General features: G+C 59.6%; 54 protein-coding genes (1 of these 54 cut by a window edge). 32 read left to right on the top strand and 22 right to left on the bottom strand.

Going from position 1 to position 56,278, the window contains the following annotated elements; translation table 11 throughout:
- Window positions 1–805, top strand: the 3' portion of a protein-coding gene (locus tag JYU29_RS11060) for a carbohydrate ABC transporter permease (protein ID WP_213984844.1). 29 nt of this gene lie to the left of the window's left edge; only the last 805 of its 834 coding nucleotides appear in the window; the start codon falls outside the window, past its left edge; the stop codon is at window positions 803–805.
- A gap of 12 nt (window positions 806–817) precedes the next feature.
- Entirely contained in the window at window positions 818–1,855 is a 1,038-nt protein-coding gene (locus JYU29_RS11055) for an ABC transporter ATP-binding protein (protein WP_213984843.1), read from the top strand.
- Window positions 1,856–1,897: 42 nt separating this feature from the next.
- Here the strand turns inward: JYU29_RS11055 and JYU29_RS11050 are convergent, their stop codons facing one another.
- From JYU29_RS11050 to JYU29_RS11040, 3 genes are all read right to left on the bottom strand, one after another.
- Window positions 1,898–4,132 carry a putative bifunctional diguanylate cyclase/phosphodiesterase gene (locus JYU29_RS11050; RefSeq protein WP_213984842.1) on the bottom strand — a complete coding sequence of 745 codons (2,235 nt, stop codon included), beginning with the start codon at window positions 4,130–4,132 and terminating at the stop codon, window positions 1,898–1,900.
- 65 nt (window positions 4,133–4,197) lie between these two features.
- Complete coding sequence (locus JYU29_RS11045) at window positions 4,198–4,752, bottom strand: methyltransferase family protein (protein WP_213984841.1); 555 nt, start codon at window positions 4,750–4,752, stop codon at window positions 4,198–4,200.
- A 4-nt stretch (window positions 4,753–4,756) separates the two neighbouring features.
- Complete coding sequence (locus tag JYU29_RS11040; protein ID WP_213984840.1) at window positions 4,757–5,524, bottom strand: N-acyl amino acid synthase FeeM domain-containing protein; 768 nt, start codon at window positions 5,522–5,524, stop codon at window positions 4,757–4,759.
- Between the two features lie 226 nt (window positions 5,525–5,750).
- On the opposite strand from JYU29_RS11040, the gene JYU29_RS11035 reads away from it, so the two are divergent.
- A complete protein-coding gene (locus JYU29_RS11035; protein WP_213984839.1) occupies window positions 5,751–5,981 on the top strand; it encodes a hypothetical protein in 231 nt (76 codons plus the stop codon).
- 141 nt (window positions 5,982–6,122) lie between these two features.
- Here the strand turns inward: JYU29_RS11035 and JYU29_RS11030 are convergent, their stop codons facing one another.
- The 9 genes from JYU29_RS11030 to pdxR all read right to left on the bottom strand — a co-directional run bounded on the left by JYU29_RS11030 (window position 6,123) and on the right by pdxR (window position 15,269).
- Window positions 6,123–7,040 carry a LysR family transcriptional regulator gene (locus JYU29_RS11030; RefSeq protein ID WP_213984838.1) on the bottom strand — a complete coding sequence of 306 codons (918 nt, stop codon included), beginning with the start codon at window positions 7,038–7,040 and terminating at the stop codon, window positions 6,123–6,125.
- Window positions 7,041–7,221: 181 nt separating this feature from the next.
- Entirely contained in the window at window positions 7,222–7,887 is a 666-nt protein-coding gene (locus JYU29_RS11025; protein ID WP_213984837.1) for an RraA family protein, read from the bottom strand.
- An 18-nt stretch (window positions 7,888–7,905) separates the two neighbouring features.
- Entirely contained in the window at window positions 7,906–8,727 is an 822-nt protein-coding gene (locus JYU29_RS11020; RefSeq protein WP_213984836.1) for a carbon-nitrogen hydrolase family protein, read from the bottom strand.
- 33 nt (window positions 8,728–8,760) lie between these two features.
- Window positions 8,761–9,495, bottom strand: coding sequence for an HpcH/HpaI aldolase family protein (locus JYU29_RS11015; RefSeq protein WP_213984835.1), 735 nt, complete (start codon window positions 9,493–9,495; stop codon window positions 8,761–8,763).
- A 22-nt stretch (window positions 9,496–9,517) separates the two neighbouring features.
- A complete protein-coding gene (locus JYU29_RS11010) occupies window positions 9,518–10,312 on the bottom strand; it encodes an ABC transporter permease (protein ID WP_213984834.1) in 795 nt (264 codons plus the stop codon).
- 14 nt (window positions 10,313–10,326) lie between these two features.
- Window positions 10,327–11,190 carry an ABC transporter permease gene (locus tag JYU29_RS11005; RefSeq protein WP_213985046.1) on the bottom strand — a complete coding sequence of 288 codons (864 nt, stop codon included), beginning with the start codon at window positions 11,188–11,190 and terminating at the stop codon, window positions 10,327–10,329.
- 26 nt (window positions 11,191–11,216) lie between these two features.
- Window positions 11,217–12,359 carry an ABC transporter ATP-binding protein gene (locus tag JYU29_RS11000; RefSeq protein WP_213984833.1) on the bottom strand — a complete coding sequence of 381 codons (1,143 nt, stop codon included), beginning with the start codon at window positions 12,357–12,359 and terminating at the stop codon, window positions 11,217–11,219.
- A gap of 139 nt (window positions 12,360–12,498) precedes the next feature.
- Window positions 12,499–13,764 (bottom strand): extracellular solute-binding protein, encoded by a 1,266-nt coding sequence (locus tag JYU29_RS10995; protein ID WP_250157344.1) that lies wholly within the window; start codon window positions 13,762–13,764, stop codon window positions 12,499–12,501.
- A 29-nt stretch (window positions 13,765–13,793) separates the two neighbouring features.
- Complete coding sequence (gene pdxR, locus JYU29_RS10990; RefSeq protein ID WP_213984832.1) at window positions 13,794–15,269, bottom strand: MocR-like pyridoxine biosynthesis transcription factor PdxR; 1,476 nt, start codon at window positions 15,267–15,269, stop codon at window positions 13,794–13,796.
- Between the two features lie 159 nt (window positions 15,270–15,428).
- On the opposite strand from pdxR, the gene tauA reads away from it, so the two are divergent.
- From tauA to JYU29_RS10965, 5 genes are all read left to right on the top strand, one after another.
- Entirely contained in the window at window positions 15,429–16,442 is a 1,014-nt protein-coding gene (gene tauA, locus JYU29_RS10985) for a taurine ABC transporter substrate-binding protein (protein WP_213984831.1), read from the top strand.
- A gap of 88 nt (window positions 16,443–16,530) precedes the next feature.
- Window positions 16,531–17,343: a taurine ABC transporter ATP-binding protein gene (locus JYU29_RS10980; protein WP_213984830.1), complete on the top strand. Its 813-nt coding sequence runs from the start codon at window positions 16,531–16,533 to the stop codon at window positions 17,341–17,343.
- A complete protein-coding gene (locus JYU29_RS10975; RefSeq protein WP_213984829.1) occupies window positions 17,336–18,163 on the top strand; it encodes an ABC transporter permease subunit in 828 nt (275 codons plus the stop codon). Before JYU29_RS10980 ends, JYU29_RS10975 begins: the two co-directional genes overlap by 8 nt.
- Before the next feature lie 137 nt (window positions 18,164–18,300).
- Window positions 18,301–18,690: a nuclear transport factor 2 family protein gene (locus JYU29_RS10970; protein WP_213984828.1), complete on the top strand. Its 390-nt coding sequence runs from the start codon at window positions 18,301–18,303 to the stop codon at window positions 18,688–18,690.
- A 23-nt stretch (window positions 18,691–18,713) separates the two neighbouring features.
- Window positions 18,714–20,111 (top strand): NAD(P)/FAD-dependent oxidoreductase, encoded by a 1,398-nt coding sequence (locus JYU29_RS10965; RefSeq protein ID WP_213985044.1) that lies wholly within the window; start codon window positions 18,714–18,716, stop codon window positions 20,109–20,111.
- A gap of 18 nt (window positions 20,112–20,129) precedes the next feature.
- Here JYU29_RS10965 and JYU29_RS10960 read toward each other — a convergent pair whose 3' ends face one another.
- Window positions 20,130–20,888 (bottom strand): IclR family transcriptional regulator, encoded by a 759-nt coding sequence (locus JYU29_RS10960; protein WP_213984827.1) that lies wholly within the window; start codon window positions 20,886–20,888, stop codon window positions 20,130–20,132.
- A 152-nt stretch (window positions 20,889–21,040) separates the two neighbouring features.
- Between JYU29_RS10960 and JYU29_RS10955 the strand changes: the two genes are divergently transcribed.
- From JYU29_RS10955 to pta, 4 genes are all read left to right on the top strand, one after another.
- Window positions 21,041–22,642, top strand: a complete 1,602-nt coding sequence (locus tag JYU29_RS10955) for a GMC family oxidoreductase (protein WP_213984826.1) — start codon at window positions 21,041–21,043, stop codon at window positions 22,640–22,642.
- Window positions 22,643–22,666: 24 nt separating this feature from the next.
- Entirely contained in the window at window positions 22,667–24,007 is a 1,341-nt protein-coding gene (locus JYU29_RS10950; protein ID WP_213984825.1) for an MFS transporter, read from the top strand.
- A 14-nt stretch (window positions 24,008–24,021) separates the two neighbouring features.
- Complete coding sequence (xsc, locus tag JYU29_RS10945) at window positions 24,022–25,797, top strand: sulfoacetaldehyde acetyltransferase (RefSeq protein ID WP_213984824.1); 1,776 nt, start codon at window positions 24,022–24,024, stop codon at window positions 25,795–25,797.
- A gap of 230 nt (window positions 25,798–26,027) precedes the next feature.
- Complete coding sequence (gene pta / locus JYU29_RS10940; protein ID WP_213984823.1) at window positions 26,028–27,068, top strand: phosphate acetyltransferase; 1,041 nt, start codon at window positions 26,028–26,030, stop codon at window positions 27,066–27,068.
- Between the two features lie 160 nt (window positions 27,069–27,228).
- Here pta and JYU29_RS10935 read toward each other — a convergent pair whose 3' ends face one another.
- Together JYU29_RS10935 and JYU29_RS10930 are read right to left on the bottom strand one after the other, a co-directional pair.
- Window positions 27,229–27,654 carry a translation initiation factor 2 gene (locus JYU29_RS10935; RefSeq protein WP_213984822.1) on the bottom strand — a complete coding sequence of 142 codons (426 nt, stop codon included), beginning with the start codon at window positions 27,652–27,654 and terminating at the stop codon, window positions 27,229–27,231.
- A 268-nt stretch (window positions 27,655–27,922) separates the two neighbouring features.
- Window positions 27,923–28,570, bottom strand: a complete 648-nt coding sequence (locus JYU29_RS10930) for a GntR family transcriptional regulator (protein WP_284144923.1) — start codon at window positions 28,568–28,570, stop codon at window positions 27,923–27,925.
- Window positions 28,571–28,776: 206 nt separating this feature from the next.
- Between JYU29_RS10930 and JYU29_RS10925 the strand changes: the two genes are divergently transcribed.
- From JYU29_RS10925 to JYU29_RS10895, 7 genes are read left to right on the top strand one after another with little or no spacing between them, the layout of a single operon-like run.
- Window positions 28,777–29,775, top strand: coding sequence for a Bug family tripartite tricarboxylate transporter substrate binding protein (locus tag JYU29_RS10925; RefSeq protein WP_213985043.1), 999 nt, complete (start codon window positions 28,777–28,779; stop codon window positions 29,773–29,775).
- 21 nt (window positions 29,776–29,796) lie between these two features.
- Window positions 29,797–30,264: a tripartite tricarboxylate transporter TctB family protein gene (locus tag JYU29_RS10920; protein ID WP_213984820.1), complete on the top strand. Its 468-nt coding sequence runs from the start codon at window positions 29,797–29,799 to the stop codon at window positions 30,262–30,264.
- A 4-nt stretch (window positions 30,265–30,268) separates the two neighbouring features.
- Window positions 30,269–31,810, top strand: coding sequence for a tripartite tricarboxylate transporter permease (locus tag JYU29_RS10915; protein ID WP_213984819.1), 1,542 nt, complete (start codon window positions 30,269–30,271; stop codon window positions 31,808–31,810).
- A gap of 37 nt (window positions 31,811–31,847) precedes the next feature.
- Window positions 31,848–32,711 (top strand): isocitrate lyase/PEP mutase family protein, encoded by an 864-nt coding sequence (locus tag JYU29_RS10910; protein WP_213984818.1) that lies wholly within the window; start codon window positions 31,848–31,850, stop codon window positions 32,709–32,711.
- Window positions 32,712–32,727: 16 nt separating this feature from the next.
- Window positions 32,728–34,140, top strand: a complete 1,413-nt coding sequence (gene leuC / locus JYU29_RS10905) for a 3-isopropylmalate dehydratase large subunit (protein WP_213984817.1) — start codon at window positions 32,728–32,730, stop codon at window positions 34,138–34,140.
- A complete protein-coding gene (gene leuD / locus JYU29_RS10900; RefSeq protein ID WP_213984816.1) occupies window positions 34,140–34,763 on the top strand; it encodes a 3-isopropylmalate dehydratase small subunit in 624 nt (207 codons plus the stop codon). The genes leuC and leuD overlap by 1 nt, the downstream gene beginning before the upstream one ends.
- Window positions 34,764–34,766: 3 nt before the next feature.
- On the top strand, window positions 34,767–35,696 hold the full coding sequence (locus JYU29_RS10895; protein ID WP_213984815.1) for a 3-hydroxyacyl-CoA dehydrogenase: 930 nt from the start codon (window positions 34,767–34,769) through the stop codon (window positions 35,694–35,696).
- A gap of 21 nt (window positions 35,697–35,717) precedes the next feature.
- Here the strand turns inward: JYU29_RS10895 and JYU29_RS10890 are convergent, their stop codons facing one another.
- Both JYU29_RS10890 and hisD read right to left on the bottom strand, forming a co-directional pair.
- The gene (locus JYU29_RS10890) at window positions 35,718–36,470 is read right to left on the bottom strand and encodes an SDR family NAD(P)-dependent oxidoreductase (protein WP_213984814.1); all 753 of its coding nucleotides are present in this window, start codon (window positions 36,468–36,470) and stop codon (window positions 35,718–35,720) included.
- Window positions 36,467–37,777, bottom strand: coding sequence for a histidinol dehydrogenase (hisD, locus tag JYU29_RS10885; protein ID WP_213984813.1), 1,311 nt, complete (start codon window positions 37,775–37,777; stop codon window positions 36,467–36,469). Before hisD ends, JYU29_RS10890 begins: the two co-directional genes overlap by 4 nt.
- A gap of 96 nt (window positions 37,778–37,873) precedes the next feature.
- Here hisD and JYU29_RS10880 point away from each other — a divergent pair, with 96 nt between their 5' ends.
- From JYU29_RS10880 to JYU29_RS10865, 4 genes are all read left to right on the top strand, one after another.
- Window positions 37,874–38,854, top strand: a complete 981-nt coding sequence (locus JYU29_RS10880; RefSeq protein ID WP_213984812.1) for a LacI family DNA-binding transcriptional regulator — start codon at window positions 37,874–37,876, stop codon at window positions 38,852–38,854.
- A gap of 174 nt (window positions 38,855–39,028) precedes the next feature.
- A complete protein-coding gene (locus JYU29_RS10875; protein ID WP_213984811.1) occupies window positions 39,029–40,018 on the top strand; it encodes a TRAP transporter substrate-binding protein in 990 nt (329 codons plus the stop codon).
- A 159-nt stretch (window positions 40,019–40,177) separates the two neighbouring features.
- Window positions 40,178–40,708: a TRAP transporter small permease gene (locus tag JYU29_RS10870; RefSeq protein ID WP_213984810.1), complete on the top strand. Its 531-nt coding sequence runs from the start codon at window positions 40,178–40,180 to the stop codon at window positions 40,706–40,708.
- A 1-nt stretch (window position 40,709) separates the two neighbouring features.
- Window positions 40,710–41,990: a TRAP transporter large permease gene (locus JYU29_RS10865; protein ID WP_213984809.1), complete on the top strand. Its 1,281-nt coding sequence runs from the start codon at window positions 40,710–40,712 to the stop codon at window positions 41,988–41,990.
- A 41-nt stretch (window positions 41,991–42,031) separates the two neighbouring features.
- On the opposite strand, the gene JYU29_RS10860 is transcribed toward JYU29_RS10865, so the two are convergent.
- The gene (locus JYU29_RS10860; protein ID WP_213984808.1) at window positions 42,032–43,057 is read right to left on the bottom strand and encodes a LacI family DNA-binding transcriptional regulator; all 1,026 of its coding nucleotides are present in this window, start codon (window positions 43,055–43,057) and stop codon (window positions 42,032–42,034) included.
- A 188-nt stretch (window positions 43,058–43,245) separates the two neighbouring features.
- Here JYU29_RS10860 and JYU29_RS10855 point away from each other — a divergent pair, with 188 nt between their 5' ends.
- From JYU29_RS10855 to JYU29_RS10825, 7 genes are all read left to right on the top strand, one after another.
- A complete protein-coding gene (locus JYU29_RS10855; RefSeq protein WP_250157342.1) occupies window positions 43,246–44,613 on the top strand; it encodes an LLM class flavin-dependent oxidoreductase in 1,368 nt (455 codons plus the stop codon).
- Between the two features lie 21 nt (window positions 44,614–44,634).
- Complete coding sequence (locus tag JYU29_RS10850; RefSeq protein ID WP_213984807.1) at window positions 44,635–45,996, top strand: acyclic terpene utilization AtuA family protein; 1,362 nt, start codon at window positions 44,635–44,637, stop codon at window positions 45,994–45,996.
- Window positions 45,997–45,998: 2 nt separating this feature from the next.
- Window positions 45,999–46,316 (top strand): DUF4387 domain-containing protein, encoded by a 318-nt coding sequence (locus tag JYU29_RS10845; protein WP_250157341.1) that lies wholly within the window; start codon window positions 45,999–46,001, stop codon window positions 46,314–46,316.
- Window positions 46,317–46,397: 81 nt separating this feature from the next.
- The gene (locus JYU29_RS10840; RefSeq protein ID WP_213984806.1) at window positions 46,398–47,741 is read left to right on the top strand and encodes an MFS transporter; all 1,344 of its coding nucleotides are present in this window, start codon (window positions 46,398–46,400) and stop codon (window positions 47,739–47,741) included.
- Window positions 47,742–47,759: 18 nt separating this feature from the next.
- Complete coding sequence (locus JYU29_RS10835) at window positions 47,760–48,728, top strand: flavin reductase (protein ID WP_213984805.1); 969 nt, start codon at window positions 47,760–47,762, stop codon at window positions 48,726–48,728.
- 26 nt (window positions 48,729–48,754) lie between these two features.
- Window positions 48,755–49,636: an MBL fold metallo-hydrolase gene (locus JYU29_RS10830; protein ID WP_213984804.1), complete on the top strand. Its 882-nt coding sequence runs from the start codon at window positions 48,755–48,757 to the stop codon at window positions 49,634–49,636.
- A gap of 37 nt (window positions 49,637–49,673) precedes the next feature.
- A complete protein-coding gene (locus JYU29_RS10825; protein WP_213984803.1) occupies window positions 49,674–50,798 on the top strand; it encodes a zinc-dependent alcohol dehydrogenase family protein in 1,125 nt (374 codons plus the stop codon).
- Window positions 50,799–50,845: 47 nt separating this feature from the next.
- Here JYU29_RS10825 and JYU29_RS10820 read toward each other — a convergent pair whose 3' ends face one another.
- The 4 genes from JYU29_RS10820 to JYU29_RS10805 are packed head-to-tail and all read right to left on the bottom strand — an operon-like array spanning window position 50,846 to window position 53,463.
- Complete coding sequence (locus JYU29_RS10820; protein ID WP_213984802.1) at window positions 50,846–51,631, bottom strand: VOC family protein; 786 nt, start codon at window positions 51,629–51,631, stop codon at window positions 50,846–50,848.
- Complete coding sequence (locus JYU29_RS10815) at window positions 51,628–52,539, bottom strand: SMP-30/gluconolactonase/LRE family protein (protein ID WP_213984801.1); 912 nt, start codon at window positions 52,537–52,539, stop codon at window positions 51,628–51,630. The genes JYU29_RS10820 and JYU29_RS10815 overlap by 4 nt, the downstream gene beginning before the upstream one ends.
- A 10-nt stretch (window positions 52,540–52,549) precedes the next feature.
- Window positions 52,550–52,996, bottom strand: coding sequence for a cupin domain-containing protein (locus JYU29_RS10810; RefSeq protein WP_213984800.1), 447 nt, complete (start codon window positions 52,994–52,996; stop codon window positions 52,550–52,552).
- On the bottom strand, window positions 52,993–53,463 hold the full coding sequence (locus JYU29_RS10805; protein WP_213984799.1) for a DoxX family membrane protein: 471 nt from the start codon (window positions 53,461–53,463) through the stop codon (window positions 52,993–52,995). The genes JYU29_RS10810 and JYU29_RS10805 overlap by 4 nt, the downstream gene beginning before the upstream one ends.
- 156 nt (window positions 53,464–53,619) lie before the next feature.
- On the opposite strand from JYU29_RS10805, the gene JYU29_RS10800 reads away from it, so the two are divergent.
- A complete protein-coding gene (locus JYU29_RS10800; RefSeq protein ID WP_213984798.1) occupies window positions 53,620–55,227 on the top strand; it encodes a GMC oxidoreductase in 1,608 nt (535 codons plus the stop codon).
- Window positions 55,228–55,300: 73 nt separating this feature from the next.
- Window positions 55,301–56,179, top strand: a complete 879-nt coding sequence (locus tag JYU29_RS10795) for a mechanosensitive ion channel family protein (protein WP_213984797.1) — start codon at window positions 55,301–55,303, stop codon at window positions 56,177–56,179.
- The last annotated feature ends 99 nt before the right edge of the window (window positions 56,180–56,278 follow it).

The following is a 56,278-nucleotide window of genomic DNA, read 5'->3' as shown; positions in this document are numbered from 1 at the left end:
TTGGATCATGGCTCTGACGCTTCTCGCCTTGCCGTTTGTCTTTCCGTTCCTCTGGATGGTGTCGGCGGGCTTCAAGAGCGTCACCGAAATCTTCGGTGCGCCGAACCTGATCCCACGCGTATGGCGGTACGAGAATTTCGCGGAGGTGTTCACCTATCAGCCTTTCGCGCGGCAATATTTCAACTCGCTGTATATTGCGGGCGTGGTGACGATCCTGACGCTGTTGATCTCGTCGCTGGCCGGCTATGCCCTGGCACGCATTCGCTTTGTCGGGGCAGGGCTGATCATGCTTCTGCTTGTGACAGCGCTGATGATGCCCGATGAAGTGACGATCATTCCGAACTTCTTCTTTATCCGGTGGTTGGGGCTGGTGGACACACATTGGCCTCTGATCCTGCTGCCGGTGTTCGGCGCGCAGGGCGTGGTCGCCACGTTCCTGATGCGACAGTATTTCCTGTCGCTTCCCAAGGAGTTGGAAGAGGCTGCCAAGATGGATGGACTGTCGCGCTTCGGCATCTGGTGGAAGATCGCGATCCCGATGTCGCGTCCGGCGCTGGCGGCGGTTGCCATCATCACCTTCCTGAACTCCTGGAACCTCTTCCTCGAACCGCTGATCTTCCTCAGTTCGCTGGAGAAGTTCACCCTGCCGCTCGCTTTGTCGAACTTCAACGACAGCTATGGTCTGCCTTTGTGGAACCTGCAGCTGGCGGCCACGACCCTCGCGGTCATTCCCGTTCTCATCATTTATCTCATCGCCCAACGCCAGATTGTCGAAAGCTTCGCGCTTTCCGGCGTCAAAGGTTGAGGATCGCAAGCAATGGCCAATGTTCAGCTTCAGGGTTTGAAGAAATCTTTCGGTGCGGTGGAGATCATCCGCGGCATCGACCTCCAGATCGAAGACGGTGAATTCGTTGTTTTCGTAGGCCCTTCGGGTTGCGGCAAGTCCACCTTGCTTCGGCTGATTGCCGGTCTGGAGACCATCTCGCAAGGCGAGCTCACGATCGGCGACCGGACCGTGAACGATGTTCCGGCGTCCGCCCGTGGCGTGGCGATGGTGTTCCAGTCCTACGCGCTTTATCCGCATCTTACGGTGCGCGAAAACATGGGCTTCGGTTTGAAGGTCCGCAAGGTTGCCCGCGTTGAGCGCGAACGCGCCGTGGCGGATGCGGCGGCGCTTTTGAAACTGGATGCGCTGCTTGATCGCTATCCGCGCCAGCTTTCTGGCGGCCAGCGTCAGCGCGTGGCGATCGGCCGGGCGATCGTGGCGAACCCGTCCGTGTTTCTTTTCGACGAGCCGCTCTCCAACCTCGATGCGGAACTGCGGGTGCATATGCGCTCCGAGATCGCCAGCCTGCATCAGCGGGTTGCCACGACGATGATCTATGTCACCCATGATCAGGTGGAAGCGATGACGCTGGCCGACCGCATCGTTGTTCTGCGCGATGGCAGGGTCGAGCAGGTCGGCGCGCCGCAGGAGCTTTATGAGCGGCCAGCCAACATCTTCGTCGCGCAGTTCATCGGCAGTCCGAAGATGAACATCCTGAACGTGGATGCTGCAAAGGCCCTGTTGTCGGGAGAGACGCTGCCGCAATCAGCCACGCAATGCGGCGTGCGTCCCGAGCATCTGCAGGTGGGATCGGCAGAGGGAGCGGGCTTGCGGGGAACCGTGACGCTTGCCGAATATGCGGGGGCCGAAACGCTGCTGCATATCGAGCTGGAAGGCGGCGACACCTGTTTGGCGCTGCACCGGGACGGCACGCCGCCACGCGTTCGAAGCGGGGTGACGCTGACGGTCGAGCCCAGCCGCATCTATTTGTTCGATCAGAATGGCGTTGCCGTTCCGACAGCCGCTTAAGAGCTGCCGTTCACCGAGTGCGGCGGTGAGGTATCTGCCGCGTCAGGCTGGTGTGTTGGCTGCAAGATCGATGAAGTCGAGCGGCGGATCGGCCCGGGGGCGGCCGAGTAGAAAGCCTTGGCCGAACTGGATGCCGTTTTCACGCAACCATGCCAGATGCTCCGGCTGCTCGATCCCTTCCGCCACGAGATAGATGTTCAGGTCTGCCGTCAAACGCGCCACCGTGCGGATGATGGCTTCGACCTTGCGGTCGGGCAGTTGACGCAGGAAGCTGGCATCGATCTTGAGGCCGTCAACCTCGATCATCATGAGATAGCTCAGCGAGGAATAGCCGGTGCCGAAATCGTCCAGGATGATCTTCACGCCGTAGCTGCTGATCGTCCGCAGCTGCTTGATGGAATCATCGGCGAAATCGATGAACACGTTTTCGGTGATCTCGATGCCGAGCCGTGACGGCGGCAGTCCGGTTTCTTCAAGGACCCTGGCGAGCAGTGCGGGAAAGCGACCGCTGATCAGCTGTTTGGGAGACAGATTGACGTTGATCTGAACGGTATCCGGCCACTGTGCCGCGTCCTTGCAGGCACGCCGCAGGATGGCTTCGCCCAAGCGGTCGATCAAACCGCCGCGTTCCGCCGTTTCCACGAAGATCGCCGGCGAGATGGCGCCGCGCTTGGGATGATACCAGCGCGCCAGGGCTTCGACGCACATGACCTGTCCGGTCATCAGGTCGGCGATCGGCTGATAGGCGACCGATATTTCGTTCCGGTCGAGTGCCTCGAGGAATTCCTGTTCCTGAAGAAGCCGTGCGAGATAGGCGTCTTCCAGATGCGGTTCGAAGCAGACGGCTTCGCCCTTGGACGAGAGTTTCGCCTTGTAGAGCGCGAGATCCGCCATCAGGAACACGCGCTTGGCATCGTGCTCGAACCCGCCGGATGCGGCAACGCCGAGCGTGGCTCCCGGGATTACGGTTTGTCCTTCGATCGTCGCAGGCTCAGCCAGATGCTTGGCAAGCGCATCGGCGCTGGCGCACGCCATTTCGAGATCGGCATTGCAGATCAGTACGGCGAACTCGTCGCCGCCGAGCCGTCCGGCCGCATCGGACGAGCGAAGCATCGAGCGGATGCGGTTTGCGGCCTCAACCAGGATCGCATCGCCGACATGGTGGCCGTAATTGTCGTTCTTTCCCTTGAAGTCGTCGAGGTCGATGCTGAGAAGCGCGAAGCGGTCGCCGCTCGAACAGGATTCCTCGACCCGCGCCACAAATGCCTTGCGGTTGAGAAGCCCGGTCAGGCCGTCATGGCGCGCCATATAGGCCAGCCGCATATCCGCTTCATAGCGCTCGGTGATATCGCGCCCGATGCCGCGAAAGCCGATCAGCTCGCCGCGTTCATCATGCACGGGATGACCGGTCAGGGTGAACCAGCGCTGCCTCGAATGAGCTTGCGCGGTGACGATGTTTTCGCGGAACGCCTGGCCCTGGCTCAGGAGTGTTTCGAGCTTGGGGCGGTAGTTGGCGGTGTCTTCCGAGGCAAACAGGTCCTGAAGCCGCAACTGGCCGGCTGCCACCGGTTCCCGGTTCAAGGATCGCTGCAGTTCCAGGGGAAGCGCGATCAGGTGGCCTTGCGCATCCGTTTCCCAAAGCCAGTCGGGCGATCCTTCCTGGTATTCACGCAGGAAGACGCTGACCGTCGAGACCTCACGCTGAAGCGCGATCTGGGCATCGGAGCGGCCGAGAAAGGCGGTGTTCAAGCCCACGATGCCGATCACCGCATAAAGGGTGAAGATCGTGAAGGCGATCACGGTGACCGGATCGGCCACATCCATGAAGGCGACGCCGATGATCGACAGCACGGCAACCGGCACAAAGAAGCTGAAGGCGACAATGGCGGGCACGCAAATGATCGGTGTGGACACAACGCCGAGTGCCAAGCCGATTGCGAGCGCGCGCTGATCAACCTCGCTGTAAAACAGCAGGCCGTTGATCAGGATGCCCCAGCTGGTTCCAAGACCAACATAAAGAAAGCAGGCGAGGCGCAGAAAGCGGAACGCGTTTCCGTGTCGACGCCACTTCTGGGCAGCCGACAGGATGAGTGTGTAGCTGAGCAGAACGCAGGCACAGGCCGCCGGCAGCAACGGACGCTCCAGCGGCCTGAACTGCGACACGATGAAGATCATGACGCCAATGCCGGTCGCGGCAAAGATCATGCCGACATAGTAAAGGAGGCTGGCCTGGTCATTGAGCGCAGCCTCCTGAAACTTGGATCCGGGCCGTTGCAAACGGAGAAGATGGCGTAACTCAGTGACGCCTTTTCCCAGCAATGCTCTGCCCGAATCCAAATCGATCACCTGCGCCGAATCTTATATACCCTTGGGAGTATCATACCTGTGCGCCGGCGGTACTCGGAATAGGACGGCGCCATGGATGAACGAAGGAACTGAGACTCCTCTCTTCGAGAAGTAACATAATACCAGATGACGAGAAGAGCGGCGACAACCCATTGCAACCCGCCGACCGCAACAGCCGAACCGACCCAGAACAGGCAGTAAGCGAGATAGAACGGGTGGCGGACATAGGCATAAGGACCGTCCTCGTAGAGGGCGTCCGGATCCTTGCCGCTATGGGCGACGTGCGGCGGGCGGCGGCGCGTGGTGTCGACCGCCCACCAGAACAGCGCCAAGGCCAGCACGGACAACACGACGAAGCCGAGCGTTTCGGGCAGATCGACGCCGTTGCGCAGGGTGAGCACAACCAGCAGCACGCCGGCAAGACCGCTGATCGCCGTCAAGGCCTGCATCTGTTTCGGCATGCCGTCGGGCGCCCGGAAATGGCCCCTCAGGCCCCAGCTGAAGGAGCCGATGGTTGCGAGAGCGAAGACGATAACGAGAAATTCCAGCATGGTTTCAAGCTCCTGCCAGTGACACGGTGAAGGGTTCGCCCTTGAAGAAGCCGGCGAGGTTTCCGGTGGAGCCTCCCAGCGGGTCGATGACGGGGAAGGTGCGCCGCACCCTGTCGAGCCTTTCGCGATCGCTTTCGAGAAGGCGCATCTGGCAGGTCAGACCGGGATAAGGGCGCAAGCCGGACGCCGGCTCATAGCCCATGCGCTTGTAGAAGGGCGCGTGGTTGGGCCGTGCGCAGGCGAAGTGAACCTGGCTGTGCGTGCAGATCGCGACATAGGCTGCCATGCGAAACAACAGGAACACGAGGCCCTGATTGTTTTCGGCTTCCGGATTGCGCACCAGCCGGTTCGTTTCGATGCCGCGCCCGGCAAAGCCGTCGTTCTTCTTGGCAAGCAGTGCATCGACTTCTTCCCCGAAGGTCTCGCGCGCAGGCGAGGTGAGGTCGGTTCCGCGCGTCAGGGTACAGGTGCGCACCGAAGCCACGGGCAGATCCCGATCGTAGAGAACGATCGTTCGGGCGTTCGGCATGTCGTCGAAACTGTCGCTGAACAGGCCGGTGGCATTCGGCTGGATGTAGCCGCCCGCCACGTAGCTGCGATAACGGATGCGGTAGGCGTCCCTGCGCACGTCGTCGGTTGTCGCCAGCCGACCGATGTAAGAGCCCGGACGCGCGCTGGTGCGCACCTTCCGCTCCGGCTGGTTTGCGACATGCGGATCGCTGTTGCTTTTTTGAGGCCGCGTTTGAGCGGTTGGCGGAAGTATGATGGACATAGATTGCTCCTTCTTGGATGGAGCGGTCCGGTCCGGCATATGCCGAGAATGATGGGAGGGAGAAAACCGGCCGCCTGCCGGCTATCTTGGTGTGGTCTTGTTGCGTCCGAAAGCTTGGAGCGCCTAGCCTCGGGAACTAGCCGCGTTTATCGTAAATGCCGTACACGTGCCGCTTGCGCGGATGTCCGCAAGCGCAGCACTTCGTTTTCGAGCCGAAGGGGGCATCGTGCAGATCTTCAAGCCCGTCGAGACACTGGAGGACTTCTACACGCTCGACGATGGCGAGGTCCTGTGCGGCTACCTCGATGGCCTGAGCGGCATCGAATGCCCGCTCTCCGGCGTCACCCGCTCCTACTGGCACGGATGGCGCAACGGGCTGGTAGACAGCGGCTTGCTTGAAGCGGATGGCGCGCAGGTGAAGCTGGATGCGGCGTTTGAGGGGTTGCGGGAGGGGTGAGGGCTGGCAAGCGAGGTGAAGTCGATGTCGCTCTCGGCCATAAAGAATGAACGGTTTATACCCGTTCGTTGCCAGACTGCCGGTTTGGCAAGCCGTCTGCTTGAACAACAAGAGCGTGCTCGAGGCCTCGTCGATAGCCCGTTATCGCTGGAATGCCAGAGCATTGTCGTAGAGAGCGCAGAAGGCGCTGGCTGCATCTGCGGCGATGGAAGCGATCAGTGGCGACAGCCGTGACGAGGTGTCTTCCAGATAGATCGCGAAATAATCGCTTGGCGGGAAGCTCTGCCTTACGTTCAGCACCTTCAGAGTGCCCATGCGGAGTTCGTTTTGAATGACTATCGGCGGAAGAACAGAAATGCCGATGCCGGCTGACACCATGTTGATGGTTGTGGCCAGAGAATTTGAGTAATGAACGACTTTTTCCTCAAAGCAGTTCGTAGGCATGTATTCAACGAGGCGTTGATGCGCCTGGGTGCCGATCTCATAGGAGATGATCGGATGGTGCATGAGGTCCGCACGACTGACGGGCTCTTCATCGCTTGGAAAAGACTGATCGGCAATCCAGAACATGCCGAGCGTGCATAGGTTTGTGATGCGATATCTGCTGGTCCGCGGTCCGTGAAAGCCCAACACAATATCGAGTTCACGCGTGTCTAACTTGCTGAGGATCATTTTCGAGGAATCAGTTGTTACCGACACGCGGACACGGGGATAGCGCTTCTTGAGCGTTTCCATGATGCCCGGCAGGATCGTCAACGCCATGGACGGGACAAGGCCGATGCGCACGATGCCTTCAAGGCCTTCCGGTGGCGCTATGTCGTTCACAAGGCGGTTATAGCGCGCCACGATATCACGGGCGCCCGCCACAAAGGACCGACCTTCCTCGGTCAGCCGTACATCCCTTGTATCGCGCTCGAACAAGCGAATGCCGAGTTCCTGTTCCATTGCCGATACCCGATTGGATATGGCGGCAGGCGTTATGTTCATTCGGTCTGCGGTGGCCCGAAAGCTGCGCAATTCAGACAGCCAGAGAACTGTTTCAAGAAAACGTATGTTCATGGCATGACTGCGTCCCGACTACACGTTCTCGAGCTTCAAGGATGCTGCTTGCCCTAACCTGTTCAAGCCGGTTTGGTCATTCTGCAATGAGGTTCAAACATCGGTCGTTTCACCGCTCAAGACATGCGGAATGTGTGGTGATGGTGTGAGCCAGTCACCCAGGCTCACATTATCACTGCCGTCATGCGAGCTTGGCTAACACCTTGGCACTCGCGCCTGTCATGTCGCCCAGCTTCTGTTCCTTATCCCGCACACTGGCTTCGCGCTTCTTACCCGTCTCCTGACGCTTCAACGCTTCTTCGGAAACAGCGCGAACTTCATCACGCGGGATAACCAGCACACCGCTTTCATCTGCGAGAATGGCGTCGCCCGGCATCACCACGGCACCGCCGCAGCTGATGGGGATGTTGAAGCCACCTCCAAGATCGTAGAGGCGGGTGGTTATGGGCGAAAGGCCTCGCGACCACATCGGAAAATCCGAATCCTCGATTTCCGTAAGGTCGGTACAAGGGCCGTCCACGATGCCGGCCACTGCGCCTGATGCCTTTGCCGCAACCGTGACTCCTCCGCCCCAGCAGGCATATTTGTCGTCGCCCAAGCGATCGACAACCAGGATATCACCCGGCCTCAGAAGCCCCGTGGCGTGATGCAGGAGTGTTGAGTCAGGTCCAGCGATCGCCAGAGTGACAGCTGTGCCCACGACACGCCTTCCAGGCAGCAGAGGCTGGATGGCGCGGTCCATGAACCCGAACAACCGCCAATGGCCGACGGTGGCGGTTTCTACTCCGCTCAGCAAATCCAGATCGGCCTGCGGGATCTGTTCCGGCATGTCTTTGATAACATACATGATGCTTGTCTCCCGACTTCAGGCGCAGGCCAGACGACGATGCTGCGTCATCGGGATCAGATTGCGCACACGCTTGATCTCCTTGGTATCGATGCGGGCAGTGACAAAGCCCACGGGATCGGAAGCTCGAGCAATCGTGTGACCCCAGGGATCGCAAACGAGCGAATGGCCGTAGCAGGCTCGTTTTTCACCGTTGACGGTAACACTGCCGGTTTGCCCGCAGGCCACGAAGTAGGTCTGTGTCTCGATAGCTCGGGCGCGAGCAAGAACTTCCCAATGATCCTTACCTGTCTGAAGCGTGAACGCTGCCGGCAGCACAATCACGTCGCAGCCTGCTTTTTCCAGCTGCAGGAACAGTTCGAAGAAGCGGATATCGTAGCAGATCGCGCAGCCAACCTTGATGCCATCGATCTCGTAAGTGACGATGTCTTCACCCGGCTTGACGGTTGCAGATTCCTTGTAGGCCGTTCCGTCTGGTGCGACGATGTCGAACATATGGATCTTTCGATAGGCGGCGACTTGCTTGCCGTCCCGGTCGAACACGAAGCTGGTATTGTAGATTCGGTTTTCGCCTTCGACCTTTTCCATGATCGTGCCGGCGTGAACGAAGACCCTGTTTTCGCGGGCAAAGTCCTGCGCCATCTTGTAGGCCGCGCCGCCGACAGGCTCGGCTGAAGCGAGCTTCTCTTCTGTGGTTGTGCCGTAAACCTCGAAATATTCCGGCAGTACGATCAGGTCGGGGCTATCGCTCTTGAAAGCCTCCATCATCAGGTCGCGCGTGATCTTCAGGTTGGCGTCGCGATCCTGCTGGGGATTGGTCTGGATCAGGCTGATTTTCATCGTGGTTCCTCCGATTGAGTGAAATCGCCTGGATCAGGCGACGATCTTTTCGTGCTTGAGGGCGTTAACGGCCGACATGATTCCGGCGCGTAGCGTCATGGTCTGGGTTGCGACGACGAGCATCTCGGCGCCTTCCTCGAGCGCGAAGCTGCGCTCGGCCGGTGTCCAGGCCGGCATGATCCAGCGTTTGCCTGCTTCGCGGGCGGCACGCGCTATACGGCTGAGATCGGCGCGATCGGCATCGTTGAACGCGTAGGCGCCGCGGCCGCAAGCCAGAGCCAGATCTGATGGGCCTGGGAACAGGCCGTCAACCGTGTCGAGTGCGATGATCTTTTCGACATCCTCCAGGCTTTCAGCCGTTTCGATCATGGCGTAGCAGCGTGTGCGCTTGTTTTCGGCATCGAAAGCATCGCTTGTCGGACGCGAGTAGCCGAACACGCGCCCACCGGCGTAAGAGCGGGTGCCCAGCAGCGGGTATTTGGCTGCTTTCGTGACTTCCCTGGCATGTTCGACGCCAAGGATATGCGGCAGGATCACACCATCGGCGCCGAAATCCAGCGCCTGCTGGATGGCCTCGGTGGTAGGCGCAATGACCTTTGTGAGAGCCGGGATGCCGAGTGACTTGCTGAAAGCGAGGAACTGGTCGAGCGTGCCGAGATCGAAAGTACCATGCTCAAGCTCGATAACGAGCTGTTTCACTCCGCAGGTTTGTGCGATTTCGAGGAAGCCGAAATGAGGCTGCGACATCCACAGCGCGATGTTGTCCATAAAGATAGTCTCCTTGGAAAATTCAGCTTTTGCCCACGGTCTTGGACAGACCGAGCGTGCGTTCGATGAGGAAGATGATGAGCAGTGTGGCGACCACCAGCACTACGGAAACGGCAGCGGTCATCGGATCGGTTTGGCTCTCAACGTAGTCGAAGATTTCAACCGGGAGGGTGCGCATCCGCGGGCCCGTGATGAACAACGAGATGACGACCTCGTCGAAGGACAGCAGGAAAGACAAAGCCGCACTTGCCACGAAGCCTGGCATCATCAGGGGTAGCGTAACGCGCCGGAACACCGTGAAAGGCGGAGCGCCCAGCATGGTGGCAGCTTCTTCGACCGAAGGCGGCAGAGTGGAGAAGGCGGTCAGCATGATGCGGATCACATACGGCGTCGTGACGATGAGATGCGCGATGACGAGGCCGGTATAGGTGCCGAGAAGACGGGCCTGAACAAAGACCAGAAGGATTGCCAAGCCCAGCACGATCGAAGGCAGCAGCAAAGGCGCCGTGAAGAGGTTCAAGATGAAGTCACGCCCGGTGAATTCATATCGGCGGATCGCGAAGGCAGCTGGGACGCCGGCCGCCAGGCCAAGGATCGTCACGGTTGCAGCTACGCCAAGGCTCACCCACAACGCTTCCATAAGCCCCTGATGCCTAAACATTGCTGCATACCAGCGCAGGCCCCAGCTTTGAGGTGGAAAGGTAAGGTAGGCATCGTTGCTGAAGGACAGAGGCAGCACGATCAGGATAGGTGCCAGCAGGAAGATATAGAGTAGCGCCACCAACATACGGAATGGCAGGCTCATTCGGCCGATCATGGGAGCGTCCTTTCTCAGTCGAAGCGCTTGACGACGCGGGAATAAAGCGCAAGCGCGAGGCCGAAGATGATCAGTACAATGACGGAGGTTGCTGCTGCCGATGGCCACTCAAGCTGGATAACGGCTTGATCATAGATCTCGGTGGCGAGCAGGAAGACACGTCCGCCGCCAAGCAGCTTGGGCGTGATGAAGGAGCTGATCGCCAATACGAAGCAAAGCAGGCAACCGAGTGCGATACCTGGCATGGTGAGCGGCAGGATCACCCTGCGAAAGCGCGTCCAGCTGTTCGCGCCCAGTGAAGCGGCGGCTTCCTCGAAGACCATGTCGAGGCGGCCAAATCCGGCAATCAAGGACAAGGCCATATAGGGGATCAGGACCTCGACCATGCCGATGTAAACGCCGAGCGAGTTGTTCACCAGGCGGACTGGCGTTTGAATGATGCCGGCCGACATCAAGAGGCCATTGACGACGCCTTGATCCCCAAGAAGCACCATCCAACCGTAGGTGCGCACGACACTGCTGACGAGCAGCGGCGAAATGGTGATGACGAACAGGAAGTTGCGCCAGCGCGGTGAAACCCTGTGCAGGAAAAGCGCGATCGGGTAAGCGCAGATCAGCGTTGCGAGCGTGACGATGAACCCGAGAAGAAGGGAGTTCGAGATCAGTTCGACGCTGAAAGAGTCCGTGAAAAAGTCAATGTAGTTCTCCAGCGTAAAGGTGTCGGTCAGCACACCCCCGCTTCGGCTCTCGATGAACGAGATCATCGCCAGTCTGGCCACCGGCAGAATAAAGGCGACCAGATTGATCGCGGCCATGGGGATCAGCATCAGAACGACGACGAGCGGGATGCGCCGGATCCATGGCGTCGCTGCCGACATGGATGGAGTGGTTGCGATCGTTGTTGTCATCGCCCGCCCTTAAAGATCTGCATGTCCTCCGGCTTCCATTCGCAAAGAAGCTTTTCTCCTGTGCGGAAGCTGTGGCCTGCGCTGCTTGTATGGACTTCGGTCGTCAGAACGCTGCCGCCGATGTCGATGTCATATTGAACGACGTCGCCGATATAGGTGACACGCACCACCTTGCCGTGCGTGGAGTTCGTGGCGATGCTGACGAGGCTACGATCGCGGCTTGGGCTCAACTGAATGCGATGAGGGCGCAGAGCTGCTGTCGCCTTTCCGGATGATGCCCCTTTCGTGTCGCAAGGATAGGTGGAACTGCCAATGCGCACACGATCGACCGCCTCGATCTCACAGCCCAAAACGTTGGCTCGGCCAACGAATTCCGCAACAAACAGGTTGGCCGGTCGTTCGTAGATGTCTTCCGGCGTTCCAAGCTGGGCCAGCTTGCCGCCATGCATAACGCCGACCAGATCGCACATGGTTAGCGCTTCAACCTGGTCATGCGTGACGAAAACGGTCGTGATCTCAAGGCGTTGCTGGATCTCGCGGATCTCGACGCGCATGTCGTCGCGAAGCTTGGCATCGAGGTTCGACAACGGCTCGTCGAGCAGGAGGATTCGAGGCCGGATGACCAAGGCACGGGCGAGCGCTACGCGTTGCTGCTGACCGCCCGACATTTCCTTTGGCTTGCGAGCCCCATAACCGGGCAGTCGCACCATCTCGAGCGCTTCTTCAACGCGGCCTCGCGCTTCCGACTTGGAAACACCGCGCATATCAAGGCCGAACGCGACATTTTCTGCCACGGTCATGTGCGGGAAGAGGGCGTAGTTCTGGAAAACAAGCCCAATGTCGCGGCGATAGGGCGGCCTTTGGGAGATATCATCGCCTTCAATCGAGATGGTTCCCGAAGTGATGTCCTGGAGGCCGGCAATCATCCGCAATGTGGTGGTCTTACCGCATCCCGAAGGACCGAGCAGCCCAAGCAACTTGCCCTTCGGCAGGTTGATGTCGAGATCATCCACAGCAAGGAAGCCGCCACCATAGCTCTTCGTCACTCCCTTGAGCTTCAGGAATGTGGGATCTGCCGGCGTTTTCGCGTCCCATATTGGGGCTGCTGGCGCATGCTCGCGCAATTCAGCACTACTCATGTCATCACCGTTTCAGTTTGGGGAGCATCAAGTGCGGGCAAAATAGATTCGCCAAGGAACAGTCCGTCCGCATCCATGCGGACGGATCGTCGTGCTCGATCTTTGCAAATCAGGTGTTCAGTACCGTAGGCGCAAAAGCCTAGCGGCCAGCGGGAATGATCTGGCGACGCCACGGACGCAGGATGTCGTCCCGCATGTCGCCAATGCTCATCCAATCAACTGCAATGAGCTTTTCGCGCTGAGCTGGATCCATCAGCGGGATACGCTTACGCGTGGCTTCATCCACGTCTGCCTTCGCGTTGGTCGGAGCGTAAAACATGACCTGTGCGAAGGCGGCCTGAGCCTCGGGGCTCAGCGCATAGTTGATGAAGGTCTCGGTGGCTTCCTGTTCAGGCGCATTTTCAAGTGCGCTGATCACGTTGATCTGTGATGCGGTCCCTTCTTCTGGGCCCACCGACTGCATGCGGCCTTCCGTGTGATCAGTGTAAAATTGCGACCTTGCATTATAGCCGATCGACACCGACGCGGTTCCGTTGGCAACGAGCGTATAAGCGTCTGGCTTCGGCTCCCAGGTTTGAACATGCGGAGCAAGCTCGACAAGCTTCTCTACACCAGGCTCGATCGTTTCCTTGTAGTCATCCTCGCCTGCCAGTCTGTTGGCGATGATAGTGAGGAGGATGGCTTGGATGTCACCGCCGCCTTGCGCTGGAATGATGACCTTACCGTCCTGCTTAGGATCCCAAAGCGTTTCCCAGCTTGTCGGTGCCTGAGGAAAAGCGTCGCGATTGTAGATCAAGGACAGAGTGTCGTAGGTGATCGGAATTGCCGCGCCGGCGAGTTCCTTGCCGACATCGGCGAGATCCGCATAATTGGGCAGCTTGGCCGTGTCGAGCTCGGCAACGAGACCTTCTTCCTTGGCGATCTTTGCGACTGAGAGGTCGTAGATCACGGCATTGACCTGAGGTGCATTGCGCTGCGCTCGCATGTTCCCGAGGGAAGTGGCTGCGTTTTGCACGCCATAGTAGGTGACTTTGATGTCGGGGTGAGCCTGCATGAAAGGCTCGACAACTGCTTTAACGTAGTTCTCTTCGAACGGGCCACGATAGCCCATGACCGTAATATCAGCAGCATGTGCAATCTGGTTTCCGGCAAGGATCGTCGCCGAAAAAAGTGCGGCCGAAAGATACTTCTTAGCGAGGCAGTGCATTCGGTTGTTCCCCTTTTTTGCCTTCTTGGGGAAACGATATGCAGTGTTCCAGAAGCGGTCCAACAAGTTAAATCTAATTCGCGTTAGAAAACGCTGTTCGAAGTTTTGGGAAAAGCCGAGCCATGAGCCATCATCAGATGCTTCATGAACGTCCGTTTTGAGTAACGTCGGCGAATGGGTAGATGCCTGTTTCTTCAAGCGCCGTGCACTCACGAACACAGTGGCTGTTATAGAAGTCGATCCATTCCTTTTTTCGTCAACCTGACGCCTTCGGCGATTTGCTGGCGTGAAATCGAAGAATATCCCATCCGGAAGAATGGGCATGGTCCGTCACTGTCGCCAAAGAAGGGAGAGCCGGATTCGATCAGCACCCCTTGGTCGCGCAGGTTCATCATGAGCAGGTCGGCATCCAATCCTGCGGGTCCTTCGATCCAGAACGACGTCCCACGAAAAGCCCTCGAACCAGCAACCTTTAATCCTTCTCGATCAAGCGCATCAGCCATTTCGACGTGACGCCGGTGGTATTCGGTGCGCATTCGTTGAAGGGCGGCGTCATGGTGGCCGAGGGCGAGAAAATAAGCGGCTGTGCGCTGGAGGTGGCCGGGCGGATGCCTGAGCATCAAGGCCCGCAGAGCGCGTGCTTCGTGGATCACCGGAGCCGGAGCCACAAGATATCCAAGCCGCAAACCGGGAAAAAGCGACTTCGAGAAGCTGCCAATGTAGAAGACGCGTTCGCTACGATCAAATGCCTTGAGGGCCGGAGAAGGTGGTTCGATGTAGCTCATCTCGAATTCGTAATCGTCTTCGACAATGATGAAATCGTCCCGCGCAGCCGCAGCCAGAAGTCTTAGCCGACGATCGAGCGGCATGGTGACACCTGTCGGTGAATGGTGGCTGGGCGTGACAAAGATGGCATCGACGCTTCTAGGAACATGTGCAGGTTGTAGTCCGTCACTATCGACATCGAGCATGAACACGCTGGCCCCACTCAAACGGAGCGTGGCCCCGATGTCGGGGTGACATGGATTTTCGCAAGCGGCCCGCCCGCCCGGCCGCAAAAGCAGCTGCGTGACGATCCATAAGGCGTTTTGCGCTCCAACCGTCACGAGAATCTCATCGGGTGCCGCGTGAATGCCGCGACTCGGCAGGGTGCGTGAGCGGATGTAATCGATGAGTTGCATGTCATCGGCAGCGGCAAAGTCGCCGGCCATCAACTCGAAGTCGTCTCTTGCCAACGCACGGCGCGCGCAATCGCGCCAGGCAGCGAGATCGAACAATGACGTATCCATCTGGCCGTAAAGAAATGGAAATGGGTAGCGGCGCCAGTCCAGCGGCTTGCGCATAGGTTTCGCCACGATGAAACTGCGCGCCAACCTCGTGTTCCAGTCAATTTTTTTCTGATGGCTCACAAAAGGTGAGGGAGCGGTGAGGCTCGTAGGCGGTTTTCGTGCCACCCGGTAGCCGCTGCGATCGACAGCCTCAAGATAGCCCTGAGCGGCAAGTTCGCTGTAGGCAAGCGTGACGGTAATGCGTGAGATATTCAGATAGGTCGCGAGCTTGCGGGTCGATGGCAGGTGCATTGACGGGGGAAGGCGGCCGGCCAGAACCGAGGACACGATCGATTCACGCAACTGCGACTGCAGTCCTGTCCGATTGTTCCGGTCGATGAAAAAGATGGTCTCGGACGCTGTTTGTCGCGTCATGCGCGGAACTCTGTTCAGTCTCTAATTGGAGTTATTCAAGCTGCGAACTGGATATAAGGCAATAGATTAGGCTCACATACGCTTCCCTCATCAAGATCGGCAAAAGCCGGCGAAGATCTCCGCCTCGGCGGAGCGGACCAAACCAGAGGGAAAACGACGATGGTCTTGAAAAGACTTAAAGCTTTGTCATGTCTGGCGCTGCTTGGCGCCGGTATGTTCACCAGTATCGCTCACGCCCAGGAGAAGGTGGTTGTCGGCTACCAGCAGATTGTTGGACCGTTTATTTCCGCAATTGCCGATGGTCGCTTCGAGGCCGCGGCAAAAGAAGCCGGCTATACGATCGATTGGCGTCAGTTCAGCTCGGCCGGCGACATCTCAACAGGGCTCGCCTCGGGCGCTGTGCCGATTGGTGTGATCGGTTCTACCGGCACCGCGGCGGCTGTAAGCCGTGGTGTCGAAATTGAAATATTCTGGATCCTCGACAATATCGGTAAGTCAGAAGCGCTAGTGGCGCGTGAAGGATCGGGCATAGAGAAGCCAGAAGATATCAAGGGCAAGAAAGTTGGTGTGCCCTTCGTATCCACTTCGCATTTCCACCTTCTCGTCGGAATGGCGCAGCTGTGGAAGATCGATCCACGCGAGGTTGAGATTCTCAATATGAAGCCGCCGCAGATCGTAGCCGCATGGCAGCGCGGCGATATCGATGCCGCCTATGTCTGGCCGCCGGCTCTTTCCGAGCTGTTGAAGAACGGCAAGGTGGTCGCCGACTCCGAGGCGATTGGCGCGGCCTCGGTCCCAACTTTCGATGGGCTGGTGGTGAGCAAGGACTTTGCGACTGATAATCCGAAGTTCATGGCAGCTTTCACCAAGGTCCTGGCTGACACTTATGCCGATTACAACCAGAACAAGGCGGCGTGGACAGCGAACTCGTCGCAAGTTCAAGGCATCGTCAAGATGATCGGTGGCGATGCTGCAGGCGCTGTCGAGGCTTTGGAACTGCTGTCCTTTCCCGATGCGGCTGAACAAGCGTCTGACACCTGGCTCGGGGGCGGAGCAGCGCGCGCTTTGGATGCCAGTGCCAAGTTCCTCGTCGAGCAGAAGCAGATTGGCACGGCACTCGATGATTACGCACCTTACGTGAACGCGACATTCGCTGCGGAAGCCGCCAAGTAGTTATCAAAGACAACCGAGTGCGCTGGCCGGTCTTCAGCGGCCAGCGACGCCGCTCGCTTCCACGTCGCATCTTGCAGAAGGCCGCTTTATGGAAAGTCTCAAGATCAGCAATGTCAGCCTCACCTATCCGGGGCTTTATACCGACCAGGCTGTGATGGCGCTGACGGGCGTCGATCTGCAGGTCGAAAAGGGCGACTTCGTGGTGGCGCTGGGTGCGTCTGGTTGCGGCAAGACCACCTTGCTCAACCTGATGGCCGGTTTCATGGCACCCTCTAGCGGCGAGATCATGCTGGGCGACCGTCACGTAACGGGTCCGGGCGCCGATCGCGGCGTTGTTTTCCAGAAACATGCGCTCCTTCCGTGGCTCAATGTGATGGAGAACACGGAGTTTGGGCTGAAGCTGCGCGGCGTCGACAAGGCGGAACGCCGTAAGCGCGCGGCAGAGAACCTAGCCTTGGTGGGGCTACAGGACTTCCACCGTCATATGATCTACCACCTTTCGGGGGGCATGCAGCAGCGCGTCGGCATTGCCCGAGCGCTAACCTCCGACCCCGCCATGCTTCTGATGGACGAGCCAATGGCAGCGCTCGATGCGCTGACGCGCGAAACCATCCAAGAACTGCTTTTGAAGGTCTGGAGCGTCACCGATAAGATGTTCTTCTTCATCACGCACAGCGTGGAAGAAGCGTTGTTTCTCGGTTCGCGGCTCATCGTCATGTCGCCCCGACCAGGCCGCATCACTCACACTTACGAGCTCGATTTCAATCGCCGCTTCCTTGAGGGAGGAAACGCACGTGCCATTAAATCCAGCCCTGACTTCATCAATATGCGCGAGCAGATCCTTGGCATCATCTACGGCGATGAGCGGCAAACCGGCAATCCGGAGTACCTCCATGCTTGAGGGAGTAAACCGGGCCCGCGCCGTCAAACCCGGCAAGATCTATGGCGCGCCGGGAGAAGGCTCAAGCGGTCTAATCAGCTTGGCTACAGCACTCGTGCTCTTGGCGCTTTGGGTGCTCGTGACCGAGATGAACTGGGTACGACCGCTTTTCCTACCGTCGCCTTTCACGGTCTGGGAAACGTTCCTGACCGCGATCACCGAAGGGGCATCCAATTCAACGCTGTTGGAACACATTCTGGCAAGCCTTGCCCGCGTTTTTTGCGCCTTCTTTCTGGCGCTGATAACCGCGGTGCCAATCGGCATCTTGATGGGCGTGAATCGGGTTGTACGCGGCCTGTTCGACCCGATCATCGAATTCTACCGGCCGTTGCCGCCGCTCGCTTATCTGCCGTTGATCATCATCTGGTTGGGCATCGACGAGTTTCCAAAGGTCTTTCTGATCTATCTCGCGATCTTCGCACCACTGGCGATCGCTGCCCGAGCAGGCGTGCGCTCGGTGTCGACCGAACAGGTGCACGCAGCCTATGCCATGGGGGCGACACGTAGCCAGGTGATTACCCATGTGATCCTGAAGGCGGCCTTGCCGGAAATCTTTACCGGCATGCGGATCGGAATTGGTGTCGGCTGGACCACGCTGGTCGCCGCCGAGATGGTTGCCGCTCATCGCGGCTTGGGCTTCATGGTTCTTAACGCTGCAGAATACCTGGCAAGCGAGACAGTCATTATGGGCATCATCGTTATCGGCGTCTTCGCTTTCACCTTTGATCTGATGATCCGCTACCTCGAGAAGATGCTCATCCCCTGGAAGGGCAAAGTTTGATGAGCATGCCGCACCAAACCGCACCCTCAAGCTGACTCCAGTCGATCACTTAAAGCGTCAACGAACGCCGCTCTCCACGGCACCGGCGGAGCCATGCCTCAAGTCGGTCACCGCCACACATACAAAGGAACTCCGATATGACCATCCGCAGCGCCAAGGACCTTGCAGATCTGTTTGATGCCTTCAACCGGCATGACATCGACGGGATCATGCGCTTCTTCCATGACGACTGCGTTTTCAACGCAATCGGCGGGTCCGAAGTCCATGGCACCCGCTTCGAGGGTCGTGATGCCATCGCAAAAGCTTTTTCCAACGTGTGGACGGCGATGCCGGACGCGCAGTGGGCCGATCATACTCATTTTCTAGCGGAGAACCGTGGCGTGTCCGAATGGACCTTTAGAGGCACGGCAGCGGACGGCAGCCGCGTGGATGCACAGGGCTGCGATCTGTTTACGCTGTTGGATGGCCGTATCGTGCGCAAACAGGCCTTCCGCAAGAACCGTCCCGTCATTTCGGCTGCGGCATGATTGTTCGAGGGGGAGAAACGAACATGGATCATACGATAACCACGGCGAGGACGAGGCTGCCTTTCGATCCGGTCTATGATCCGCTGCGCTCTCCAGGTCCCGGCCAAGGAAAGGATTATGCGCCAACCTACTGGATCGCCACCGCTGGGCCGGAACCCGAGGATGATGGCCCAATCACATCCGATATGGATGTAGACGTCGCTATCATCGGCTCCGGATATACCGGCTTGTCTTGCGCCATTCATCTCGCTCGCGACCACGGTATCAAGGCCACCGTCATTGAGGCCAATGGCGTGGCCTGGGGCTGCTCGACACGCAATGGCGGGCAGGCGCAAATCTCGGCTGGCCGCTTGAAACGTTCGCAGTGGATCGAACGCTGGGGCGTTGATACCGCGAAGAAGTTGCATGTCGAGCTCGTCGAAGCTTTCGACCTATTCCGTGATCTGATCCGTTCGCCTGAGATTGACTGCGAACCACAGGACGGTGGCCACCTCTATATTGCACATCGTGAGAAGGTCCTGCCGACCCTCGCCAGCGAGGTTAGGCTGCTCAATGACGTGTTCGGCTATGGCGCCCGCATGATGAGCCGTGATGAGGTCCATGCTGATTATGTCCGTGACGCTGAAGCCGTTGGTGCCCTTTACGAGCCGGACGGCGTGAGCATCCATGCAGGCAAGCTTGCCTTCGGCTACTTGCGACTTGCCCGCAAGCTCGGCGCTACCGTGCATACAGCCAGCCCTGTGATGCGCTGCGTACAAGACGGCGACGGCTTTCGTCTGGAAACGCCAGGTGGAACAGTGAGGGCGCGCGCCGTTTGCTTTGCAACCGCCGGGTATACGTCAGCGAACCTTCACCCACTGGTGCGCCATAAGCTGATGCCGATCCTGTCCAATTCGGTCGTAACGCGGCCGCTTACGGGAAGCGAGCTCGACGCTTTGAACTTTCGCACCAGGATTCCACTCACAGATACAAGGACCTTGCGACACTATTATCGTCTGCTGCCGGACAATCGCGTGCAGATTGGCAGCCGCAGTGCAATCACAGGGCGAGACGCCGTTAATCCCAGACATTACGATCTCCTGCTGGCCGGTCTGCATCGAAAGTTCCCGATACTTCGCGAAGTTGCCATCGATTATTCCTGGTGGGGCTGGGTCGATGTCAGTCACGACATGATGCCGCGCATCTTCCAACCGGAACGATCTCAGCAGCTTTTCTACGCTATGGGTTATGGCGGCAATGGGGTAATGTATTCGGCGCAGGCCGGACGGCGCATGGCACAGCTGGTCGCTGGCAAAGGCGGTGAATTGGATCTCCCGATCTTCACCTCGCCTCTGACAGACCATGGCATGCTGACGCCGTTTCGCCGTCTTGGCCAATGGGGAATGTACCGCTGGTATAACCTCAAGGACGAAGTGTTCTGAGCTGTGGCTGCCGCATGCTCAAAAGGTTTGCGAGAGCTTGCGCGCCGCCACCTGCAGGGTCGGAACGTAGCGACGCGCTAGGTCCAGCGACATACGTGGCGTTGGCGCGTGGCAGGCCAACGAGGCTACCACCCGGCCGTTACGATCAAGAACCGGCACTGCGATTGCCATAAGCCCTACGATAAACTCTTCCAGGTCCAGACTGAACCCGTCGCACAGGATCTTTGCGAATTCGACGTCCAGCGCATCGCGCATGGTTATGGTGGCCGGTGTATACGCGTCGAGCTGGATAGAGGCGAGAAGCCTTTCGCGGCTTTGTTCGTCCATATGGGCCAGCAGCAGCTTTCCGCTTGCCGTACAATGCAGTGGCACATGCGAGCCGGGCTCCAGATGTACGCGCAACGGCCAGTTGGATTCTGCGCGTGCCAGATAAATGGCCTCCGTGCCGTTCCTCGTTACGAAGTTGCAGGTTTCGCCTGTCGCATCCACGACTTGGCGCAGGATTGCATGGCGTTGGGTGCTGACGCCTTCACCGACAATGTTGAGCCCCATTTTGATCAATCGGGGGCCGGCCGAATAATGCCGCCGGTCTGGCTCGCGGAACAAGAATGCTTCTCGCACCAGCCGCTGGCACAGGCGGTGCAGCGTGGCTTTAGGTAGTCCGCTTGTTACTTCCAATTCGCCGAGTGTCACCGGCTTTGCAGCAAGCGCGATAGCCTCAATCAAGTTAAGGCTGCGCGAAATTGCAGACACCCCAGTATCAGATTGATCTTTCACCTGATCTTCTCACTCAGCGGGATTTTTTTGGAGCATTCGACCTTTAACGGCAATCTGTTAGGAAATAATCTCATTCACTGAGACTTATCAAGCGGAAAAATTTGACGATTGCTTCTTGCAAATGGCCTCTTGTTAATCGGGAGGAACTGCAAGTGAACGAAGTGCAATATGACTTCATTGTCATTGGCGCTGGTTCCGCTGGCTGCGCGGTTGCCGCGCGGCTGACGGAAAACGGCAAACATCGCGTTGCATTGATTGAAGCCGGTCCAAAGGACACCAGCCCGTGGATTCATCTCCCGCTCGGCTACGGCAAGACGATGTGGGACGAGCGCATCAATTGGAAGCTATACACGCAGCCGGATCCCAATATGGGAGGCCGTCGCATTTACTGGCCGCGAGGCAAGGTGCTCGGCGGCTCTTCCGCCATCAACGGCCTGATCGCCATTCGCGGGCAGGCGGCAGACTATGACGACTGGGCGAGACAATGCGGCGAAGGCTGGAGCTACCGCTCCGTGCTGCCATACTTCAAGCGTTCCGAGACTTTCCACGATACGCGCGCTCCAGAATATCATGGCGCAAACGGTCCCATCAGCGTCAACCCTATACGCCAGACGCATCCGCTGATTGACGCCTTCATCGCTTCGGCCGAGGCGATCGGCATTCCACGCAATGACGACTTCAACGGGCCAAACCAGGAAGGTGCGGGCTACTACCATTTGACTACCCGGAACGGCCTGCGCAGCAGTGCTGCAGTTGGCTATCTGCGGGAAGCTCGCAGGCGGAAGAATCTCGACGTTCTAACCGACGCTCAGGTGACTCGCATTCGTTTCGACGGTCGCCGCGCACTCGGGATCGATTATGAGCGAAATGGCCAATCTACCGCTTTGATCGCCCGCCGCGGCGTGATCCTGAGTGCGGGCGCCGTGCATACGCCGCAGCTGCTGATGCTTTCCGGTGTAGGACCTGCTGAGCAGCTGGCGGAACATGGCATTCCAGTGCTGATAGATCTGAAAGGCGTCGGTGCCAATCTTCAGGATCATCTGCAGTTTCGGTTGATCTTTCGCTGCAACCGGCCGGTTAGCACCAATGATCAACTGAACAGCCTTTTGGGCAAAGCTCGGATTGGCCTGCAATGGTTGTTGAAGCGCAGCGGTCCGTTGGCTGTGGGCATTAATCAAGGTGGCCTTTTTACCGCTGTTACGCCTGGCGCGAACCGACCAGATGTTCAGTTCCATGTCGCGACCCTTTCGGCAGATATGGCTGGCGGCAAGGTGCACGACTTTTCGGGTTTCACGATGTCGGTGTGCCAGTTGCGGCCCGAAAGTACCGGAACGATCCGGCTGGCCTCGGCTGACCCGAGGGCGTCACCTGTTATCTCCCCCAATTACCTCGACGCTGAACTCGACCGGCGCATGGCGGTAGCTGCAATCCGTTTGGCACGGCGCATCGCTTCAACTGAACCGTTGCGCGGCATCGTCGATGCCGAAGTGCTGCCCGGAGCAGAGGCACAGGACGACGCCGCTATTCTCGACTTCGCGCGCAACAACGGCGCAACGATCTTCCATCCGACCAGCACCTGCCGGATGGGAGCCGGCGACGATGCCGGCGCGGTGGTTGATCCTGACCTGAAGGTGCGGGGGCTGGAGGGCCTCTGGATCGCCGACTGTTCGGTGATGCCGCGCATCGTGTCGGGAAACACCAATCTGCCTGCGATCATGATCGGGGAGAAACTGTCTGATCACCTTTTGAAATGAACCGACGACATTGGGAGGAGAACCATGTTGAACCAAGCAGATATCGAGAAGGAACGGGAAGTCCGGCGCGTTGTCATGGCGTCGCTGATCGGCGCCACGATCGAGTGGTATGACTTCTTTCTTTACGGCGTCATCGCCGGCATCGTCTTCAACCAGCTGTATTTCCCGGCAAGTGATCCGCTGGTTTCGATCGTCTTGGCCTATGCGACCTTTGCGGTCGGCTTCCTGGCACGCCCGCTGGGTGGCATCATCTTCGGGCACTTCGGTGATAAGCTCGGCCGCAAGCAAATGCTGGTCATGACAATTCTGATCATGGGTGTCGCGACCGTCTTGATCGGCCTGCTTCCGACTTATGCTCAAATTGGCGTGGCAGCACCTATCCTTCTGCTCATCCTGCGTGTTGCCCAAGGTATTGGCATTGGTGGCGAATGGGGCGGGGCTGTGCTCATGGCTTATGAGTTCGCGCCCGAACACAAGCGCGGTTATTATGCGTCCATACCACAGATCGGTCTGGCAATCGGGCTTTGCCTGTCATCCGGCGTGGTAGCGCTGCTGAGCATGATGTCGGATGAAGCCTTCATGGCTTGGGGCTGGCGCGCCGCCTTCGTCGGCTCGATCGTGCTGATCGCGGTTGGCCTCTATATTCGTCTAAAGATTGATGAGACGCCTGACTTCGTTGCAGTCAAGCAGGAACAGGAAGAAGTCAAAATCCCGTTCGTGGAGCTCATCCGCACATCACCGAAGAATATCCTTCTTGGCATGGGCGCTCGCTATATCGACGGCGTCTTCTTCAATGTCTTCGCCGTGTTTTCAATCTTGTACCTGTCGAAATACGTCCAGATCGAGCGAACCACGGCATTGGTGCTGGTATGTATGGCTGCTCTTTTGATGATCGGGACCATTCCCATTTTTGGGGCACTATCCGACCGCTGGGGTCGGCCAAAGACCTATGCGATCGGCAGCTTCCTTTTGGCGCTAGCGACGTTTCCGGCCTTTATGATGATGGGTAGTGGCAATCTGGTGTGGGTGGCTGCCGGCCTCATCATCCCCTTCGGCATCCTTTATCCTATGTGCTATGGGCCTGAAGCGGCGCTGTTTTCGGACCTCTTTCAGGCTCGCATCCGCTATACCGGCATCTCCTTCGTTTATCAGTTTTCCGGCATTTTCGCGAGCGGCATCACGCCGATCATCGCGACCTACCTGCTGGACTTCGGCGACGGCGAACCCTGGCTGCTGGCTGGGTATGTCGTCTTCGCAGCGCTGATTTCGATGGTGTCGGCCTTTCTGATCCGGCCGGTCAATCATGAACAGCGGATACCTACCCAGCACTCGCCACTACGCCCTTCAACCGTCCCTCTCAACTGAGAACGAGAACCAACATGAAGATGACCACGGAAGAAGCCTTTGTCAAAGTCCTGCAGATGCATGGCATTGAGCACGCCTTCGGCATAATCGGGTCGGCGATGATGCCTGTTTCGGATCTGTTTCCAAAAGCAGGCATCAGCTTCTGGGACTGCGCGCATGAAACCAACGCCGGCATGATGGCGGATGGCTTCACCCGCGCGACCGGCACGATGGCGATGGCGATCGGGCAGAACGGACCAGGCGTAACGGGCTTCATTACCGCAATGAAGACTGCCTACTGGAACCACACACCGCTCCTGATGGTCACGCCGCAGGCTGCCAATAAGACGATCGGGCAGGGCGGCTTCCAGGAAGTCGATCAAATGGCGATGTTTGAGGAGATGGTGTGTTACCAAGAGGAGGTGCGCGACGCTACGCGCATCGCCGAGGTGCTGAACCGGGTGATCGAAAAGGCATGGCGTGGGAGTGCGCCTGCCCAAATCAATATTCCGCGGGACTTCTGGACGCAGGTGGTTGACATAGATCTGCCAGGCATTGTGCGTTTTGAACGCCCTTCTGGCGGTCCCCAGGCAATAGCGGAAGCTGCCAAGCTGCTGTCCGGCGCCAAGTTCCCGGTAATCTTGAACGGCGCGGGCGTGGTGATTGGCAATGCCATTCCCCAATCGATGGCGTTAGCGGAGCGTTTAGATGCGCCAGTCTGCTGCGGTTATCAGCACAATGACGCTTTCCCCGGTACGCATCCGTTGGCCGTCGGTCCGCTGGGTTATAACGGTTCCAAGGCCGCTATGGAATTGATCGCACAGGCAGACGTGGTGCTGGCGCTCGGCACACGCCTCAACCCGTTTTCGACGCTGCCCGGCTATGGCATCGATTATTGGCCCAAGGATGCCGCGATCATCCAGGTTGATATGAACGCAGACCGCATCGGCCTGACCAAGAAGGTAAGTGTCGGCATCTGTGGCGATGCCGGGCAGGTGGCGAGCCAAATTCTCGAGCAACTCGCGCCCGATGCCGGTGATAGCGGTCGTGAAGAACGCAAGGCATTAATTCATCGTACGCGCTCGGCCTGGCTGCAGTTCCTTTCCTCGCTTGATCACGAGGACGATGATCCTGGTACCGAGTGGAACGAGGGAGCTCGACAGCGCGAGCCCAACCGCATGTCTCCGCGCCAAGCCTGGCGCGCCATTCAGGCGGCCCTGCCGCGCGACGCCATTATCTCCACGGATATCGGAAACAATTGCGCCATCGGCAATGCCTATCCGAGCTTCGACAAAGGCCGGAAGTATCTGGCGCCTGGCATGTTTGGCCCCTGTGGGTATGGGTTCCCGGCGATCGTCGGTGCCAAGATTGGTTGTCCAGATGTACCGGTAGTCGGTTTTGCCGGTGATGGTGCCTTTGGCATTTCAATGAACGAAATGGGCGCCATCGGTCGCAAGAACTGGCCTTCCATCACCATGGTGATCTTCCGCAACTACCAGTGGGGTGCTGAAAAGCGCAACACGACGTTGTGGTACGACAACAACTTCGTTGGCACCGAACTCAACCCCAACCTGAGTTACGCCAAGGTTGCGGAAGGATGTGGCCTCAAGGGTGTCCAGGTCAGCTCGAGCCAGGAGCTATCGGCGGCGCTGATGCAGGCTGTCCAGGATCAGATGGACGGCCAAACCACCTTTATTGAGGTCGTGCTCAACCAGGAACTAGGCGAGCCTTTCCGCCGCGACGCGATGAAGAAGCCTGTTCCAGTGGCCGGTATCGAGGCTGCCGACATGCGCCCGCAGCAGCGTGCCTGATGCATGTGCGTCCGGGCTCTCGGCCCGGGCGCTTTTCACATCGGCGTGCATCTAAAAGCGTTTCAGGATGCATTCGCCTTTGGAGGGCTGCGTGACAGCGTAGCGCTCATGCGCAGCAAATATTGCGAGCCCTTTTGATGGAGAAGCGGTGATGGGGGTGCTCACCATCACCGGACCATCTTCACCAGCCTTTTGAACTAAGCCGTCGCTTCTTATCTAGGACATGCTTGATGAAACCGCTTGACCAACTGCTCGCGACGGCCAAAGCCACTCCGCGCCACGTGGTGCTTTCTGAAGGCGAGGATCCCCGCATTGTGGAGGCAGCTGTACAGGCTTCCCGCGACGGAATTGCGCGCCTGACCCTGATCGGCGATGCCGCAAAGGTATACGACGCCCTGAAGGCAGCGGGTGACGATAGTGGCATGATCATGGTGGAAGATCCGACCACTTCATCGATCAGCAGTCAGCTAGCTGATGCCTACCATGCACATCGCAAGAGCAAAGGCGTGGATGCGCAGGCTGCCGAAAGTGCCGTTCGTTCGCCCCTAGTTTTCGCCGCCATGATGGTTCGGGAAGGCTTTGCCGATGGAACCGTTGGTGGTGCCACCAACACGACGTCTGAAACGGTCAGAACAGCGCTGCAGACGATCGGCCGCGCGCCAGGCGTGCGGCTCGTTTCCTCGTTTTTCCTGATGATGCTGTGTGAGCCGCACCATAAAAAGAAGGGTGTCTTCGTGTTTGCCGATTGTGGGTTGGTGGTGGAGCCATACGCGCAGGAACTTGCCGAAATTGCCGTAATGTCGGCAATCTCGTTCAGCGCTTTGACGGGCCGAGTTTCTAAGGTTGCAATGCTGTCATTTTCCAGCGCCGGCAGCGCTATTCATGAATGCGTCTCAAAGGTTGCAGAGGCAACGAAGCTAGCGAAAACAGCAGCGCCACATCTCATCATAGATGGCGAGCTGCAGTTTGATGCAGCTTTCGTTGAGGCGGTCAGCAACTCCAAAGCGCCGGACTCGGTGTTGCATGGGGAGGCAAACGTATTTGTATTCCCTAACCTAGATGCCGCCAACATTGGCTACAAGATCGCACAGCGGATCGGTGGTGCAGAGGCCATCGGACCGATATTGCAAGGGCTAGCTAAACCAGCCAACGACCTGTCACGTGGCTGTAAAGTCAGCGACATCTATCACATGATTGCGGTCACTTCTGTGCAAGCTAGTCTTGGTGAGAAGCAGTTGTTAAACGAAAGCTCTTCTTGCGCAGCTTTGTGAACGTTAGGTAGTTGAAAGATAGGTCTTGTCTCGATGGCAGAGGAAAAGATTACCAGTCTCTAATCTCGTTTGAGATACGTCAGTAACGCTTGGGCTGCACCGGCGGAGGTATCCTGCGTATGCAAATTGGTGTTGTCGCTGCTACTCGCAAACCTGGCAACTAGAAAGCCGGTACCATGGCGGGGGAAACGGCTGGCGGCTGGCTGGCTTCGGGTGCGAGGATGATGTGGGCGGGGTTGGGGTGATGATCGAGGGCGGCGCCCGTGGAGGAATCGATGGCCGTGCCGACAAAGCCGGTGGCCATCATGTTGGACGCCACCGCAGCGCGACCGATGTTGCTTGGCTTCGTGCCGATGAAAACACTGTTCGGGTGGTAGCCGGGCTTGTCTGCAAAGGCGGTGAAGTCGGCTTTTCTGCTGACCTGGAATGTGCAGGGTGAGGCGGGGCAGGTGTGTCCGAGCGAGGTCCTGATTGCTGCGCCTGCGGGTTCGGTGGTGATGGTCACCGGCTCGGTTGTTCCCCGAAGCGCCGATGCGCAGCCGCTGATGATCACAGCGCTCGCTGCAACGGTGATCAAAGCCTTCATTTGCATTCCTTGAAGATGTGGACGCGTTTGCGTCTAGCTGGGTGGCAAACGCGGGGAGCACTCCATCCGCTGCCGGCCATGGACGATCATTTTACGAGCAGGCGTGAACGGACGATTTGCTAAAGAACTGATTACGCTTTCGCTGCTTCCAACCTTGAGTGATTGCGTTTGTTGTTCTCAACACCGAAAGCAGCCGGAACTGAGGCGGGCAGCCGGGCCAGGAGCTGGCCGATGAGCTGTCCGCTCGATCCTGAACAATCCTTTGCGGTCAGCTGACGTCGTTCGTACCGGGCTTCCGTTCCCGAAACATGCCGGCTGCGGTGAGGATGTGGGTGCGCATGACGGAATAGGCGAGAAGGTCGTCGTTCGTTCGGAGGGCACGTAGAAGGACGCGATGATCACTGTTGCTGCGACGAACCTCATCAGGATCGAAGTGATTGAAGGTCATGGTCAGTACGGCGAGATCCATCAACTGGGTCGCCGTTCGTTCGGCGTGGATGAGTGCTGAGATCTGCAAAATTCGAACGTGAAGCTGGCGGTTCAACTCGCTTCTGGAGTGTCGAGCGTCTGTGTCCACGTCCGTGTTCGTCTGCTCCATGCGATCACACAAGACCGAAAGCTCGTCGACCTCTTCCGCTGTGATGCGCTTTGCAGCATGGGCTGCGGCTTGCGCTTCGATATCGGCGCGAATGACGAAGCTGGAATAGAGTTCCTCGAAGTTCCATGGCCGCACGATCGCGCCTACATGCGGCTTCAGCTCGATGAATCCATCCGCGGCGAGATTGCGCAGGGCCTCACGCACCGGTGTGCGGCTAACACCGAGCTCGGCAGCAAGCGTCATCTCGCCCAAACGATTATTCGGCATATAACGACCAGATAGTATGCAATCACGAATGTGGGAGTAGACGCGCTGCATGGCCGTGGAATGGATGCTTTTGCCTGAGATCATCATTTCTGCCTGCATTTAAAAGCGTTAGAGCCGCCGCCCGTGACATCGCTCGAACATGAAAATTTTTCAAACCCATTTTAAATGTTTGACCTATTGTATGCAATTCTGTCTTTCTAGATCCGGCGGTGTGGAGGCATCGCTCCATCACGACGGGATTCACCAGGGAGGAAGACATGCAGTTCGATCGTCGTACATTCATGAAGATCGCAGGTGCAGCGCCGCTGGCTGTCGGGCTTGGCTCGCTGCCAGCCTGGGCGCAGGAAACCTATCCGCACAACAAGCTGACACTGCTGGTGCCGTTCGACGCCGGCGGTTCCGCGGATCGTCTCGCGCGTGCCATCGCGCAGTTTCTGCCGGCTGAGCTCGGCGATACGCCTGTCACCGTGGTCAACCGCTCCGGTGGCTCTGGCGCGCTTGGTTTCACCTGGTTCTCACGCCAGAAGGACGATGGCTCCATGGCCATGGTCGCGCCGATCAATCCCTACCTCATTTCGGCAGTCCTGCGCGGGCAAGGCAATCTGAAGTGGGATGACTTCCACCACATCAATGGGCAGTGGCAGGACTATTACGTCGTTCTCGTCAATAAGGCGCAGCCTTACGAGACTATGGAGGCTTTGCTTAACGACATCCGCGATAATCCCGGCAAAGTCAGCTGTGCCATCATCCCAGGCGATGGCGGCCACCTTTCGGCAGTCATCATGCTGGAAAAGCTCGGTATTCCGAAGGAAAACGTCAACTGGGTCACCTATGACGGTGGCGGGCCGATGCGCACTGCGATCGCTGGCGATCAGGCGACGATGACCTTTATCTCGGCCCTCGGCAGCAATGTCATCGCCGATCAGGTGCGGCCTCTTGCCGTTTACCGCGAAGAGCGTGACGACGCGCGCTGGCCTGCGCCCACGATCAACGAAGCACTGAAGCCACTCAACATCGAAGTGCCGGTGCTGGCAGCCGACCTGCGCTGCCTGAGCGTCCAGCAGTCCTTCGTGGATAAGCATCCAGATGTCTACGAGAAGCTGGTGGCCGCTTATCGGCGCATGCTCGAGCGACCTGATTTCCTCAAGTTTGCCGCCGAGGGGCAAATTGGAGCCGACTGGATGGGTCCGGAAGCAACAGCCGCATCGCTGAAGAACAGCTACGAGATCTTCGAGCAGTACCTGCCTCAGCTCTAACGCCAGGACAGGATCAACGCGATGAACATCACCCTTAACAGGGCAGGTCATCTTGGCCTGCTCCTCGTCTTTGGCGCATTCGTCATCTGGTTCGCACACAATGCCTGGATGGCCAGTTCGACGGTGATCAACATGCTTCTGATCGGGCCGACGGCGCTGCTTGCCATCTGCCTGATCGGATCGATTGCGGTCGGTCTCGTCATCCATCCCGAACGAGATGCCGATCACTCCGAAGACGACGGTGATGGATCGCTGCGCCAGAGGTTCGGCGTGCCGATCGGCTGCGCTGCGCTGGCGCTTTATGTGCTCAGCCTAGGGACGATCGGTTACGACATCGCCGGCGTGCTGTTTTGTGCCGCGACGATGCTGCTGATGGGCCGGCGGAATCTGCTGGTCATCGCGCTCTACTCGCTTCTCGTCGGCTTCGGTCCCGTTTGGATCCTGCAGCACCCGATGGGGATCCCGGTTTATTCGCTGATCGTGGAGTAGACGGATGTTCGATTTCCCCGCGGTCCTTGACGCCTTTTCCTCGCTGTTTTCCATGCCGATGGCCTGGTTTCTGGTGCCGCTCGGTATCTTCATAGGACTGATTTTCGGCGCCATCCCCGGCCTGTCCGTCCCGATCGCCATGGCGATTTTCCTGCCCATGACGCTCTATATGGATTTCCTGGAATCCATTCTTTTCCTGACGGCGATCTTTACCGGCGGCGGGTTTGGTGGGTCCATTCCGGCCATCTTAATGAACGTGCCCGGTACCTCGGCGGCCATTGCGACCTGCTTCGACGGCTATCCGATGGCCAAACAGGGAAAGCATAACCGCGCTCTTGGATTGGCGCTGAGCGCATCCACGCTCGGCACGGCTTTCGGCTATCTGATGCTGTTCGTTATTCTGGAGCCCTTGTCGCATGTGGTTCTGAAGCTTGGACCTTCCGAACTCTTCCTTGTTGCGGTTGTGGGTCTGCTCTTGATCGGCCTGATGACGGAAGGGCGTTTCTGGAGAGCAATCACGGCCGGTTCGCTCGGTGTGTTGCTCGCATTGATCGGGATGAGCTCAGCCGGCACCGAACGCGGCACCTTCGGCTCGCTTTATCTCCTCGATGGGGTCGACACCAACGCTGCCATGATCGGGCTGTTCGCCGCATCGGAGCTCTTCCTGCTCGTGAAAAGCGATTATTTGGTGCAGGACCGAGAAAGCCGCAGCGTCAGCACGCGGGAGATCATCAGCGGCTTCTTTGCTATCGGCAGCAATTATCGCACGCTGTTTCGCGGCTCGGTGCTCGGGGCCGGTCTGGGCGTCATTCCCGGCTTGGGATCATCGATCGCCAATCTCGTTTCCTACAGCCTGACCAAGCGGTTCTCGAAAGACCCTGACAGCTTCGGCAAGGGCAACCCGGATGGCGTTGTTGCTGCTGAATCCGCCAACTCCTCGTCGGAAGGCGGCTCGATGGTGGGACTGCTCGCGCTGGGCATCCCGTCGAGTGCGGCAACCGCGATCATGCTCAGTGCATTTTCCATGCACAACATCACGGGCGGGCCGCGTTTCATTTCGGACCAGAAGGATGTCGTCTACGCAATCATCGCCGGCAACCTTATCCAGGCGATCATTCTCGCCGTCATCGGCATCCTCTTCATCCGCTTCATCGTTTATATCGTGCGTGTGCCGCTGGCCTTTCTTCTGCCGCCGATCGTCATCTGTACGGCGCTTGGATCCTACGCCCTGACGACGAGCATCAGTGGCCCCGTGACGCTCGTGGTGTTCTCCGTTCTCGGCGTGCTGATGAAGCGCTACGGCTATTCCGTCGTCGCCATGGTCATCGGCCTTTTGCTGGGCTTGATGATGGAGGGCAATCTTGTCCGCACATGGCAACTCGGCGGTGGCAGTCTTTCCCCGATCATCGAGCGTCCGATTTCCATCGCCATTCTGGTGCTCATCGTGCTGTCGCTCAGTGGAGCCTTCTATAGCTCCTGGAAGCGCCGCCAGGATCGTGCCTCATCCGCTCTGACGAACGAGGATCCTGCCAGCCGCCACGGCTGACGCTGTTCCTCGCTCAATTTTTCAAAGGAGAAACTCCATGTCCGATCCCAGACTAAAGAAGGCAATTTCTGACGGTGACTTTGTGGTTGCCCCCGGTGTGTTCGATCTCATCTCGGCGCTGATGGCCAATTCGATGGACTTCAAGGCGCTTTATGTGACCGGCTACGGAACAGTTGCGTCTTATCTCGGCATTCCCGATGCAGGCATTGCGACCTATCGCGACATGCTCGAGCGCATCGCGCAGATTTGCAAACGCACGGAAAAGCCGATCATCGCCGATGCGGATACCGGCTATGGCGGGTTGTTGAACGTGCGCACAACCGTGCAAGGTTACGAAGCAGCCGGCGTAACTGCGATCCAAATCGAGGATCAGGAGTTTCCGAAGAAGTGCGGCCATACACCGTTTCGCCGGGTGATCCCCATCGGCGACATGCAGCGCAAGATCGAAGTGGCCGTAAAGGCTCGTAAGTCCGACGATTTTCTTGTGATCGCGCGAACCGACAGCCGCACATCGCTTGGTATCGACGAGGCGATCAAGCGCGGTCAGGCGTATCGCGACGCTGGGGCGGACGTCATCTTCGTTGAATCGCCTGAAAGCGAGCAGGAGATGATCGATGCGGCCAACGCCATCAAGGCACCGATGTTCGCCAACATGGTCAATGGCGGCCGCACGCCGCTTCTTTCCGCCGAAAGGCTGAAGGAGATGCGCTACGCAATCGCCATCCATCCCGCGATCGGCTTTCTGGCAGTGACGCGGGCGCTGGAAAAAGCCTATGGCGATCTGCTCGCCAAGGGCATGACCAGCAGCGACATCGATCTTTATTCCTTCGCCGACATGAACAAGCTGTTGGGTTTTGAGGACGTCTGGTCATTCGAGAAGGAATGGGCGGAAGCGGTCTGAGACGGGAGACAGCCAGATGACTAAGCCCCGCACCCTCTACGAGAAGCTTTGGGACAGCCACGTCGTCCGTTATCTGACGGACGATACGGCGCTGCTTTATGTCGATCGCCACTTGCTGCACGAGGTCTCGACGCCGCAGTCTTTCGTGGCGCTCGACAAGCGAGGCTGTGGGGTTCATCGGCCATTGGCAAATCTTGCCGTGCCGGATCATGCCATTCCGACCCGTCATCGTGATCGCCCGATCGCCGATCCGCAGGCGAGGGCACAGATGGCGAAACTGGTCGAGAATGTGGAGCGCTACGGCATTCCCTTCATTCCCCTGAATGATATCCGGCAGGGCATCGTTCATGTAATGGGGCCGGAACAAGGGTTTACACTGCCCGGCATGACGCTCGCCTGCGGCGACAGCCATACATCAACGCATGGAGCGTTCGGCACGCTTGCCTTCGGAGTCGGTGCATCCGAATGCGGGATCGTCATGGCTGCCCAGGCGCTGGTTCAGCGCAAGTCGCGCACCATGGCCGTTCGTATCGAGGGGACCTTGTCAGCGGGCGTCAGCGCTAAGGATGTGGCGCTCGCCTTCATTGGCAAGGTCGGCGTCAACGGAGCTGCCGGCCACGCGATTGAATATCTGGGACCGGCTGTTAGCGGCTTCTCGATGGAAGCGCGCATGACGCTCTGCAACATGGCGATCGAAGCGGGAGCCCGGGTGGCGCTGGTGGCGCCTGACGATACTACCTTTAATTGGCTGAAGGGGCGCCCGATGGCGCCTGAGGGCGATCTCTGGGATCAGGCGGTTTCCTATTGGAGAAGCCTGCCTACCGACGAGGGCGCCGTGTTTGACCGGGAGGTCTTGCTGAACGCCGACGAGATTGCTCCGCATGTGACCTGGGGCACATCGCCGGAAGATACGATCGCCATCGATCAGATGGTGCCCGATCCGGAGATGATAGAGGACGAACAGAAGCGTGCCCGATTGAAACGCGCGCTTACCTATATGGGGCTGACGGCGAGCACGCCGATTGCCGGCACGCCGGTCGACATGGTCTTCATCGGTTCCTGTACCAACGGGCGTTTGGTGGATCTGGAAGCGGCTGCTGAAATCGTAAAAGGCCGCAAGGTCTCGCCAAATGTGCAGGCGCTCGTCGTGCCGGGATCGGGGCTGGTGAAACAAGCAGCGGAGGAGAAGGGGCTCGATCGCATCTTCATCGACGCCGGCTTTGAATGGCGCGAAGCGGGCTGTTCCATGTGCGTGGCGATGAACGAAGACCGGTTGAAGCCCGGACAGCGCTGCGCTTCGACCTCCAACCGCAATTTCGAAGGTCGTCAGGGACGCGGTGGGCGCACCCATCTTCTGTCACCGGCAATGGCGGCCGCTGCGGCAATTACCGGGACGCTGACCGACATACGCAAGCTGGAGGCGATGTGATGAGCGAGCCATTGATCCATGTAACCTCGCAGGCCATTTCGCTGCCCGATCCCAATGTCGATACGGACATCATCTTCCCGGCGCGCTTTCTCCTGAAGATCGATCGTGACGGGATGGCCGAATGCCTGTTCCACGACCGGCGCTTCGATGCTGCGGGCGTGGAGCAACCGGCCTTTCCGTTCAACCGGGACGACCGCCAGGCGGCGAAGTTTTTGGTGGCGGGGCCTGGTTTCGGCTGCGGATCGTCTCGCGAACAGGCCGTGTGGGCGCTGACCGATTGGGGGATCCGGGTCGTGATTGCGCCGGACTTCGGGGACATCTTTTCCGGCAATGCGGCCAAGAACGGGCTGTTGTTGATCCGCATGGAAGCGAGCCGTGTGGCTGAGCTTGCGGTCAAGGCGGAGAGGGGAGCGATGTTCTCGGTCGACATACCGGGTCGTTCGTTTACCGTGGACCATGAGGAGATCTGTCGGCTCGATCTTGGCGAGGAGACCGCCGAAGCCTTCATTGAAGGGTGGGAAGAGATCGACGTGATCCTCAATCGCGAGCGGGAGCATGTGGCAGCCTTCGAGGCGGAGCATCGCGCCCGCCAACCATGGCTGTTTCAGGCGAGCGAGGGATAAACATTGAGGAATGAAGTCGAAACGGTTGCCGTGGTCGGTGCCGGCCTTGTGGGGCAGGGCTGGGCAATCGTCTTCGCGCGGGCGGGGAAAGATGTTGTCGTTTTCGACGCCCGTGACAATGCCGAGGCGGTCATCCGGCCGCAGATCGAAAGAGCTGTTGCCGATCTGGCTGAGGGCGGGCTTTGCCGTGATGCAGAGGCGATCCTGTCGCGGATACGCTTTGCGGTTGATCTGGAAGAGGCCGTGTCGGGTTGCGACTATGTGCAGGAATCCGCTTTCGAGCGGATCGACGTGAAGCGCGAGGTGAGCCACGCCATCGACGCCTTTTTGCCCGCTCATGCGTTTGTGGGCAGTTCAACGTCAGGCTTTCCGGGCTCTGCCTTCTATGAAGGTTGCGAGAACCGTCAGCGCATGATGGTGGTTCATCCGGTCAACCCGCCGCATCTCGTGCCGTTGGTCGAGATCGTTCCGACATCCTGGACCGCGCCTGATCAGGCCGTTCGGGCGCGGCAGTTGATGGAGGAGGTGGGGCAGTCGGCGGTGTCGCTGTCGCGCGAAATCCCGGGCTTCGTGCTGAATCGCCTGCAGGGGGCTCTGCTCGACGAAGCCTTCGCGCTCTACGCCGAGGGCTATGCGACGGCGGAAGATATCGACCGCACGGTCCGGGATGGGCTTGGTTTGCGTTGGGCCTTTATGGGGCCTTTCGAGACGATCGATCTCAATGCGCCGAACGGGCTCGCCGATTACGCGGAGCGCCTTGGACCGATGTATTCGGGGTTTGCCGAACAGCGCAAGGCCGATCGTGACTGGAGCGCTGAGGCGATCGCGGGGGCGCATGCGGAACGCCGGGAGGTTCTTCCGGCGGACAAGATCGATGCGCGCCGCTCCTGGCGCGACGAGATGCTGATGCGGATCGTCAAGGCGAAGCAATAGAGCCAGAGATGCGACGGCGGATCAGTCCGCCGTCCAGCCGCCGTCGAGCATGAGGGCGGAGCCGGTCATCAGCGAAGATGCTTCGCACGCCAGGAAGATCGCCGCGCCGACGATGTCGGATGGCTGGCCGAGGCGGCCGAGCTTGATCTTTTCCAGCGTCTTACGGCGGAACTCTTCATTTTCGAGGAAAGGGGCCGTCATTGGCGTTCCGATGAAGGTGGGACAAATCGTGTTGACGCGGATGCCGTGCGAGCCGAGTTCCACGGCAAGCGCTTTGGTGAAGCCTTCCAGCGCCCATTTGGAGCCGCAATAAAGCGTCCGGTTGGCAGCGCCCACATGGCCCATCTGCGAGGACATGTTGATGATCGAGCCTTTGATGCCGTTTGCGAGCATCATGGACGAAACCGCCTGCGCGGCGAAGATCGCTGCCTTGACGTTGAGATCGAAGACGGCGTCGTAATCGGCTTCGGTCACTTCGCAGAGCGGCTTCGGGCGATTGGTGCCGGCATTGTTGACGAAGATATCGAAGGGCGCTTGCCGTTCGATCTGCGTGCGGAAGCCAGCGATGTCCGTGACATCGGCGACCATTGGAACGGCCTTCAGCCCTTTCGCTGCGATTTGACTGCAGGCGGCTTCGATCTCGGTCTGGGAGCGGGCGCAGAGTGTGACGTCCGCACCCGCTTCGGCCAGACCTTGCGCGATCGCGCGGCCGATGCCACGGCCGGCGCCGGTGACCAGCGCACGCTTGCCCGTCAGGTCGAACAACGCGCTCATTCGGCTGCGACGCCATAAGGCACGTTCTGGCCGCCATAGCGGCGCACGCGGAGATTGGCCTGTTCGGCGTGACCGACAAAGCCTTCCAGCATGCAAAGGCGCGAGCAATAGGCACCGATCTCGGCGGCGGCCGCGTCGGTCGTTACCCGCTGATAGGAGTGGGTCTTCAGGAACTTACCGACCCATAGACCGCCGGTATAGCGGCCTGCCTTCTTCGTCGGCAGGGTGTGATTGGTGCCGATCACCTTGTCGCCATTGGCGACATTGGTGCGGGGCCCGAGGAAGAGCGCGCCATAGGAGTGCATGTTGTCGAGGAACCAGTCGTCGCGATCGGTCATGACCTGGACGTGCTCGGAGGCGATGTCATTAGCGACGTCGAGCATGTCCTCATAGGTGTCGCAGAGAATGACCTCGCCATAGTCGCGCCAGGAGATGGAGGCGGTTTCCGTTGTGGGCAGGATCTTCAGGATGCGGTCGATTTCCTCGAGTGTCGCCTTGGCGAGCTTTTCCGAATTGGTGACGAGGACGGCGGGCGAATTGTAGCCGTGTTCGGCCTGACCCAGAAGGTCGGTCGCACACATTTCGGCGTCCACCGTCTCGTCGGCAATCACCATCGTTTCCGTGGGACCGGCAAAGAGATCGATGCCGACGCGACCATAGAGCTGGCGCTTGGCTTCGGCGACGAAAGCATTGCCAGGGCCGACGAGCATGTCCACCGGCTGGATCGTTTCGGTGCCGAGCGCCATCGCGCCGATCGCCTGGATGCCGCCGAGAACATAGATTTCATGGGCGCCGCCGAGATGCATGGCCGCGACGATGGCCGGATGCGGGACGCCCTTCTGCGCCGGGGCTGCGGCCGCAATGCGCGGTACGCCGGCGACGGAGGCCGTCAGCACCGACATATGGGCCGATGCCACCATCGGGAACTTTCCGCCCGGCACATAGCAGCCGACCGACTGGACCGGGATATTGCGATGGCCGAGGAAGACGCCCGGCAAGGTTTCGACCTCGATATCGGTCATCGACGCGCGCTGCGCTTCGGCGAACTTACGGATCTGCGCCTGGGCGAACTTGATATCTTCCATGTCGCGGGCAGAGACCTTGCTCATCGCCGCCTCGATTTCCGACTCAGTCAGGCGGAAGGACGGAGGCGAGAAATTGTCGAACTTCTCCGACAGCTCTCGCACCGCGGCGTCGCCGCGCGTTTCGATATCCTTGAGCGTGATTTCAACGAGGGAGCGAACCTTAGCGTCGTCTTCTGCGCGCTCTGAGGCTGCTTTTCCTTGCTTGAGATATCGAACTGTCATGGATGAACCCTCCCTTTCCTGGCGAGAGGGTAATGTGCTAGCGAAAGTGAATGCAAGTTTTCATCCGTTCTTGCAAAAATTTCACGGGAGCGTGATTTGAAGCCGACGGCCAAGCAGGTGGCGCATGAGGCGGGTGTTTCGATCTCCGCCGTTTCGCGCGCCTTCTCTCCTGGTTCTTCGATCGACCCTGGCAAGAAACAGCGCATTCTCAGGGTCGCGGCACAACTTGGCTATGTCAGCCCGGCGCGGCGTACGGCGGAGGTTCTTTCCGCAGGCACCGTGACGCTGGTGGCGGGTGATCTCGCCAATCCGTTTTATCCGCTGGTTCTCGATACGCTGGCCAAGGCGTTGCAGGCGATCGGCCGCCAGTTGCTGGTTTATACGATCCCGCCCGGAACAGATATGGACCAGCTGACGCCACAGATCCTGGCAGCGCGACCCAATGCGCTGGTTGTCACGTCGGCCAGCCTGACTTCCGGAATGGCGCAGGCTTGCCGGCAGCATGGGATCAGAGTCGTGCTGCTCAACCGGATCCAGCGCGATGTGCGCGTCAATGCGGTGGCCTGTGACAATCATGCCGGCGGACGCGACGCCGCAACCTTTCTCATCGCGCGTGAGCGGCGGCGCATCGGGTTCATCGGCGGCATTGCCGATACCTCCACGCATCGCGATCGCATCGCAGGGTTTCGCGAAACGCTGCAGGAGGGTGGGCAGGCGATCTTTGCCGAGAGGTCGGGTGGCTATACCTATCGCGGCGGATACACGGCGGCGCAGGCGATGCTGAGCGGCAGGCAGCGCCCGGACGCGCTGTTTTGCTGCAACGACATCATGGCGCTGGCAGCCATCGATGCGGCACGCGAAATGGGCTTATCCACGCCTGACGATCTGTCCATCATCGGCTTCGACGACATACCCATGGCGGGGTGGACGTCCTATCGCCTGACCACGATCCGCCAGCCGATCACGCGCATGATCAACGAGGTCGTCGGCCTGATCGAGGCGGGCGCGACAGTGCCGGTCGACGAGACGACCACCAGCATCCTTCCGGGCAAGCTGATGATCCGCGGCAGCGCCTGAGGCGCGTTTCCAGCGGTCACGGCTCACGGATTATTTTCCACCGATCGCAAAAAGAACCTTGACGAGCCGACCAGAATTGACGTGTTCTATGCACACGTTTGCGCATACTGAGCGACGAAAAGGCGGGAGGGCCGGTTCGTTTGATCAGCGCGAAAAAACGAACGGGAGGAGCATATGCAATTCAGAGCCCTGGCCGCTTTTTGCGCGGCCGTCCTCGTTGTTTCAGGACAGGCGTTCGCAGCCGAACGCACCTTGCGTGTCGCAACGAGCGTTCCTCACAACCACTATCTCACCAAGGTCATCAAAGAGTTCGCCGATAACGTGTCGAAGCGCACGAATGGCGAGATCGCATTCGAATATTACGATTCCGGCTCGCTGGTCAGCGACCAGCACATGGATGAAGCCGTCGCGAACGGAACGATCGATATCGGCATCGCATCGGCTTCTATTCTTGCTGGGACGGTTCCGGCGCTGAACGTCTTTGCCGTGCCCTTCTTTTTCGACACACGCGAAAAGCTCGACCGGGCCGTTCTTCCCGGTGCGCCGATCCGGACCATGCTCGACAACCGGATCAACGAAACCGGTTCACGCGCCCTGTTCTGGATCCCTTACGGCTTCATCACGATGATCACGCGCGACCGGGAGGTTCATACGCCCGACGACATGATCGGGCTGAAGATCCGCACGTTTGGCTCGACGGTCAGCCAGTTCGTGGAAGCCGTTGGAGCATCGCCTGTCGTGACCAGCGGCGGCGAACAGTTCCTGGCGCTTCAGCGCGGCATCGTCGATGGCGGTCTGACGGGATGGCCCTCGGTCGCCGAGCGTCGTTTGTTCGAAGTGTCCAAATATGTGATCGCGACTGACCACATGTATGAGACCCATTTCGCGCTGATGAGCCAGAAGACGCTGGATGACATGCCGACCGAGCTTCGGACGATCTTCAGCGAGGAGGCCGCCAAGCTTGAATTGGTGCTGATGGACAGGATCTTCGATGCCACCAAGCAAACGCGCGATGTTCTTTCGGCAAAGATGCAGATCGTAGACCTCTCGCCGGAAGAGGTCGCAGCCTGGAAGGCCAAGACCGCACCGGTTGCGGAGGACTTCTACCAAAACGGCAATGCGCTAGCGCGCTCCGTGTTCGAGGAAGCGCAGAAGCTGCAGTAAGCGGTTCACCTGCGCCGAGCTGCCGGGTAGCGGCAGGCAAAACCGGCCAATCACCACATCAAGAGCAACCGCGGTGGCTTCCGTCACCGCCACGGCCAACTGCGCACTCGCGCAAGCGCCTGGAAGGGTCAGGCGCGAATGTCTGGGAGGAACGAAAGCATGCCCCCGCAGGAAAAAAGATGGGTCGGTGCCATTGAGGCAACGATCGTCAGGATCGGCGAATACAGCGCATGGATCTATCTGGGTATCGGCATCATCGTCGCCTACGAGGTGGTGGTTCGATACTTCCTCAACGCTCCGACGGCCTGGGTTGAAGAAACCTCGCGGCTCGGCATGGTGTGGGCGACGTTTCTTCTGTTTCCGGCCTGCATGAGCCGGCGGCAGCTGATCTCTATCACGCTTCTTTCAAATGCAACGGGCGAGCGTGGCAAGGTGATCCTGGAAGCGATCAGCTTTGCCATCATCGCGGTTGCCTGCGCCCTTGTTGCCTATGAAGCGACGGTGGCCGCGATCGATTCTGCCGCGGTCGGCCGCGCCACGGCGAGCGTCATGCGCATTTCCTACTGGATCTTCTACCTTCCGGTCGCGCTCGGCTTCTTCCTGTTCTTCATCCAGGCTGCGCTCGAATTGTTGCTACTCGCCGCCACCGGCCAGCGTCGCAAGACCGAACTCAGCCACGAGGAGATCTGACATGGAAAGCGTCCTCGTTCTGATCGCATTGTTCGTTTTCCTGTTCGCCGGCATTCCCGTCGGCATCGCACTGACGACAACCGGTATCGGCCTTCTCCTGATGAAGGGCGTTCCGTTGGCCAGCGTGTCGATGGAGTTCCTGGGCTCGGTCAACAACTTCATCCTTCTTGCCGTGCCGGTGTTCCTGCTGACCTCAAACATTCTCTTGAAGGCGGGTGTGGCGAAAGATCTGTTCGATGCCGTGCAGAAATGGGTCGGCGGAGTGAGAGGTGGCGTTGCGATCGCGACGATCATTTCATGCGGAATTTTCGCTGCCATCTCAGGATCTTCCGTAGCCGTAGCCGCAATGATCGGCACGGTTGCCATCCCTGAAATGACCAGCCGCGGCTATGATCGCCGCTTCGTCATGGGCACGCTTGCCGCCGGGGCCACGCTCGGCATTCTCATTCCGCCGTCGATCCCGTTGATCATCTATTCGGCCGTGGCCGAGGAATCCACGGCTGAGATGTTCCTGGCCGGCGTCGGTCCGGGTCTGCTGCTGATCGCAGCCTTCCTGCTTTACTGCGTCATCAAGTCGTTCATGGGCGCTGCTCCCGCCAACGAGGCCGGTGCTGCCGGGCAGGGTGGGCGCATGGCTGCCAGTCTGCGGGCGTTACCGACGATCGTGATCGCGCTCACCATGATCATCGGCATCTATGCCGGCGTCTTTACGCCGACGGAATCGGCTGCGGTCGGTCTCGTGATGACGCTGATCTACGTGTTCGGCCTGCGGCGCGGCGTTTCGTTCAAGGAGTTCCGAGAGGCCGTTTTCGGAGCGGGGCTGACGACCGCCAATCTCCTGCTCATCATTGCCGGCGCCAATGTCTTCGGCAAGGCGATCATGCTCTACCGCATTCCCTATGAGATGTCGGAATGGATTGCGTCGAACATCGAGTCTGCCGGCCTTTTCATGATCACGGTAACGGCAGTGCTGTTGCTGCTCGGCCTGTTCCTGGAAGGCATCGCGATGATCCTGATCGTGCTGCCGGTGCTGCTGCCGTCGCTCGGCGTGCATGGCATCAATCCGGTCTGGTTCGGCATCTATTTCGTGCTGATGATCGAGATCGCGCTGATTACGCCGCCTGTGGGGATGAACCTCTTCGTGATCCAATCCGTCGCGCGATCAAGCCTGAAGGAGGTCATGCATGGGGCGCTGCCTTATGTGCTCATCATGCTCGCCGCGGTGCTCGCGATCTACTTCATTCCGGAGATCGTGACCTATATCCCTTCTGCTGCGAAGTAGCGGAAAGAACCTGATGAAGGGGCGCTGATTGCGCTCCTTTTTCAGGCCTGCCCGGTGGAGCTTCGAACAATGAGCTTGCCGCGCATGGCGATGAGTTCGTCCGGCAGGCTGGGATCGAGGGTGCGGGCCTTGAGGAGTTCGAAGGCACGCTGGATCATCAGGGGCAGCGGCTGCTGGATGGTGGTCAGGTTGTAGATGGGGCGCGCCGAGCTTGCCAGACCGTCGAACCCGGCGACGGCGATGTCTTCGGGGACGTTGATCGAGGCGAGGCGCAGGCCATCGAGCACGCCCATCGCCATGATGTCGCTCAGCGCGAAAATGGCGTCGGGTCGTTCGGGCAGGGGCAAGTTGGCGATCTGCTGGCCTGCAGCAAAGCCGCCGTCATAGTTGGAATGGCCATCTATGCGGATGGTCAGTTCGAGACCCGCCTGTTCCAGTTCGGAAACGAAGCCTTCCTCGCGTTCACGCGAGGTCGAGCTGCTGGATGCGGTGTAGATCAGGCCGAACCGACGCCGGTTGCGCGCGATCATCAGCCTGGCGATCTCGGCTCCGCCGGCGCGGTTGTCACAGGTGACGAAGCAGCCATGGGCGAGGGCAACGCGGTTCACCATCACCAGAGGCACGTTGTTCTGGGCGCAGATTTCTGCGGCCCGCGACGACAGGATCGCCGAGGAGATGATGCAGCCGTCGACCTGGTACTGAATAAGCGATTGGGCCGTGATGTCCTCGATCGGCCCGCCGCCTGCATGGATGATCAACAGGCGGAAGCCGAGCTTTTCGGCCTGGCGCGTCGCCTCGTGCAGGAGCTCCATGTAGAAGGGATTCTCGGCTGAGCCCAGCACAAGGCCATACAGCCCGCTCTTGCCCGAAGACAGTGTGCGCGCCAGCGCATTCGGCATGTAGCCGTGTTCCTTGGCGAGGCCAAGAATCCGGTCGCGCATCTTCTTCGAGATCCGCGTGTCGCCTTTCAATGCGCGCGTTACCGTGGATGGCGCCACGCCGGCCAGTTCCGACAAGGTGACAACCGTTGCTCTGCGTGGTGACGGCGGGGGCGAAATCTCACTCATGACGCTTCGTAACAAAACGGCTGAGGCCTGTCGCGTCGTTCCGCATCATCGGTGAACGGGCAGATGCTCACTCAGAGGTCGCGAGAAAAACCTGACGGTGACTTGACAGGAAAGTCGCAAACAGTTTGGATCAGTCTGCGCAAACGTTTGCGCACGCATTTGCGATTGGCGATGACACGGGAGGAACGATGTCTACTTCAACACGCCAGATGAAAATGGTGGGCTTCCTGCAGGCGCAGAACTGCTCGATTGCACCGGGCTCCTGGCGGCATCCAGCCGGCGCGACCGATTTTCTTTCAGCCGAATACTTCCAGCGGATCGGACGGATCCTGGAGGAGGGCAAGTTCCACCTCGCATTCTTCGATGACCGTCTGGCGATGCCTGACATCTATGGCGACGACCATGAGGAAGCGGTCGAGAACGGCGTGCGCGTCGTCAAGATGGATCCGGTGTCGATCATCACCGCGATCGGCATGGCGACGAGCCATATCGGCCTCGGCATCACCTATTCGACCACCTATTACGAGCCTTTCCACGTCGCGCGCCTGTTCGGCACGCTCGACCTGATGACCAAGGGCCGCGCTGCGTGGAACGTGGTGACATCGCTCAACAATTCGGAAGCCGCCAACTTTGGCAGGACGGAGCATCTCGCTCACGACCTGCGCTACGAGCGGGCCGACGAGTTCATGGAAGTCGTGACCGGGCTGTGGAACAGCTGGGAGCCCGATGCGCTGATCGTGGACAAGGAAAGCGGCAAGTTCGCCGATCCCAAGAAGGTCCACAGGCTCGATCACAAGGGCAAGTATTTCAGCTCGAAGGGACCACTACCGGTTCCGCCGTCTCCACAGGGCCGTCCGGTGCTCATCCAGGCCGGCCAGAGCGGTCGCGGCCGCCAGTTCGCAGGCAAATGGGGCGATCTGATCTTCGTTGTCTACCCGACACTCGAAGCCGGGCAGAAGCAGTATGTCGCCGTGAAGCAGGAAGTCGCCGATGCCGGACGTGATCCGGACGAGGTGGCGATCTGCCCGGCCTGCTATGTCTGCGTCGGCGAAAGCCAGGCAATCGCCGAGGAAAAACGCGAATATATCCGCGCGCTCGCCAAACCGATCGACGCCGTCGTGCTGCTGTCGGAAGCGCTCAATTTCGACTTCGCCAGCAAGCCGATGGACAGCGAGTTCACCGACGAGGAATTGCAGAAGCTGTCCTGGTCCGGCTTCAAGGAACGCGTGATCGCCTTGAGCGGCAAGCCCAATCCGACCGTGCGCGACTTCGTGCATTATTCGGGGCGCGGCACCATCGGTGAGTTTCCGATCTTCTGCGGAACGCCGACGGCGGTCGCCGACCAGATGGAAGAATGGTTCACCTCCAAGGCCTGTGACGGCTTCGTGCTTGCCGCGACCCACACGCCGGGTGCTTACGAGGATTTCGTTCGCTACGTGGTGCCGGAACTACAGCGCCGTGGCGTTTACCAGAAGGATTACGCCGGCTCGACGCTGCGTGAGAACCTCGGCATCTCGATGCCGACCCATCCTGCCCAGCGCCAAGCGGCCGAATAGGCCAGCAGTCGGAGAAGAGTGATGAAAGAGTTCAGAATGCTCTCCACGAGCGGCATCCTCGGCTATGGCTATGCCGAGGAATCGCTCAAGATCGGAATGTCCTGGGAACCGCATGTCATTGGTTGCGATGGCGGCAGCACCGATCCGGGGCCTTATTATCTCGGCGCCGGCAAGTCGTTCTGCTCGCGCCTTTCGGTCAAGCGCGACCTGCGGCTGATGTTGCAGGCAAGCATCGCTGCCGGCATCCCCTGCATCATCGGCACATCAGGTGGGGCAGGCGGCGAGCCGCATCTGCAGGATACAGCTGCGCTCGTGCGGGAAATCGCGCGGGAAGAGGGGCTGTCCTTCAAGATGGCCCTCATCCATTCGGAGCAGAACAAGAGCGACCTTACCAAATGGGCGGAAAGCGGCATCACCAGGCCGCTGGCCAAGATGAAGCCGCTCGATCGCGGCATGATCGACAATGCCACGCGCGTCGTCGGCATGATGGGGCCCGAGCCGTTTGCCAAGGCGCTCGACGAGGGTGCGCAGGTCATTCTCGCCGGCCGCAGCAGCGATCCCGCGCAATGGGCCGCACCTGCCATCCGGGCCGGCATGGCGCCGGCGCCTTCATGGTATGCGGGCAAGATGCTCGAATGCGGCGCCGAACCGACCGTGCCGAAGGAGCCGGACTGCATCTTCCTGCGCGTCCGCGACGATCATGTCGTGTGCGAGCCGCCGAACCCGATCCGCCGTTCGACGCCACTTGCGGTGGCGAACTTCGCGCTGCACGAAAACTCGAGCCCGATCCATCATGTCGAGCCGGGCGGGCTTCTTGATACGGCCAATTGCCGCTTCGAGGCGATCAGCGATCGCGCGGTCAAGATCGACGGCATGACCTGGACGCCGGCTGACCAATACACGGTAAAGCTCGAAGGCGTCGAGATGGCGGGCTATCGCGCCATCGCCATCTGCGGCACGCGCGACCCGATCCTGATTTCCCAGATCGACGATTATCTTGCTACCCATCGCGAGAAGGTGGCGGTGAAGGCGGAATCCTTCGGCGTGCCGCGCGACGATTACAAGATGATCATCCATTGCTACGGCAAGGACGGCGTCATGGGCGGATGGGAACCGGTGAAGCAGATCACCAGCCACGAACTCGGTTTCGTGATCGAGGTGGTCGGCAAGACGGCGGACGTGACCAATGCCGTGATCGCCATGGCGCGTACCTCGATGCTGCATGCGGACTTCCCCGGACGGCTATGCAAGGAAGGCAACATGGCCTTTCCGTTCAGCCCATCCGACATCGACATGGGTCCGATGTACCGCTTCAGCATCTTCCATACGGTTGAAGTCAGCGACCCTTGCGCGCTCTTCCCCATCGAATACGAGAAGGTTTGATCATGGCGCTCATCAGAGACATCGCTCAGATCTGCAAGAGCAAGAATGCCGGCCCGTTCAACGTGACGATCGACGTGCTGTTCGAGGATCACGACCTTTATCGACGGGTCAAAGCGACCGGCGCTCTCAACGCCGCGCTGTTTTCGAAGCTCTACGGCGTGAAGGAAGAAGATGTGCTCTTCACGCCTTACGATACGGCTGCGGCCTTCAAGGCGACGTTTCCTCGCGCCATTCCGGCCGGCGATATAGGCGACACCGACGTGTATGGGGCGCAGCAGCATGCGCCTCTGCTGGATGTCGATATCCCGCTCGAGACCTGACCAAACAATGACGCACGTGTCCTGCCGATGGAGGTATCGGCGGGACACGTGTGCGCCACGAACCGGCTAGAGGAGGAGCTCATGGCCACAGAAACATCAGACATCCGTAAGATCGCGCTGGCGAGCTTCATCGGTTCGACCCTGGAATGGTACGACTTCTTTATCTTCGGTACCGCCACGGCACTCGTCTTCAACAAGCTGTTCTTTCCGGCTTTTGACCCTGTGACCGGCATGATCGCGGCCTTCGCGACCTTTGCCGTCGGGTTCATCGCTCGCCCGCTGGGCGGCATCGTGTTCGGCCATTTCGGCGACCGCATCGGTCGCAAGGCCATGCTGGTGCTCTCCCTGACGATGATGGGCGGCATCACGTTCCTGATCGGCCTCATTCCCACCTATGCCGTGCTCGGCATCGGCGCACCGATCCTGCTCACCCTGCTTCGCTTCCTGCAGGGCTTTGCCGTTGGCGGCGAATGGGGCGGTGCGACCCTGATGGTGGTCGAGCATGCGCCCAACAAGACGCGCGGCTTCTTCGGCAGCTGGCCGCAGATGGGCATTCCCGCAGCGCTTCTTCTTTCATCCGGCATGATGGCGCTCGTCGGTGGACTGACCACGCCCGAACAGTTCATGGCCTGGGGATGGCGCATTCCGTTCCTGTTCAGCGGCGTGCTGCTCGTATTCGGCATTTATCTGCGTCGCCGTCTGGCTGAATCGCCGAGCTTCCGGAAAATGAAGTCCGAGGGTGAGCAGGAGCGCCTGCCGATCGCCGAAGTTCTCGGCAAGCACGGCAAGAAGACCGCGCTGCTTGTTGCGGCCCAAGCGGCGGAGAACACCAGCTTCTATGTGGTTGCCGTTTATTCGCTGGTTTATCTGACCACGGTGGTTGGCATCGAACGCAGTGACGCACTCAATTCCCTGATGATCGCCGCTGTGTGCTGCTTCGTGGCTCAGCCGATCTTTGCCGCCTTGTCCGACCGCATCGGGCGCAAGCGGGTGTTCATGGGCGGAATGATCTTCAACGGCCTGTTCATCGTGCCGTTCTTCCTGTTCCTCGATACGGCAAGCGTCTTCTGGGTCACGGTGGCGATGACGCTGTCCATCGTGCTTGGGCAGGCGACGACGCAATCGACGCAGACCAGTCTCGTTGCCGAGCAGTATGCCGCTTCGGTGCGCTATAGCGGCGTGTCCGTCGCATACCAGTTCGCCACCGTGCTGTGGAGCGGACCGACCCCGATGATCGCGGCGGCACTCTGGGCCTGGTCGGGAAGCTGGATCCCGCTTGCCTGCTATATCATGGCCGCGGCCTGCCTTTCGGTGCTGACGATCATTCCACTTCGCGAAGCGGCCGGTGCCGATCTCGAAGAGGAACAAGACGGGGCGGCGGTTGGAACGGCCTACGCACCACGCCCCGCGCATCAGTACCATTAAGACAGGGAACCAGACGCCATGTCCCAGGACCAACGTATTCTGCGCAACGCGCTCGGGTCTTTCGCCACGGGTGTAACTGTTGTCACCACCCGCTCTGCCGATGGAAAGGATATCGGGCGGACCGCCAACAGCTTCAGTTCGGTCTCGCTCGAGCCACCGATGATCCTCTGGAGCCTCGCCAAGACCTCATCGAGCTTCGCCGATTATCGGCAGGCAAAGCACTTCGCCGTGCATATCCTGTCTGCGGATCAGAGCGACATATCCGGTCTGTTTGCCAGCAAGAAGGAAGACAAGTTCGAGGACCTGACGGTCGAGCGCGGAGAGGACCAGATCCCGCTTTTGAAGAACTGCGCAGCTCGTTTCGAATGCCGGACCACCTATCAGTATGAAGGCGGAGACCACATCATCTTCGTCGGGGAGGTGACCGGTTTCGAGCATTCCAGCACACCACCCCTGGTGTTTCATGGCGGCCAATATGGCCGGCTCATCCGCCAGGCGGGCGAGAGCACGTCCTTCGAGAAGAAAGACAGCAGCCTTTCGCCCGACGACTTCATCTATCAGATCTCGCGCGTTTTCTACCAAATCCGCAGTGAGGCTCTGGCGGAACGGCGCCGGCGGGGGTGGAGCGGCGCAGACTATGCCGTTCTGACGCTGCTTGGTCATGAAGACGGACGCACGCTGGAGGAGATCCGCGCAATCGGCCGGTCGCGCGGCGACGAGATCACCGACGAGACGATCAGCAAGCTCGAAGCCATCGGCCTGATCAAGGTCGAAGCAGCGACGCCGCCACGCGCGCATCTGACGGGCGAGGGCGGCAAGGCGATGATCGAGATCGTCGCCATGCTCAAGGCGGCGGAGGCCGAGTGCCTGGCTCTTCTCGACGAGAACGAAGTCTGGGTGTTGAAGCAGCTTCTGAACAAGCTTGCGACGTCACGCGACACGGGCTGGCCGCCTGTGCGGCAGCAGGCCATCGCTGCATCCGCTTGAATGACACTGGGGAATTGGAGGGTGTCATGACCCGATTTGCCATCGGAGATGTCACAGTTTCAGCCATATGGGAGATGGAAGACACGTCCTTCCGGATGAAGTCCTTCTTTCCGCTCGCAACCGACGAGATGCTGGCAAGGGAGCGATCCTGGCTCACGCCGCAGTTGCACGATCCCGAAACCGACCAGATCAAACTCAGCATTCATGCCTGGTTGATCGATACCGGCCGGCACAAGATCCTGGTCGATACCTGTGTCGGCAATGACAAGAAACGGCATGCTCGAAAGCAATGGTCGGATCTCGACACTCCCTTCCTTGATCGCCTGCGTGCCGCGGGCGTTGAGCCCGAAGCGATCGATTATGTCTGCTGCACCCATCTTCATGCCGATCATGTCGGCTGGAATACGCGGCTCATCGACGGGCGCTGGGTACCGACCTTTCCAAACGCAAAGTACATCTTCGGGCGCAAGGAATATGATTACTGGGCGGAGAAATACGGCTCCGATCCCGGCAGTCATCATCTCGCAGCCTATAGCGACAGTGTCCTGCCTGTGGTTGAGACGGGACAGGTCGTGCTCGTCGACGACGGCTATGAACTGGACGGATGCCTGACCTTCAAGCCGGCACCCGGCCACACGCCCGGGCATGTCGCCATCTGGCTGCATTCCAACGGCCATGAATGCGTGTTTTCCGGGGACATCATTCATCACCCCATCCAGCTGACGTATCCGCAACTGAGCTGCATGGGCTGCGCGGATCCTGCCCAGTCGGCGCGGACACGTGCCGCCTTGCTGGGCGATATCGCCGATACCGACACGATGCTGATGACCGGGCACTTCCTGGCGCCGCATGCGGCTCACATTCAAACGGCAGGCGCCAGTTTTCGCGTGCGGTGTTCGGAATGCTAGAGCCGCCGGCTGTCGGTTCGATTGGAGGAAGCGAGACATGAAAATCCAAGCCGCAACGCTTCGCCAAACGGGCGCGAGCATGCCCTATGCTGAAAGCAAGCCGCTGGAGATCGCCGAGCTTGATCTGGAGCGTCCCGGACGGGGAGAGGTTCTGGTACGGATCCGCGCAGCCGGGCTTTGCCACTCCGATCTTTCGGTCATCAATGGCAGCAGACCGCGTCCCCTGCCCATGGCGATCGGGCACGAAGCCGCCGGAGAAGTGGTGGAACTCGGCGACGGCGTCGACGATCTCAATATAGGAGATCATGTCGTGCTCGCCTTCGTGCCGAGTTGCGGCCATTGCCTGCCCTGTTCGGAAGGCAGGCCGGCGCTGTGTGAACCGGGGGCGGCGGCAAACGGGAAGGGCACGTTGCTGACCGGCAGCATCCGCCTGAAATCTCATGGCGAACCGGTGCATCACCATATCGGTTGCTCGGCCTTTGCCGACCACGCCGTTGTCTCCCGGCGCTCGATCGTCAGGGTGGACAAGGATGTGCCGTTCAACGAAGCGGCCTTGTTCGGCTGCGCTGTTCTGACCGGCGTGGGCGCCGTGGTGAACACGGCCAAGGTTCAGGCGGGTCAGACAACGGTGATCATCGGCCTCGGTGGCGTTGGGCTCGCGGCGCTGCTGGGTGCGATTGCGGCCGGCGCCGCGCAGGTAATCGCCGTCGATCTGTCGGATGAAAAGCTGGAGATCGCCCGCGAGCTTGGCGCGACTGCAACGGTGAATGCCCGCGATGAGGATGCGGTCGAAAAGGTCCGTCGGCTCACCCATGGCGGTGCCGACTTCGCCTTTGAATTCGCGGGTTCGGAAAAAGCCCTGGAAAGTGCTTACAAGATGACGCGGCGGGGCGGCACCACAGTGACGGCCGGACTGCCCGCACCGACAGCGGCAATGCCGCTCAACATCGTGAGCCTCGTGGCAGAAGAACGCACGGTCAAGGGCAGCTACATCGGCACCTGCGTGCCGGTTCGCGACATCCCCCGCTTCATAGCCCTCTACAAGGCTGGTCGTCTGCCGGTGAACAAACTGCTCAGCGGCTCAATCCGCCTCGACGAGATCAACGAAGGCTTCGACCGCTTGCACAAGGGCGAGGTGATCCGGCTGGTTGTCGAGATGTGAGAGGGCGGAGGTTTTCGCCTTCGCGATCGGAAGCGGCGCTGCCGGCCTCAGGCTTGCAGGAGGCGGAAGCGGTGGCCGTTGGGGTCGGTGGGTGGCCCGTTCCGTGCCGGTGCATCCCCGAGATGCAGGGTTGTGGCGAAGGGTGAGCCGTTCGGGCTTGTTTCAAGCAAGGGGCGGGGCGTCTGGTAGCAGAGAAGCTCGAGATGGGGTGGTGCGCCTCCGGCGGGCATCAGTGTCGTGACCTCGACCACAGCGTCCGGCGTGTTCAAACCATCCATTCGCGCCTGCTCGGGTCCGCGGTTCCAATGCCTGTCCGTGACCTGAAAGCCGAGTTCCTGCCAGAACGCGATGGCTTCGTCCGTGTCGGACACGGTGATTGCGGAATGATCGATGCCGAGGAAGGGGCCGGCAGACGGACGCTTCCAGGGCTCGGGGATGTTGTCGGCGGGAAACTGAAGCAGTTCCAGTGGATGGCCGTCCGGATCGCGAAACTTGAACGCCGTTGCTCCGCCCGATGCGGCCGGCAGGTGCTCGGGACCATTGCGGGAGATTGGCGTCCAGCCGGGCGCGGCCTCCAGGCGTGCCATTGCCGCGCGCATGTCGGAAACGATGATCGCGCAATGCTGGAACGCGGTAGAGTTCGACGGGGGAGCGTTCAGGCCTGGAGCCGTTGCCTGATCGAACACTAGGCGTAGTTCACCGAGCCGACATTCATTCGAGGTGTCCGTGTCCTGGCAGTCGAATGTCTGGACATAGAGCCGTATCGTGGCGAGGGGATCGGCGCAACCAAGCGCAATGGCTGCGATGCGCGTCGCAGCCGTATTTGGTGTCATGGCCAACGTGCCCCGCGGCGGTTGAGGAACACGGAATAAAGCGTGTGGCTTGCGCCGATGAACAGGCGATTGAAGTGTGGCGAGCCGCCGAAGCACAGGTTTGAGACCCGGAAGGGCAGTTTTATCCGGCCGAGGAGTTCGCCTTCGGGCGACAGGCAGTGAACACCGTCGCCCGCGCTGGACCAGATATTGCCATCCTCGTCGATCGCCATGCCGTCCGTGTAGCCGGGCGAGACCTTGGCGAAATCACGCATGCCTTCAAGCGAGTGGCCGTCTTCACCGACCTCGAATACGCGCAGCACCTGAACGGGGTCCGGCTTCGTTTGATCGCCGGTTGCCGCGACATAGAGATGTCGCTCGTTTGGGGAAAAAGCGAGGCCATTCGGGCCGTCAAAGGCATCGGATACCAAGTGGAGCGCGCCGCCGGGATCGATCCGGTAGACGGCCGGCGTGATCTCGCTTGCCTGCCGCGTTCCTTCGTAGTCGTTGGAAATGCCGTAAACGGGATCGGTGAACCAGATCGATCCGTCGCTTTTGACCACGACATCGTTTGGCGCATTCAAACGACGCCCATCGTAATGGCTGGCCAGCACCGAGATGCTGCCGTCATGCTCGACGCGGCACACGCCCCGCTCGCGATTGGAGCAGAACACGACGCGGCCGTTTGTATCGCGTGCCTGGCCGTTGGCCAGTCCGGAAGGAAAGCGCCACACGGACACGCCGGTGGTCTCGCTCCAGGCCATCGTCCTGTCGCGGGGCAGATCCTGGAACAGGAGCGTGTTCCAATCTCCCATCCAGACCAGTCCCTCGATCCAGCGGAAGCCTTCGGCGAGTTTCTCGATCGGCGCGTTTGCGAGGACATAGCTATCGAAGCGCGGATCGACGGTTTCGAAGCCGAGATCGCTCATCACACGCTCCTCAGGAAAAACGACAGGGCGTCGTTTCGTCCCGCTTGGTGTCGAACTGAACCACCATCAGCACCGCGGGCTCGTAGCCAATCGTGCCGGACATGTGGCCCTTGCGCCCGTTCTTCTCCTGCGTGCCTTGATCCTCGCCGAACGAAATCTCGCCCGGTCCCATCTCGACGCGCGTGCCGTCCATGCTCTCCACGTACCAGCGGCCCGAAAGCGGGATGATCCATTGCGGCGATGGGTTCTCATGCCAGGCACCCTCCCAACCGACCGGCTGCACAGTCACCATCACGGTCATGCCGTCATGGTGCTTCTGGCCCTGCCATTGCGGGGGCGCCGGCGGCTGCATGCTCTTGAGTTCGAACTCGGTCATCATGCAGCGCTTCTGCCGGCTGGTCCCGTCAGCGTCCGTGTAAAGATGCCAGTACGGGACGGTGGGTTTGTCGTCGCTCATGGTGCGGCTCCGATTGCGTAGGGATGGGTCGAAGACAGGGGTGCCGTGAAGAAATCGTCGACTGTGCGCGCGCTCGTGCCGAAGGTGATGAGCAGAAAGCCGCCGGCCACTGCGAAGTTTTTCAGGAAATCCCACATCATTTCCTTGCCCTTGGACGGGCCGAGGAAGCGGAAATCGGGTTTGCGCCAGAACTGCTTGAAGAGAATGGCGGTAACGGCGCAGTAGCCGGCGAGGATAAAGGCTGCGAGCCGGTCTGCGATCCCGGTGAGAACGCCCAGGGACATCACGACTTCCACGAACATGCCGACGAGGATCAGCGCCTTCGCCAGCGTTTCGTTGTTTGTGACCTGTCGCGCCTGCTTTGTCGCGTCCCCGAAATTCAGGGCCTTGTCGAGCGCGCTGAAGGGCAGGAACAGGAGAACGAGCGATAAGCGTGTCGCGAAAGCAATGAAGATTTCGATGGTCATCTACGCCGCGGTCCCGTCTTCTGGATCGACGGTGAAATTCGCGATGCGGGAAAGACGTTCCCGCTCCTCGGAGAAAAACAGGCGTGCGATTTTCGAAGGGAACACTCCGCTGCCGACGATCTTTAGCCGAAAACAACCTCTTTCGGAGTGCGTGCCTTGAATGAAGATCGTTACGACGTCGTCATCGTCGGCTCGGGACCTGGCGGCGGCACAATGGCCTGGCGCCTTGCGCAGACCGGCAAGCGGGTGCTCTTGATCGAGCGTGGCGACTATCTGAAGCGTGAGCGCGAGAATTGGGACACGGAGGCGGTTTTCGTCAAAGGGCGTTATCAGGCGGAGGAGACCTGGACCTCATCCAGCGGCGAAACCTTCCGCCCCGGTCTGCACTACTTCGTCGGCGGTAATTCCAAGGTCTATGGCGCGGTCCTGTTCCGGTTGCGCGAAGAGGATTTCGGTACGGTACACCATCCGGACGGCGATGCGCCGGAATGGCCTGTGAAGTACGATACGTTCGAGCCTTACTACCAGGCTGCCGAAGAGCTTTTCGAGGTGAAGGGGCGCCGCGGCGAGGATCCGACGGAGCCACCATCGCGCAAGCCTTACAAGCACCCCCCGATCCAGCACGAGCCGCGCATCCAGGAATTGTCGGACGCCTGGGCGCGCGAGGGGCTTCATCCGTTCCACCTGCCAATGGGCGCGCTGCTGGACCAGGACGCCACCGGTGCTGCCACGCCTCATTCACCGCTGCTGCGCTGTGATCCTTTCGATGGGTATCCAAGCCTTACCAATGGCAAGTCAGACGCGCAGATCATCTGCGTCGATCCGGCGCTGAAGGCGCATCCAAACCTGACGCTCCTGAAGAATGCCTATGTGGAACGCCTTCTGACCGACGCTTCGGGCCGTTCGATCACGGGCGTGGAAACGGTGATCGAGGGGCGCACGCACATCATCCGGGGCAATGTGGTGGTGGTGGCCTGTGGTGCGCTTTCTTCCGCGCTCCTTTTGCTGCGATCGGTTAATGATCGCCACCCGGACGGGCTTGCCAATGGATCAGGCCAGGTCGGGCGCAACTACATGCGCCACAACAACGTAACGGTGCTGGCGATCTCGAAGACGCCCAATCCGACCGAGTTCCAGAAGACGCTCGGCCTCAACGATTTCTATCATGGGCACGCGAAATCGCCGCGCAATCCGCATGAGTTTCCGCTCGGCCATATTCAGATGGTGGGAAAGTCCGACGGAACGCAGATCGAGGCGGAAGGGCTGCCGAGCTTCCTTCAATGGCTTCCTGAGAAGCCGTTCGACTGGATCGCAAAACACTCGATCGATTTCTGGCTGACCTCGGAAGATCTCCCCAAGCCGGAAAACCGCATCTTCTACCGCAACAATCAGGTGCATCTCGATCTGACGCAGACCAACATCAAGGGGCAGCAAGCGCTGCGCGAGATGCTGCGCTCGATCTGCGACAAGGCGGAGATCCATCCGCATCTGATGGACCGGAAGCTTTATCTCGGCAAGGACACGCCGATCGGGGGTACGGCGCACCAATCGGGAACGCTGCGCTTCGGCGAAGATCCTGCGACCAGCGTCCTCGACCTCGACTGCCGCGCGCACGGGATCGACAACCTCTATGTGACGGATGCGAGCTTCTTTCCGTCGATCGGCGCAGTGAACCCGACGCTCACGATCATTGCCAATGCGCTGCGCGTCGCGGACGTGATCGTCGACCGGATCGGCGGGAAAGAGGAACTCGCTGTCGGATAGACGCTACGGAACGACATCGGTAAGGAGCGTCCGGTTCGCGCGAAGCGCACCGGGAGCGTAGAAGGAGCAACCGATGACCTGGAACACCGCCGAGGGATGGTTGACGCAGTTGCATCCCGACAGATGGTCGGGGGCGCTGATCATTCTGGCGCTTTTCGTCCTCGCCGGGCTTCTGCTTTCGCATCTGCTCAAACGGGCGATCCGACTGGTCGTGGCGCGCGACCACGACAACCGCATCGATCGCATGTCCTTTGGGTTCCTTTCAAAGGTCGCCAGCGCCTTCGTCTGGATCATGATCCTGATGCTCTATGCGCATATGATCCCGGCTCTCGACCGTCTTGCCACGGCCCTGCTGGCAAGCGTCTCGGTGGCTTCGGTAGTGTTCGGCTTGGCTGCGCAGTCGACGCTTTCGAATTTCGTGGCCGGCTTCAGCCTGATTTTCTATCGCCCGTTCCGCCTCGGCGACACGTTGCAGATCACGGCGCCGGGCGGCGTGGAGGTCGGCATCGTGGAAGACGTTTCGTTGGGCTATACGAGGCTGAGAACCGGCGACAATCGCCTGGTCACCATCTCAAACGCTTCGATTTCGAGCACAACCGTGATCAACCTGTCCGCCAAGAAGCAGCGGACCCTGGCCGCCATTCCGATCTCGATCGGCTACAATGCCGACATCGACACGGCGCGCGCGCTCATCCTCGAGATCGCGTCGGGCCTGCCTAATAGCGAGGAGGTCGTCGGCTGCCCCGTTACCAAACTAAGCACCTCCAGCGTGGATTTCACTCTAAGCCTCTGGTGCGCCGATGCTGACGCTGCGGCCGTGGCCAATAACAGCGTGCTCGAAGCCGTAAAGAAGCGCTTCGATGCAGCTGGGATCGAGATCCCGTACGCCTATCAGAACGTGCTGATCAAGGAGATGCCGAAAGCGCTGTACGAGGAGAGCGTGCCGAGGTGAAGTGATCGGGCGCTCCGTTTGTTTAGTGTGTATTGCTCAGGTTTGCGGTTAGTGGATTAGCTCAAGAATGTCTTGCCTTGGAAGGCGATAATCACGACA

The organism is Tianweitania aestuarii (assembly GCF_018457165.1).
Lineage (GTDB): Bacteria > Pseudomonadota > Alphaproteobacteria > Rhizobiales > Rhizobiaceae > Tianweitania > Tianweitania aestuarii.
Note: the sequence above shows the minus strand (reverse complement) of the source record. Positions and strands in the feature narration are given on the sequence as shown.

What these genes read in the sequence shown, in the direction of transcription:
- JYU29_RS11055 (WP_213984843.1), top strand. Translation starts at nt 818, where the DNA reads ATGGCCAATGTTCAGCTTCAGGGTTTGAAGAAATCTTTCGGTGCGGTG.
- JYU29_RS11045 (WP_213984841.1), bottom strand. Translation starts at nt 4,752, where the DNA reads ATGCTGGAATTTCTCGTTATCGTCTTCGCTCTCGCAACCATCGGCTCC.
- JYU29_RS11040 (WP_213984840.1), bottom strand. Translation starts at nt 5,524, where the DNA reads ATGTCCATCATACTTCCGCCAACCGCTCAAACGCGGCCTCAAAAAAGC.
- JYU29_RS11030 (WP_213984838.1), bottom strand. Translation starts at nt 7,040, where the DNA reads ATGAACATACGTTTTCTTGAAACAGTTCTCTGGCTGTCTGAATTGCGC.
- JYU29_RS11025 (WP_213984837.1), bottom strand. Translation starts at nt 7,887, where the DNA reads ATGTATGTTATCAAAGACATGCCGGAACAGATCCCGCAGGCCGATCTG.
- JYU29_RS11020 (WP_213984836.1), bottom strand. Translation starts at nt 8,727, where the DNA reads ATGAAAATCAGCCTGATCCAGACCAATCCCCAGCAGGATCGCGACGCC.
- JYU29_RS11015 (WP_213984835.1), bottom strand. Translation starts at nt 9,495, where the DNA reads ATGGACAACATCGCGCTGTGGATGTCGCAGCCTCATTTCGGCTTCCTC.
- JYU29_RS11010 (WP_213984834.1), bottom strand. Translation starts at nt 10,312, where the DNA reads ATGATCGGCCGAATGAGCCTGCCATTCCGTATGTTGGTGGCGCTACTC.
- JYU29_RS11005 (WP_213985046.1), bottom strand. Translation starts at nt 11,190, where the DNA reads ATGTCGGCAGCGACGCCATGGATCCGGCGCATCCCGCTCGTCGTCGTT.
- JYU29_RS11000 (WP_213984833.1), bottom strand. Translation starts at nt 12,359, where the DNA reads ATGAGTAGTGCTGAATTGCGCGAGCATGCGCCAGCAGCCCCAATATGG.
- pdxR (WP_213984832.1), bottom strand. Translation starts at nt 15,269, where the DNA reads ATGACGCGACAAACAGCGTCCGAGACCATCTTTTTCATCGACCGGAAC.
- tauA (WP_213984831.1), top strand. Translation starts at nt 15,429, where the DNA reads ATGGTCTTGAAAAGACTTAAAGCTTTGTCATGTCTGGCGCTGCTTGGC.
- JYU29_RS10980 (WP_213984830.1), top strand. Translation starts at nt 16,531, where the DNA reads ATGGAAAGTCTCAAGATCAGCAATGTCAGCCTCACCTATCCGGGGCTT.
- JYU29_RS10975 (WP_213984829.1), top strand. Translation starts at nt 17,336, where the DNA reads ATGCTTGAGGGAGTAAACCGGGCCCGCGCCGTCAAACCCGGCAAGATC.
- JYU29_RS10970 (WP_213984828.1), top strand. Translation starts at nt 18,301, where the DNA reads ATGACCATCCGCAGCGCCAAGGACCTTGCAGATCTGTTTGATGCCTTC.
- JYU29_RS10965 (WP_213985044.1), top strand. Translation starts at nt 18,714, where the DNA reads ATGGATCATACGATAACCACGGCGAGGACGAGGCTGCCTTTCGATCCG.
- JYU29_RS10950 (WP_213984825.1), top strand. Translation starts at nt 22,667, where the DNA reads ATGTTGAACCAAGCAGATATCGAGAAGGAACGGGAAGTCCGGCGCGTT.
- xsc (WP_213984824.1), top strand. Translation starts at nt 24,022, where the DNA reads ATGAAGATGACCACGGAAGAAGCCTTTGTCAAAGTCCTGCAGATGCAT.
- pta (WP_213984823.1), top strand. Translation starts at nt 26,028, where the DNA reads ATGAAACCGCTTGACCAACTGCTCGCGACGGCCAAAGCCACTCCGCGC.
- JYU29_RS10935 (WP_213984822.1), bottom strand. Translation starts at nt 27,654, where the DNA reads ATGAAGGCTTTGATCACCGTTGCAGCGAGCGCTGTGATCATCAGCGGC.
- JYU29_RS10930 (WP_284144923.1), bottom strand. Translation starts at nt 28,570, where the DNA reads ATGCAGCGCGTCTACTCCCACATTCGTGATTGCATACTATCTGGTCGT.
- JYU29_RS10925 (WP_213985043.1), top strand. Translation starts at nt 28,777, where the DNA reads ATGCAGTTCGATCGTCGTACATTCATGAAGATCGCAGGTGCAGCGCCG.
- JYU29_RS10920 (WP_213984820.1), top strand. Translation starts at nt 29,797, where the DNA reads ATGAACATCACCCTTAACAGGGCAGGTCATCTTGGCCTGCTCCTCGTC.
- JYU29_RS10915 (WP_213984819.1), top strand. Translation starts at nt 30,269, where the DNA reads ATGTTCGATTTCCCCGCGGTCCTTGACGCCTTTTCCTCGCTGTTTTCC.
- JYU29_RS10910 (WP_213984818.1), top strand. Translation starts at nt 31,848, where the DNA reads ATGTCCGATCCCAGACTAAAGAAGGCAATTTCTGACGGTGACTTTGTG.
- leuC (WP_213984817.1), top strand. Translation starts at nt 32,728, where the DNA reads ATGACTAAGCCCCGCACCCTCTACGAGAAGCTTTGGGACAGCCACGTC.
- leuD (WP_213984816.1), top strand. Translation starts at nt 34,140, where the DNA reads ATGAGCGAGCCATTGATCCATGTAACCTCGCAGGCCATTTCGCTGCCC.
- JYU29_RS10890 (WP_213984814.1), bottom strand. Translation starts at nt 36,470, where the DNA reads ATGAGCGCGTTGTTCGACCTGACGGGCAAGCGTGCGCTGGTCACCGGC.
- hisD (WP_213984813.1), bottom strand. Translation starts at nt 37,777, where the DNA reads ATGACAGTTCGATATCTCAAGCAAGGAAAAGCAGCCTCAGAGCGCGCA.
- JYU29_RS10875 (WP_213984811.1), top strand. Translation starts at nt 39,029, where the DNA reads ATGCAATTCAGAGCCCTGGCCGCTTTTTGCGCGGCCGTCCTCGTTGTT.
- JYU29_RS10870 (WP_213984810.1), top strand. Translation starts at nt 40,178, where the DNA reads ATGCCCCCGCAGGAAAAAAGATGGGTCGGTGCCATTGAGGCAACGATC.
- JYU29_RS10865 (WP_213984809.1), top strand. Translation starts at nt 40,710, where the DNA reads ATGGAAAGCGTCCTCGTTCTGATCGCATTGTTCGTTTTCCTGTTCGCC.
- JYU29_RS10860 (WP_213984808.1), bottom strand. Translation starts at nt 43,057, where the DNA reads ATGAGTGAGATTTCGCCCCCGCCGTCACCACGCAGAGCAACGGTTGTC.
- JYU29_RS10855 (WP_250157342.1), top strand. Translation starts at nt 43,246, where the DNA reads ATGTCTACTTCAACACGCCAGATGAAAATGGTGGGCTTCCTGCAGGCG.
- JYU29_RS10850 (WP_213984807.1), top strand. Translation starts at nt 44,635, where the DNA reads ATGAAAGAGTTCAGAATGCTCTCCACGAGCGGCATCCTCGGCTATGGC.
- JYU29_RS10845 (WP_250157341.1), top strand. Translation starts at nt 45,999, where the DNA reads ATGGCGCTCATCAGAGACATCGCTCAGATCTGCAAGAGCAAGAATGCC.
- JYU29_RS10840 (WP_213984806.1), top strand. Translation starts at nt 46,398, where the DNA reads ATGGCCACAGAAACATCAGACATCCGTAAGATCGCGCTGGCGAGCTTC.
- JYU29_RS10835 (WP_213984805.1), top strand. Translation starts at nt 47,760, where the DNA reads ATGTCCCAGGACCAACGTATTCTGCGCAACGCGCTCGGGTCTTTCGCC.
- JYU29_RS10830 (WP_213984804.1), top strand. Translation starts at nt 48,755, where the DNA reads ATGACCCGATTTGCCATCGGAGATGTCACAGTTTCAGCCATATGGGAG.
- JYU29_RS10825 (WP_213984803.1), top strand. Translation starts at nt 49,674, where the DNA reads ATGAAAATCCAAGCCGCAACGCTTCGCCAAACGGGCGCGAGCATGCCC.
- JYU29_RS10820 (WP_213984802.1), bottom strand. Translation starts at nt 51,631, where the DNA reads ATGACACCAAATACGGCTGCGACGCGCATCGCAGCCATTGCGCTTGGT.
- JYU29_RS10815 (WP_213984801.1), bottom strand. Translation starts at nt 52,539, where the DNA reads ATGAGCGATCTCGGCTTCGAAACCGTCGATCCGCGCTTCGATAGCTAT.
- JYU29_RS10810 (WP_213984800.1), bottom strand. Translation starts at nt 52,996, where the DNA reads ATGAGCGACGACAAACCCACCGTCCCGTACTGGCATCTTTACACGGAC.
- JYU29_RS10805 (WP_213984799.1), bottom strand. Translation starts at nt 53,463, where the DNA reads ATGACCATCGAAATCTTCATTGCTTTCGCGACACGCTTATCGCTCGTT.
- JYU29_RS10795 (WP_213984797.1), top strand. Translation starts at nt 55,301, where the DNA reads ATGACCTGGAACACCGCCGAGGGATGGTTGACGCAGTTGCATCCCGAC.